Source organism: Acetobacter sp. A11-2 (assembly GCF_040208445.1).
Classification (GTDB): domain Bacteria; phylum Pseudomonadota; class Alphaproteobacteria; order Acetobacterales; family Acetobacteraceae; genus Acetobacter; species Acetobacter oryzoeni.
Genome location: NZ_CP157843.1, coordinates 57672 through 115342, shown reverse-complemented (window position 1 = coordinate 115342; position 57671 = coordinate 57672). Strand labels below are relative to the sequence as shown.

Here is a 57671-nt window from a genome sequence, read left to right as displayed (position 1 = left end):
TTCAATGAACGTCTGGCAGATGTGGCCGAACGTTTCCTGCGCAAAGGCCGCAAAGTTTATCTGGAAGGCTCTCTGCAAACCCGTAAATGGACAGACCAGGGTGGGCAGGAACGCTATACAACGGAAGTGATTATTGACCGTTTCCGTGGTGAGCTGGTGCTGCTGGATAGCCGCAATAGTGGCGAAGGCGAAAGTGAAGGCGGCGGCTTTGGTGGCGGAAGCGGCAGCAGCTACGGTGGCTATAATAGTGGCGGCGGTGGTTATGGCGCCCCATCATCCGCCCCACGCCAGCAACCAGCACAACGCAGCGGTGGCAATAGCTCCGGCGGCTGGGATGCATCTGGAGGCAACGGCGATCTTGATGACGAAATCCCGTTCTAATCATTCAAACTGATTGGGGGCTGGCTATACACTATCGGGTAGCCAGCCTTATCCATTCCAGACATGCCCCTTGCTGTTTCCTCCCCACTCCGTGTCAAGCTGGCTGGATATCTAACAGCAGCAGGCTTGGTGTGTCTGAGCATCTTCCCATTTTTTCTATTCTATAGCCGCGCTCTTTCAGACACATTTGCTTCTGTTATTGGTGGGCTATTTCTGCTGCACTGTTGCCTGCTGCAAAATTGGCAATGGGTTAAACAACCCTGGCTTAAACTGGCCGCATTATTTTGTGGGCTATGCCTGCTTTCCTCCTTACATATTGGCATTACAGGAGCATGGGTGCAGGCACTCTGCCTGCCTCGGCTTTTCCTGTTTTGTGTGGCGCTACAATGCTGGCTTCTTGCCACCGAAGCACGGCGTATCTGGCTAGAGCGAATCTGCTTACTGGCTGCCTTGTGGTTGATAAGCCAATGCTGGCAACAGTATCTAACCGGCACAAATATGATGGGGATGCCGCGCTGGGGTGATGGCAGCCTGACAGGCCCATTCACAAAGCCCCGCGCGGGTTTTACGCTGCTGATGCTGTTTTTCCCCGGCATTATGCCGAGCGTTTTACGCCTGTTACGCCACAATAAGCTGAAATCTTGGGGGCTTGGCTGTGCGCTCCTGTTGCTTGGCGTTACAACCATGGTGCTGATCGGCCAACGTATGAGCTGTGTGCTGCTCTTTTTTGGCTTGTCTCTTACAGCGTTTATCTTCCCCCGTTTTCGCCTGCCCTTTGGCCTCATTCTTGCTTGTGCGGGTGGGTTAATTGCCAGCCTACCGGTGATCTCTCCGCCCGTTTACGCCAAGCTGGTTCTGAAATTTTCAGACCAACTGCATCATTTCGCCCAAAGCGATTATGGCAAGCTTTTCCGTTCTGCCATCAGCATGGTTGCCCAACATCCTTGGATAGGACTGGGTATGGATGGCTTTAGAAATTTCTGCCATGTCCCTATTCAAACCCACGCCTTCTCTTTTCTGGGCATAGAAACACTTACAAATGATACGGATCGGGGATGTAATATTCATCCCCACAACTATTACCTACAAATTGCCACAACAGCCGGTTTACCGGGGCTTGTGGTGTTTATAGGGCTGGCTTTTCAATGGTTGCGCACGGGGTGGCGCGCACTAGATGTAGAACATTATCCGCAGCAAGCCATGCTGTTTGTGACCTGTTGCATTCTGTTGTGGCCCATTACTTCCACCAGTGCTGTTTTTTCTTTCCCCACAGCGGGGTGGATTTTTATGTTTGTTGGGTGGCTTATCGCAGCATCAAGCTCACAAAAACGTGCATAATTGTGTTAAGAAAGTGTTTATACAGCAGGGAACTTTCTTAAAATATTTTTTCATTACTCATTTTAAATGTAGTCTTTTCTTACTCTTACTTTATCCTGTGTCTCTTTTCTGCGTTTTTGCCCCATAAAATTGTTGGCGGGTGAGCGGGATGCCGCTATAAGCCGCGTCATTCTTTCAAGGCAGGCTGCCTGTCATTGCAAAGGCTGACGACAGACATGATTACCTTACCGCCAGATTATCGCCCCTCTGAAGATGAAGAGTTCATGAACCCTCTTCAGACGGAGTACTTCCGGCAGAAATTGCTTAAATGGCGCGCCGACCTTCTTAAAGAAGCAGGAGATACACTTGCCAGCCTTTCTGAAGGCGGCATCCATGAAGCTGACATTACTGACCGTGCCAGCGTAGAAACAGACCGTGCACTGGAACTGCGCACGCGAGACCGTGCCCGCAAGCTGATTGGCAAGATCAACCTTGCGTTGCAGCGGGTTGAAAACGGCACATATGGTTACTGTGAAGAAACGGGTGAGCCCATTGGCCTGAAACGGCTGGAAGCACGCCCGATTGCCACACTTTCCATTGAAGCGCAGGAACAGCACGAGCGCATGGAAAAAACCCACCGGGACGATTAATTTTTTCGTCTTTTTTACCGTATCTGGTCTTGCGGCGTTCCGCGCGAACAGCTAGAACGCCCGCAGACTATGCTGCTGTAGCTCAGTGGTAGAGCACTCCCTTGGTAAGGGAGAGGTCGACAGTTCAATCCTGTCCAGCAGCACCAGTCTTCCTTGTTTTTCAATGACTTGCAGAATCTGGCAATGTCTGTGACTGCTAGCATAACCCTAGCATAGTCACCGAAAACTAAGGATTTTTGGGGTGAATAAGCATAGTCCTAGCTTAGCTTCCGCACCATATAATGTGTTTCAACAGAAGGGTTCTGCTAACTGGTCGATTCGTTTTTCGATTCCAGGGCAAGGACAAATCCGCAAATCACTAGGCACAAGTGATCGTAAGCTAGCAGAGACACTAGCACAGCGCGTCTATTACGAATCGCTCTTGAAAGCTGAAAGCGGCTTAAATGTCCGCGTAAAGACAATCTCAAAAATCATCCATGATTATATCCAGTTCATGGAAAAACGCCTTGAACAAGGAATGATGCCCAAAGGTGTCGTCATTCAGAACAAAGCGATTCTCACTCGTTATGTAGAAGGATTCTTTGGTGGACAGAATCCAAACTTCATTTCAAACAAATCTGTGCAAGATTATCTGTCTTGGCGTTCTGACTACTGGATTTCAGGACCAGGTAAGGACATTCAGTTTCTGACGTATGAGAGGGATGGAAAGACCATCACTACACCAATCACACAGAAGAAACGCATACGTCCCTCTCCTGCCACTCTGAACCGTGAGAGAGCTGCTTTAAGTGGCTTCCTTCAATACTGCTTCGATTCGCAGTACATCAAAGCCATTCCAGAAATTAAGACGAACAAGATGGGATACACAGCACGTCCTTCTTTTTCTGCTCAGGAATTTAAAAAATTCAACACTTACGTTTTCCTTCATATCGGAGAGGAAGACATTCATCCTGCTGTCAAATATGATCGTGCTGTATTTTATGCTTACATCAACATCATAGCTTTGACAGGAATGAGACCCACAGAAATCAAGAATATGAAGTGGGGTGACATCATAGGATTAGAACTGGATAAAAAAGGGAACCCTTTAACTCATGATCTTCATTTGCGTGTTCATGGGAAAGGGAAATCTCGTGAACTGATTCCACATAGGGAAGTTCTGTTCACAATCGTTATGCTTCATGCAGTTTATAGGGAAGCAGGATTCACACCTGAAAAATCCGATTCGCTTCTGCTTCATCAAGACAAAACACCCTTCAAATCCTTTTCTGGTCAGTTCAACAGCGCACTAGCAGCAACAGGACTCACAAGGGATTATCGAGGTGTGAAACGAACGCCTTACAGCCTTAGACACTTCTATATAACTGAACAGCTAAGGAATGGTGTTGATGCGTATGTGTTAGCAAGGAATGCAGGAACTAGTGTGAAAATGATAGAAGAACACTACGACCACAACACCAATGAGAAATACAAAGAGATGTTACGTCCTAAACGGCGTTAACAAACATCGTTATTTTTATATGGGGCTATTTTCAAATATGGCCCCATAACTTTCGGAAGCTTTTCACTATAAAACTCAAAAAGGTCTTTTTTAATCTTACGACATGTTTTGAGAGATTGTGAAATTCTTTCAGATGAATCACTCGTCACATCATTTATGAATGACTTTGATTCCGGTTCCTCACTTTTTATTTGTCTAATATCGGTTACAATCTCATTAAGACGAAAAATATCTGCTCTTGCCTCACTAAGAAGAGAGAAAACATCTTCTCCAAACAGAAATCTGGATTGCTCACCTAAAGAAATCATTGTGTCAGCATTTTCACGTATTTTGCGTCTATTTTCTTCTGACTGAACCCATTTTTCATCATCTTCTTTCATGTCTACAGTTCTATAATTATATACTTTATCAGACCACAAAGCCATATTCAAAAACAATTGGTATGTTTCAAACCTTTTCTCAAACAGCTCTAACTTGTGCTTATCTTCTGCAATTTTCTTCTGATCTTTAGCAACTACATGCTGCTGAAACGCAATGTATAATGTCATCAATCCAATAATAGTCGATGGAACCACTTTTAGAAGATCGTTTGCACTAAAACACACAATGATTCTGTCAATGAATACTGAAATTAGAACAACCACAACAACAGAAATAACTGGATGATTTTTAATATAAACCTTAAACTGGTTTCGCATCTAAAACCCTATACACAGACATACGTGATAACTTTAATTTTTCAGCTATAGCTGTAACTGACATTCCTTCATTTTTTAATTTTCTGATAGTCTCCTGCTGCATTCTAGCTATGGGTTTCCTTCCTTTGTACTTCCCTTCTTTCTTTGCTTTCTGAATTCCTTCTTTCTGCCGTTCCTTCATCAGATCACGTTCAAATTCTGAAATGGCAGCAAGCATATGAAGCATTAGTTTGGAAGTAGGATTTGAAGTGTCAAACTTCTGTCCTCCCATAGAAAGCACAATCAGTTCACATCCCTTCCCCTTCAATTCATTAACTATGCTCAAGAGGTCAGAGGTTGAGCGAGCAAGGCGGTCTGGCTTTGTAATGATAAGCACATCGCCAGAACGCATGTTATCCATCAGGCGCGTTAATTCTGGCCTGTTCGTGCTACTGCCTGAAATCTGCTCTGCGTAAATTCGTTCACAGCCATTTAAGGACAAGTCACGCTTCTGCGCTTCTAATCCTGCTTCCTGTTCTATGGTGCTTGTGCGTGCATATCCAAAAATCACTTGGAACCTCTCATTTGTCACAATGAACTCTAGTTCCTAAGTGATTAGTGTCACTTAATATCAAAAACAACCTTAAAGTGACAGAAATGAAGGGATTTCAATTTGTCACTTTAGAGCTTGCTTCAAAGCTACATTATATCATCTGAAATTTAGTATATGGATAAGGTATTGGCTTAATTCTCTTGGTGCGCGCTTGTGCTACATCACACAAACCTTTTGAGGGGGGTATACTAGCTTATGAGTAATTACGGAGAACTCCGTTCTCATTTGAAAGTATATCCCTCAAAAAGTGTCCATTTTAAGTCCTTTAGGAAGAAGTAACAATGGATACTTTTTTCATTACTTCCATTTAAATTTTTCTGAACAAGTAACCATATTTGCGTATTTCTTAATCCATCCCTCGCACTCATTTTTCATTTCTTGCGTGTTCCTGTAGTTCATTAAAACAAGTGGGAGGATTTCTTCTTTTCTTTCCCAGAAAGTCATTTTCCTGACTAATTCACCAAGAGAGTCATGTGATTTGTTCAGTAAGAACTTTTCTTGCTGTTCGTTGCATTCTTTATCACGCAACTCATCATGTGTCTGTTTAACACCACTTGTATTCAGAACTGCATTGATGGCTGGATTTACTATCCTTTCATAAATTTTCTTTTTATGCGTAGTTAACCCAATCATCTTTTCACACACATATTCAGGAACTTTAATGTCCTTTCCTTTTAGTTCCTTACAAGGATCAAATATGTTCCCTTTAATATCTATATGTTTGATAATCTGTTCTTTCAGGTGAGTGATTAGGTAAGTAGAATTTTGCTGCCGCATTGAACTTTGAATCATCAAACGGCCCTTTTGATTTCTCTTTCCACTTAAACACACTTCCTTTTTTCCCTGCTTCTGTAGAAATGCGTTTATTGATCCATTTTGTAAGCAGTTCGTGTGCTTCACATGTGATCGCGTGTTTCAATGGAAGAACAACACGGAAGTTTCCTTTTCCTGAATACGTCTCATACATGAAAAAAGACCATCCTTGTTTCCTGAACCATGAAGCACAATCCAAGAATGAAAGGTCTTCTCCTGTTTCAGATGAGTCCTTATCAAACATAAGGCATGTATATCCGTGATTATTATTTGCACCAAACTTCTTTCCATCCACTTCATTTCTATCTGAAAGAAGTAAACAACACCACGCAAGCCGCCCTTGTGCGTGTTTATCATTTGAAGTGAACTTTGATTCATTTTCAAAGAAGTCAAGTATGTCTTCAGGTTCTTTGAAATCAATGTATTCTGCCACTTCATAAGTGGATATTCCATTTAGTAAGTTTATTCTAAATCTGTTTTCATCATCCAAATAGAAGTCTTTAAACGCCTTACATTCTGAAATTATTATGTTTTTTGTTTTTCTCTTTAATTCAGTCAGTTCCTTTGTTTGCTTATGTGTTTTTGTTTGTCCACCTGATTGCTTCTGTTCCGGTAGAAACATAAAGTTTTCAAGTGATGATACTCTGTTATCAGGTATTCCGAGCACTTCTTGAACATAAACTGCTGAACGATAATCAGGTACAGTAATTAACCTATGACTATCATCATGTTTGTCTCTAATAGATGTCCTGCATATTGCTTGATATGTACTCGAAAAGAGAAATGATTTATCAATGTCCTCATAGGATAAACCAAATCTATCATGTAAGAAATCTGCTTGGGTATTTCGGTAATTCAGCGATGCAGCAAATGTTATGTTATGAATGTGCTTGTATCCATTCAATCCATGAACATAAGAACTAATCAACTCTGAATTTTGCGGAAGTTTATATTCCTTAAAATCACCATCAATCATGTCTTTGTTCAAAACAAGTAACTGCTTATCATCTGGTGACATGTTTAATCTTGATATATCCAGTATATTCTGAATTATTGTCTTTTGATTCAAGCACTTATATGAACGCATTGTTTTTGAAAAATCACGTTCCATACAATACCTAATGAAAGTGTGTGTTATATTTTCATGTTCTTTGTATTGTAGCTTAGGAAGTTCCTTTTCAACGAAGCTGACACCTAATTCTTTAAAGATATGATAAATGTCTGATTCTTCAAACTTAGCTGATAGAAAATGAACATTTAAAAAATCATCAAATATCTCTGGAAGCATATAAAAGTGAGTAATGAATGAAACATTATTCCTACAATTCCTTTTATTTTTCTTGAATGATTCCCATACGTCTTTCCTTATTTCAACAGTGTAGTGTTTTTCATTCAGTAATTTTTCAAACAATTTCCTTAGTTTATCGTTTATCTCATCCTCACCTTCTGTTGTCATACAAGTGTTCATTTGAACACGATCAATCGGTTTAAGAACAAAGAAATCTTGGTTCTTTGATGGTGCTGTCTGTATGTATTTTAAAAGTATGTCTTTGTTTGTTGATAGTGAAAGTGTGAACTCACCAAAAGATTCTTGAGGCACTTCATCAAAAACAACATGATAGCCATTTGTTATGTTCCCCATATTAACCATATGTTTTGAAAATGATTGATGTGTCACAAGAAGAACGTCAGTTTTTTTAATTTTCCTTTTCAGAATATACGAATACAAACCTTTTGCTACTGAAGTCATTTCTTCTGTAAGATGGTCTTCGTCAATGATATGTGGGGTCATACCCTTTGCTTTAAATTGGATTTCTGATTCAAGTAAATTTTCTTTTTTGGTCTGAACAAAAATAACTTTTCCATTGTAAAAATTTTTGTTGATACTGATTAACTGGATCATTGAATGTGTTTTACCTGATCCGCAATTTGCTGATGAATATAACATCTCTTTTTCTCTTTCATAAATGTTAATGACAAAAGAAAAGCCAGTAAGTTTTTGGCGACTCACTGGCTTTGTATGTGATCTGAAAGAGATGATTATATCATCATATAGTATTTAGTATCACATACATAAGTCCTTTGATTTGCCAAAATCAGACTTTGTTTTCTTAGTTCTATTTATACATGAACAAGTCAAAAAGTGTCCATTTTAAGTCCTTTAGGAAGAAGTAATAATGGATACTTTTTCTTATGAATACTTCCATATTCAGAGCCAACGGCTCCTTCATTCCTGATAAGTCAGTATTCTTCATGAGCCATTTAAATGAGCTTACAGACATTTAAAGTTCATATCAGATGAAACATAGGCGACTGCCTTAAAACAACTTGTACGCTCATCTTCGTGGATTCCTGAGAGAGATAAAACGTATGAGAAACCCTATCGGAAAAAATTATTTCAAAAACATCCTGTGCAAAAAAGAAACTAGAATGGGCGTTTGCAAAAAACGTCAAAAAGTTTTCACCCCTCTAGCACATAACACAAAAAAGCTCTTGAAAATCTAGCATAGTCCTAGCACAGTATGCTTTCGTGTTTTGTAAGTTACTGATTAAAATTATGTTTTCTGGTTTCGTTGCTTCCTTGGTAAGGGAGAGGTCGACGCGGATTTCTCACACTTGAGGCAATTTCGGGTCATTTTGTAGAATTCAGTCATCCCACAGGAGCCCGATCTGGAATATTGACGATATTCTGCTTCTGGCGGCGGGTTCTGAACGCAGTGAGGGTGTCACGGCCTGAGAAGGCAGTGTTGGTGGAAGCTATGTGGTCTGTGCACTGTCTGTTTCTTCAGATGGCCTGCCGGAGCCTTCGCAATCGTGCATGAGCGAGGGCGAATTCATGCTGACAGGGGAACATGTCCGGCATGGACAGGACAATCCGACGGACGCTGAGCGTTACACGTGTCGCGATTTTGAGCAGCCGTGCGCGTATGGTGCCACAGGTCGCCGTCTCCAGGCTGGTCTGGCCAAGGGCCAGTCTTTGCAGAGCGGTCAGCAGGACATAGGCTGCGGCCGAGAACCACAGCCGGAGCTGGTTGGCCCGGATGGTGTGGGACGAGGTCCTGTCTGAGAACAGATCCATCTGGCATTCCTTGATGCGGTTTTCCATATCCCCGCGTGCGCAGTAAATCTGTTCGTAGAGATGGCGGGGGTCGGACATTCCCTGCGGTAGGGTGGTGACAATGAAGCGATGATAGCGGTTGCCGTGGCGCCATTCGGCCTTGGCCACGACCCGCCTGCGGCGCGTCCAGCTGTCCTTTGTGATCCAGTCAAAGGAGGCGAAACCGCGCGCAGCTCTGCCTGTCGTGGCGGCTTCGTCACGAACCTCAGCGGACAAAGAGGCAATCCGGTCATACAGGCGGGTGTTGCCTGCAAGCCCGAACAGGAAGTCAACGTGGTTGTCTTCGCACCATGTCATCAGACTGTCCCGGGCGAAACCGCTGTCCCCACGCACCAGGATACGCACCCGGGGCCAACGGCTCCTGATCTGCTCGACGATCCGGCGGATGTCTGCCAGTGCTTCCTTCCCCGGGTCCCTGTCTGCCGTGCGCAGGGTAGCGCTGAGGAGATGGTCCCCGCAGAAGACATACAGGGGAAGATAGCAGTTATGGCCGTAATATCCATGAAAGGCGCGGCCTTCCTGATGGCCATGGATACGGTCATCGGTGGCATCCACATCCAGAACGATCCGGGCGGGTGCGTGCTCATGCTGGTCAAGGAAGAGCGTGACGAACAGGGTAGCCAGGGCCTCATGATCAGCAATGATCCGACAGTAACGATCTGCCTTGTGCCCACTGCGCTCCAACCGGTTCAGTGTAGATTTGCCAGCCAATGCTGCGCAGTTTGCCCGGCCTCCTGACAGACGACCCGAGGCCAGACCAAAGATCAGGTCATGCCGCAGGGCATCGTGATCATTGAGATCTTCATAGCCCAGTGCCAGGCCCATGATCCGCTGACGGACAAGGTCTTCAACCCGGTATTCCACAAAGCCGGGATGCCGCTTATCGCGAAAACAGGCAGCAAAGCGGCGGCTGAGCCCCAGAATGTCATCAGCCTGCTTCACCAGAATGACGCCCCCATCCGAACTCATGCGACCCCCGTCAAAACGGGCCACAACACGCCGTCCACAGGAGGCTGGAAACTCATACGCGCCTGCGCTACACTCTGTCTGCATCGGGTTTTCTTGATGATTATGGAAATTTCTTTTCTACAAAACAGACTTTTTCATAATCTAACCCGATGTACAACCCTTCTGTGAGATTTCCGCGTCGACAGTTCAATCCTGTCCAGCAGCACCAGTCTCTCCTCTACATTTTTTAAGAATCGCTTTTTTGCTCTGCGTTGCGCAAAGTAGAAATGTGTTTGCCACTTTAAACGTGGCCAGTTTGGCCTACTGCGTTTGAGGTATTTTAAATCTGTCGTGCCAGTTGCCGAAAAATGGCATCGCCATTTTCAAAAAACTTTTCTTTGCTGAACTTTTCCAACACAAATTGTCTGGCATTCTGACCAACTTCAGAAAGCCTCTCTGGCTGTGCAAGTACTGCCGCCAATGTATCGGCCAGCATAATTGGGTCTTCAGGTTGCACTTTCCACCCAGTTACGTTTTCTACAATAGACCGATCCATTTCCCCCACATCACTGCCAATTACAGGTAAGCCTGCCTGCATGGCCTCATGCATAGCAATGCAAAATCCTTCCCGCCGGGAAGGCTGAAGATAAAGATGCTGGGTCTGCAAAAAGTTCTGAGACGAAGACGCAAAGCCTGAAAAACGAATATTCGTCAGCTTTAATGCTCTTGCCATCTGCTCAAGATGGGCACGTTCTTGCCCCTCTCCTGCTATCGTCACTTCAAACGCTGGCAAGGATGTATAAGCCTGCAGGCGTTTAAGAGCTGTGCATAGAATATCGTATCCCTTGGCTATATGCAGCCGCCCGAGTGAACCTGCGCGAATTACTTCTCCCGGCTTCCAAGGCTCTGCTGGCTTAATATCCGGCGAGGCCTGAAAAACCGGCCAAGACATGACTTTATTTGCAGGAAGTTTAAGCCGTTCGCGCGTGATATCTGCCACGCATTCCGAATCACACACCCACAGTTTTGAAAGAGATTTGGCGGCCCGCAAAAGGCGGATATTGCCCGGTTTCAAAAATGCGTTGTGCTGCCAACTGATAACCGGCACCCCCAAACCGCGCCCAACCTGCTGCCCAATCAGAGTAGAGCGGGTTAAGGATGTCCAAATCTGGGTTGGGTGCCATGCTGCCAGTTTACGGCGCAGCCATAAATAAGCCTGAAGGTGATCACTTTCTCCACCTTCTCTAATATGTATCTCCAGCCCTGCCGCTTGGAGTGCCGGCTCTGCCCGCCTATCACGCGGGGTCAGCACAAATATGCCAACCTCACACCCACGCGCCCGAAAGAAACCGGTAATGGAGGGCACCATAGCCCCTGTGCCGCCACCTTCTAGCGAGTTAATCACATAAGCTATTTTTTTAGGGTACAGCACGTCATCAGCCCCTGCGCAGAGAAACGATAAAACCCATCTGTTCAGAACTGATTAGGTAAGCAAAAAACCGTTTCCGGTAAAAAGACAGCACTCTTCAAACTTTGAAAAATGCTGCCGTAGCAAGATTATCTGTGACCGCCACCACCTGGGCCGGCGGGTCCACCATGGCCACCGGGTCCACCACCGGGACGACCACCGCCTCCTGGCCCGCCACCGGGACCTCCTCCACCAGGTGGGCGACCACCTCCGCCACCACCTGGGCGTGGCCCAGGGCCAATACCCCCACCATGGCCACCGGGACGCCCCCCCGGCGGGCCAAAACCTGGCCGCGGCGGCCGTGGGCCGCGGCCACCGCCGCCCCAAACGCCGTAACCATAATAATCATCATATACGGGGCCATAGCCTGAATATCCGTAAGGATAATACAGGCCACCATCTCCATAATAGGGGCCACCGCATGCGCTCAGACTGCACAGCAGCCCCAGAGCAGACAGTTTTAACGCCAGTTTTTTCACGGTAGCCTCCTTATCGGTCTATCAGGCTGAAGCCCCAACTTTCACCAAAACATGATGTTTTTTGCCAGCAGAAAGTTTGATGGCACCATCAACCATATCCTGCTGTGTAATCAGCTTATTTTCATCCTGTATCACGTCATTATTGAGACGCGCCCCGCCACCACGTACCAAACGCCGGGCTTCTCCGTTTGTTTTAACCAGTCCTGCTTCTGCAAACAGACGAAAAACCGGAATACCTGCCGCCATATCGGCTTCTGCCACTTCATGCACAGGCAGGTCTGCCGCAGCTACGCGGCCTTCTTCAAACGTCTGACGGGCCGCTTCTGCTGCAGCCAAAGCGGCATTTCGCCCATGACACAAAGCTGTGGCTTCTGTGGCCAGAACTTTCTTGGCTTCGTTAATTTCCGCACCTTGCAGAGCTTCCAGACGCGCGCATTCTTCAAGCGGCAACTCGGTAAACAGGCGCAGAAAACGGCCTACATCTGCATCTTCCGTGTTGCGCCAGAACTGCCAGTAATCAAACACCGGCAAGCGTTTTTCAGACAGCCATACAGCACCGTTGGCTGTCTTACCCATTTTGGCGCCAGATGACGTTGTAAGCAGCGGCGTTGTCAGCCCCATAACGCTTTTTTGATCCGTACGGCGCACCAGTTCTACGCCGGAAATAATGTTGCCCCATTGGTCTGATCCACCAAGTTGCAACACCACATCCATGCGGCGATTGAGTTCGCGGAAATCGTAGGACTGAAGAATGGAATAGTTGAATTCCAGAAACGTCAGCCCCTGCTCGCGCTCAAGGCGGTTTTTGACGGAATCAAACGCCAGCATACGATTGATGGAAAAATGCACACCCACATCACGCAGCAGGTCAATATAGGCCAGCTTGTCCAGCCAATCTGCGTTGTTCACAAGCGCTGCTTCAGATGCACCAGAACCAAAGGTAAGGAACTGGCGTAAACAGCCTTCAATACCAGCCAGATTGGTCTGGATGATATCTTCCGTCATCAACCGCCGGGCTTCTTCCCGGAAGGATGGATCACCAATACGGGCTGTGCCACCACCCACCAGCGCTATTGGCCGATGACCGTGTTTTTGCAACAGCCGCAACATCATAATCTGGATAAGGCTGCCTACGTGCAGGCTATCTGCCGTAGGATCAAACCCGATATAGGCCGCCACGGATTTTTCTGCCATCAGCGCATCCAGCGCATCGGCATCCGTGCACTGAAAAATAAAGCCGCGTGCAGCGGCTTCCCGCATGAAAGAACTCTTAAACCCGTTCTCGACCATTTATCCTGTCCCTTCTCTCCGGCCCCTGTCTGCAGGGCAGAACCAGCAGACAGACGCTCTAGCATGAGAGAGCAGAGAACAGAAACACTCAGCCCAACAGCATTTGGCTGAAAAAATCCTTAAGCCGTGCCGCCCACTGTCAGGCCGGTCATTTTAAGAGCGGGTTGGCCAACCCCAACTGGCACGCCCTGCCCGGCTTTACCGCAGGTGCCAATGCCGGGGTCCAATTCCAGATTACCCCCAATCATGGAAACCTGCGTCATGGCCTCCGCCCCGCTTCCAATCAGGGTTGCGCCTTTTACGGGGGCCGTTACGCGGCCATTTTCGATCAGATAGGCTTCGGATGCTGCAAATACGAACTTACCCGAGGTAATATCCACCTGCCCACCGCCAAAGTGCACCGCATACAAGCCGCGCTTTACAGAAGAAATCATTTCCTCCGTGGTTGCAGATCCGGGCTGCATAATGGTGTTGGTCATACGCGGCAGTGGCATATGTGCGTAAGACTGGCGGCGGCCATTCCCCGTAGGGGCCATACCCATAAGGCGAGCATTCAGCCTATCCTGCAGATATCCCTGCAAAATACCATCTTCAATCAACACTGTGCGGCCTGTGGGCGTGCCTTCGTCATCTATTGTCAGACTCCCGCGCCGATCGGGTAGAGAGCCATCATCCACCACCGTAACGCCGGGGGACGCCACACGCTTGCCAATACGCCCAGCAAATACGGACGTGCCTTTGCGGTTAAAATCACCTTCCAGCCCGTGGCCAACGGCTTCATGCAGCAAAATGCCGGGCCAACCGGCACCCAGCACAACTTCCATGGCACCCGCTGGCGCAGGCTGGGCTTCCAAAGCAACCAATGCCTGCCGCAAGGCTTCATCCACAGCGCCCTGCCATGTTTCTTCATTCAGCAAGCGGTTAATTTCATACCGGCCACCCAGCCCGTAACTGCCACTTTCACGCTTGCCATCATGTTCCACCACAACAGATACATTCAGCCGCACCAATGGGCGCAAATCTGCCGCCCGTGTGCCATCGGCCCGCATGATCTGCACCGCCTGCCATTCCCCCGAAAGGGAGGCCATAACCTGCACCACGCGGCTATCTTTGCCACGTGCATAAGCATCTATTTTTGAAAGCAGGCCAGAACGGGTAGCAAAATCACTATCACCCAGTGGGTTGGCATCTGTATAAAGCCGCTGGTTGGTAGCCCGTGGCGGTGCCGCCATCTGGCCAGAGCGCCCTGCACGCACGGCACTTACGGCATCTACGGCACGCTGCAAGGAAGAACGGCTGAGTTCATCCGAATGGGCAAAACCTGTTTCTTCCCCCAATACAGCGCGCAAGCCAAACCCGCTGCTTGTATTAAAGGATGCCGAACGGATAACACCATCATCCAGAGCAATGCCTTCGCTTTCTCTGTATTCCAGAAAAAGCTCACCATCCTCCATTCCAGCCAATGCCGTTTTTGTCAGCTTTTCCGCATCATCTTTATGCAGTTGCGCATCGGGACGATGAAAAAACAGCTGGTCCGTAACGGCGAGAGCACCCGGATGCTGAGAGGAAGAAGACATGCACGACAACCCTTCAGGAAGAAATGGCCATACCGTAATGGCTCATACACAAAACATAGGAAGTTAAACCGCCACGTAAACCCGGCATGGTGGGCTTTTCCGCAGCAATCTTGGCTAGGCCCGGCTTATACGCCGGGCAATTCATTCACAGTGACAACGCGCCAGCCCACTTCCAAACGTTCCAAAATGGTCAGCGCCAGATTCTGCACGGAAAAATGAAGTGCCGTTTCGGCATGAATCCGCAAGGCATGGGCCAAAGCCGCACGCACCACGCCGCCATGCGTTACCGCTATAATATCTTGATGTGCATATTTGTCTGCCAGCCTGTCCAGCAAGCGGCCAACACGTGCGCAAACATCAATCATGCTTTCGCCTTCGGGCGGGCATTCCGTTGCCCCAACAGCCCAGAACGGATGCGGAGCAAGATTAAGATATTGCGGCAACTCCTCATAAGGCAGACCCTGCCATGAGCCTAGATTCTGCTCGATCAGATCTGGCTCCACTGTCAGCTTGGCTGGGCCATATCCTGCTTCCTGCACGGCCTGCGCTGTGCGTTGTGTGCGAGATAACGGGCTTACAAGCCAATGCGCAGGCTTGGGCAAACGTTCTGCCAGTGCCCGATACATCGGCCGTTGTGCAATAAGGCTATCTGGGCACAAAGGCACATCCATTGCGCCGTACATGCACATACGGGCGTTTTCTTCCACCAATGCGTGGCGGATCAGCCAGAAGCGCGTAATACCCGGTGCCAATTTGGGGCCATCCAGAAAATGATCCTGAGATGAGGGTAAAACTTTGGGAAGGTCTCTTATTTCATTCATAGAGTGTGTTGTGCGGCCAGCCAACCGACGACGCAAGAGCCGAAATGGCTACCCCTACAATGCAACAGGGAGCAATGCTTCGGCCTCAACATCCACCATGTTTTCTAGCTGAGCAGAAGCAGGCTTTTCCTCCGCCTTCTGTAAAAACGGCCAATAGCGCAGGATCAGCGAAATTTTTTCCAGCGCATTCTGAACATTTTGTATCTCCTGCTCCACATACGTTTGATACGCCATGCCTGCAGGCATATCTGAGCCAGAAATATGGCGTGCGCTTACAGAAATTCTTAAAGCACCGGCCATTTGTCCGCACACCCGTGCATAGGGCACAGCAACAGGTTGTCCGAGTTGATAACTTCTGGCCATAATCTGGTGCGCAGTATCTGGGCAGCCAAATGGCAGATAGCCAGAAATATCCTGCTTTAACCACACATGCAGTTGACGACATTCCGCAAGATTTAGAACGGGGGTCATGCCACTGTTGCCCCCAGCATGTATCAGAAAAGAAAAAATGGTCTGCTGCTGATCCCACGCGTTGGGCAAAGCATCCCGCTTTACCAAGGCATCTGGCAACAGTTCTATTGTCTGATCCTGTTCCAGAATATGGCGTATGCCACTCAGAAACTGTTCCAAACGACTCATTTTTTCTGAAGCAGGCACATTGGCGAAATGTCTGATTTCAGCACAAGCACCAACCCAGCGCAGCAATAGCCCCAAATTAAACCCATTGTTTAAAGAAGCCGTTGCGTTACAGGCTGGCCATTCTGCCTGATTGAAATAGGCCACTAACCCCGATGGCAACACAGCATCATCCAACCGTTGCCGCCATGTTTCTGGCAATAAAAGCGCCCCACAAAACGCCGGGCCTGTATAAAATTTGGACCCCGTAACCATAACAGCCCAGTCTTGCTGCAAATAGGCCTTTATACGCTCCGGCATCAGACGCGCCTGACACGCATCGACCACAACATCAATCTGGCCCGGATATGTATGGCATAGTGCCTGCACCACCTGCATATCGGGAACAAGCTGACCGGTTTTTGAGGTATCCAGCAAATAGAGCAGCACGCGTTGTCCAGCTTGCACGGCGTTATGAATCTGCTGCTGGCAAATATGGAAAATATTTTGCCGAGAATTCAGTTTGCCGTTTTCGGTACGCAACGGGGCTGTCACCAACTGCGTCCCTGCGGGAAAACCTGCTATTTTCTCGCTTTTACGAACACGAAACCCCAATGCAGTTGTGTTGGCAAAATGCCGCCCCTGCGTTGCCAATGGCACACCGCTGCCGGTTTCCTCCACCCCGGCCAACACCACACCTACAGCTGGGTTAACAACTAAAGAAAGAGCCAACGCAGCCAGTACAGAATCTGTGCCTGATGACGCTAAAATACAGTTGTCGGGTTTTTCAACACCATAGTATTGCGCCAAAAAAGCCTTGATACCCTCTGCCAACGCAAGCAACGGCTTTTCTGGAGGCTGCGTCAACATATCCCGCACCAGTTCTAACCGACATCGTTCCACTGCATTAAACGCATGTAGTGAGGGAGATGATGCCGTGGAAGAAGAATACTGCCCACCTGTTGCTGAAGGACGATAGGTGCAGCCATAACGGTTTTGATGAGTTTGCGGATCAAGCCCGAGTCTTTCATCCCCGCCTTCGGCCATCAGCACATCGGAAGATCCGAGATAGGGCCACACGCGCTGCACCCATAGGCAAAAATCATCATCATTTTCTGTTTGGGCAGAAAAAACCTGTGGGCCATTTATGGCTGGAAACACAGAAGATACCTGTTGCCGGCATATCTTCTGCAACCATTCCATGTCTGGCAATGTCTCTGCTGCCAGCACTTCAATCCATGTTTCAGGATTGCTCTTTACAGCCTCGCCTGAAGCCTTCCACTTACGTGCAGCACTGCGTGCACAAGCCACCCAGATACGATTTAAAGATTTTTTCACATTATGTGCAGAGAGGCTGTTCAGCAGAAAAACCATCTCCAGCGCCATGCGTGCATAAAAACAAGCTGTCTCTTTATTATCCAGAAACGCTTCCCCAAAAACAGGCCCCCATACTCCGTTACGCTTCTCACAAACAAACGGATCTGACTGCTCTGCTTTTCCAATAACAAAAGAGGAATCAGCCAGAAATGCCAGCTCCGGAACCATATGCACCCACTGCATCGGATCTGTTTGGCGGGTTCCTGTCATTGAATTAAAAATACCCTCATTTATAGAAGTTCTACCATACTCAGACTGTGTATATTTTTGTCTAACAGATGAGATATCCTTCTCTATCCATCTTTGTATAGAAAAAACATAAGAATGCTGGAGAATTGCTTTCTTATCCCATATGACTGATAAGCTATTATCAGGCAATTATATCATTCTGGTCTTGAAGAACGACATAGCATGCGCATCTTATTAACAGGTGGTTGTGGGTTTATCGGGTCTGCCGTTATTCGCCACATCATACACAATACCTCACATTCTGTCCTGAATGTTGACTGCATGACCTATGCAGCCTCACCTGAAACGGTTGAGGATGCTCCAGAGAGCGAACGCTATACGTTCTCACAGAGCAACATCACAGATACACCTGCGTTGGAACAGTTGTTCAACAGCTTTAAACCAGATGCAGTTATGCATTTGGCAGCGGAAAGTCATGTTGATCGCTCCATTGATGGGCCTGGGGTCTTTATCCAGACAAATGTAGTGGGCACATACTCCATGCTGGAGGCCGCCCGCAAATACTGGATGACACTGGATAAGGAAGCGCAACAAGCCTTCCGTTTCCACCACATTTCTACGGATGAAGTTTTTGGTGCGCTTGGCTCCAATGATCCGCCATTCACCGAAACAACGCCTTATGACCCGCGCAGCCCGTATTCTGCCAGCAAAGCCTCCTCCGACCACTTGGTTCGGGCATGGTATCATACTTTTGGGCTACCCACTTTTGTCACCAACACGACAAATAACTACGGTATCTGGCATTTCCCTGAAAAACTGATCCCGCTGATCACCATCAACGCCATTGAGGGCAAGGAACTGCCCGTATATGGCAAGGGTGACAACGTGCGGGATTGGCTCTTTGTGGAAGATCACGCCGAAGCCTTGGTGAAAGCTGTTGAAAAAGGCAAACCAGGCGAAACCTACGCTATTGGCGCACGCCAACCGCGTACCAATCTGGAAGTTGTGCAGACAATCTGCCGCATTCTGGATGAGCTTTGCCCCGATGCAGCAGGCCCGCGTGAACGGCTGATCCGTTACGTAACAGATCGCCCCGGGCATGATTTCCGTTACGAAATTGACCCTTCCCACGCCGAACAGGCGCTGGACTGGAAAGCCAAGCATAATTTTGAAGCCGGCATCCGCCGCACTGTCCAGTGGTATCTGGACAACCGCACATGGTGGGAAAACATTCGTGCCCGCCGTTATACTGGCCAGAGACTGGGAACTACTGCTCCATGATTCACAAACCTGCTACTCCTACCCCCATGAAGGGCATCCTGCTGGCGGGCGGATCCGGCACGCGCCTTTACCCCATGACACTGGCAGCCAGCAAACAGTTGCTGCCCGTTTATGATAAGCCAATGGTCTATTATCCGCTTTCCACGCTCATGCTGGCAGGCATCAAGGATATCATGATCATCAGCACCCCGCTGGATCTGCCACAGTTTAAGCGCCTGCTGGGTGATGGTTCTCAGTTTGGTGTAAACTTTGAATATCGCGTCCAACCTTCACCCGATGGTATTCCACAGGCTTTCCTGATTGCTGAAGACTGGTTGCAAGGTGCACCTTGCGCATTGGCGCTAGGTGATAACCTTATTTTTGCTGATCACCTCAGCGCTTCCCTTCAGAAAGCAGCAGCACGCCCTCAAGGTGCGACTGTTTTTGCGTATCAGGTACGTGACCCCGAACGGTATGGCGTTGTTTCCTTTGATGAAACAGACCGTGCGCTTGATATTGTAGAAAAGCCCACTAATCCGCCTTCAAACTGGGCCGTAACTGGCCTGTATTTCTATGATAGCCGCGTGCTGGATTTCGCCAAAAAGGTAAAACCTTCTGCACGTGGTGAATTGGAAATTACAGATCTGAACCGTCTTTACCTGGAAGATGGCAACCTACAAGTTGAGCGTCTGGGCCGTGGTTGTGCATGGTTGGATGCCGGTATTCCCGACAGCCTGCTAGAAGCCAGCCAGTTTGTGCACACCATTCAGGCCCGGCAGGGCATGCTTGTAGGTTCTCCGGCAGAAGTGGCCTTCCGTATGGGGTATATTTCTGCAGATCATCTTAAAGAGCATGCCAAGCGCATGGGCAAAACAGAACTGGGCCGGGTGCTGTTTAACCTCGCCTCATCTGAAGGAGCAGGCCGTTAAGGCCTGCTGTGTTCTTTTCCCCGTAGCAACGCAGGAGTTTCCCGCGCATGAAATCCGAACGCCTCGCCATTCCCGATGTTATTCTGATAACGCCGCCCCGCTTTGGTGACAATCGTGGGTTCTTTTCAGAAACCTACAATATCGAACGCATGCGCGAAGCAGGCATTACGGAACCTTTTGTGCAGGATAACCAGAGCCTTTCCCGCCAGAAAGGTGTTATCCGCGGTCTGCATTGCCAGCTTGATCCGTTTGCACAGGGCAAATTGGTGCGCTGCACGCGTGGTGCTATCTGGGATGTTGCCGTAGATGCCCGTACAGGCTCCCCCACTTATGGCAAATGGGTTGCAGCCGAACTGTCCGAAGAAAATTGGTCCCAGCTTTGGATTCCACCGGGCTTCCTGCACGGCTTCTGCACTCTAACTGAAAATGCAGAAGTGCAATACAAATGCACCGCTCTTTACAGCAAAGCATCTGAACGTGCCGTTATCTGGAACAGTACAGAACTTAACATAGATTGGCCTGTTAAGACCGAGGACGCCGTATTGTCTGAAAAAGACTTGCTGGCCCCAGAGTTTTCAGCTGCCAAAGGATGGTTCCAGTATACGGGGAAAGAAGGCTGAACATGAGCATTCTATCTGAAACTGGCGGCCCTGTTCTGGTAACTGGCGGAAAAGGCCAGCTTGCAACATCTCTGGTAAATCTTGGGGGGCCACGTATCCGTTGTGTTGGCCGCCCGGATTTTGACTTTGACCGCCCTGAATCACTGAAGACAACACTAGACACAATTAAACCTGTTGCTGTGGTAAATGCCGCAGCATGGACAGCTGTTGATCTGGCAGAAAGCGAGCCCGAAGCCGCTGCCCGAGCCAACACAACAGGGCCAGAACTACTGGCACACCTGTGTGCAGAACGTGGCATTCCCTTTATCCATGTTTCCACAGATTATGTGTTTGCTGGAGACAAGGGCACGCCGTATGTGGAAACAGACCCAGTTTCCCCCCAAACTGTTTACGGCAGCACCAAAGCTGAAGGGGAACAACGCATTTTGGCAGCAGACCCACGCAGCATTATTCTGCGCACTTCTTGGGTTTATTCAGCGCACGGAAAAAACTTTGTGCGCACAATGCTGAATGCTGGTGCCAAAAACCCAGCCTTGAAAGTTGTGGGTGATCAGCGCGGCAACCCTACCTGTTCCGATGATCTGGCACAGGCCATTCTTTCCATCTTGGCCACTATTGAAAAAACCGGCTGGAAAGATGAATACGCAGGTATTTACCATGCCTGTGGCACTGGTGAGACAACATGGCATGGTCTGGCCGAAGCGGCGCTGCAAAAGGCGTCTGAATATGGCCAAGCCAAACCCACCATTACAGCCATCCGCACAGAAGATTGGCCAACACCCGCCAAACGTCCGGCAGACTCTCGCATGGATAACAGTAAACTTGCGCGCGTTTTTGGCATTCAAATGCCGCAATGGCAGGAAAGCGTGAATAAAGTGGTGCACCACATCTTCTCTGCCCCATCTTCCTGACACTTCTTATGGGGAATAGGCGGCCCCAAAGAGGTTATCTTTATCAATATCCGCCTAGCAGAACGCAGAAGTGAACAGTTAGGTGCAAACACCAAACGTGCAACACGGAATGGCCCCTCCCCAACATCAGGACCCCATTCCTGTTGCCGTTTTACTTTCTGTTTACAATGGTGCTGCTTTTTTAAATGACCTATTAACATCCCTCAAACAGCAAACGCATACAAACTGGGTTCTGCTGTGGCGAGATGATGGGTCTACAGATGCAAGCATAGATTACATGCATCAGTTTGCGCTGGATGTTGGTATTCAACGTTGCAGGCAAATTACTTCCCCCCACACCCATATGGGGGTTGTGCGTTCTTACGCCACACTTCTGCAAGATACCCCAGAAGGCCACTTTGTTGCCTTTTGTGATCAGGATGATGTCTGGTTTCCCGATAAACTGGAACGTGGGCTCAAAGCCCTGGCAGTCACGCAAAAACCTGCACTTTATTGTTCCCGGCAGCGCCTGACAGACACCAAATTGCGCCCAATCAGCATTTCACCGCCGTTACCGCCAAACCCGTGCTTTGAAATGGCATTAACGCAAAATATTGCTACGGGCTGCACCATTATGCTTTCCCCGGCAGCGGTCCATCTCTTACAAGACAGCCTTTCCCCGCCAAACCATATTTTGCATGATTGGTGGGCTTATCTGGCTGTTACTGGTGCAGATGGCATAGTGATTACAGACAATCAGCCAACACTGTTTTATCGCCAGCATGAAAATAATGCTGTAGGGGCACCTGCTTTATTTATGCAACGCGCATTAGCTGCTCTGCGGCGCGGGCCTTGGCAATTTATGTCCATTTTTCGGGATAATCTGGCATATCTTGCCAAACAAACTTATCTTTCAGCCCCCAATAGCCATGTTGTAGATGCGTTACAGAAAGTGCTGTCACAATTAGGTTTAATAGGAAGATGGCGCAGATGGTGTATGCTAAAACACTCGCCTAAACTGCGTAGATATACTTGGCCAGAACAGATTATTTTCAGGCTGTGGTTTCTTCTGGGCTGAATAAATATCCGATATTTTTAAGGAGGCTCTGCGGCCCCCCTCAGCAAACTGCACATAAATAACGCATTATGAGCAAAATTATGTGCGCAATATCTGCATTTTCTCTGCATATTCCTTAACAAAACCATCTTCCGGTGCTTCTGCTATAAAGCTGTTCACGATAGATTACCGCTACAGTTAAAACCGAATCATTCTCATCAATCACCCGCAAACACATTTCCAGCATGCAGGAAATGTGTTTCGGCTTCTGGAGTCAGGATCAACACCCTTGGCGCGCATAAGCCCTACGCAATCCGATCAGTATCCCCCATCCTCACACAAAAGCACGTTGCGTTTGCGCCTAGAGGAAGGTGGTGGGCTCGCGCTATGCGTTCTGGCCTGCGCTTTATTGGCTGCGCTTGTCAGCTATAATCCGAATGATCCATCCTTCAATACAGCAACAGGCCAACCACCCACCAACCTGTTAGGTATAAGCGGAGCCTTTTTTGCCGATACGCTGTTACAGGGCGTAGGGCTGGCGGCGATTCTGCCTGCATTGATTTTGATTGCGTGGGGCTGGCGGTTTATGAGCCACCGGCTACTGGGCCACGAATCTTGGCCTGTATTTGCCATGCGTGTTGTAGCCATTTTGTGCCTGCTGCCCGTTTCTGGCGCGCTGCTGGCCGCTATTCCCCTGCTCTTTACAGCTTTACCTGCCATTAACTGGCCAACCCAAGCTGGCATTGGCGGGGGCATTGGCCATTCCATCGCTCAAACATCTATTGCTGCGGGTATGGCGGCCATTGGCCCGGCCGGTGGCATGGTGCTGTGGCTGCTTGGGTTGCTACTGGCTTTTCTGCTGATGGCTTTAGCCACGGGCCTGCGGCGGGAAGAATGGTTTGCCATCTGGCGCGTAACACTTATGTTGCTTCGCTTGCCGGGAAAACTTGGGGTGCGCTTTGTGCGTTACTATGCCAGCCGCAAACCCCAGACAGATACCTATACCCCTACGGAAACGGCTGATTTTTATAAAAACCGGCCTCAGGCATCCTCACAGTCTCTCTTTTCTCATGATGAGCCAGAAGTAGAGGACATCCCCCGCGCGGCACCAATATCTACACCAGCATCTTCAGGCACAGCTTTAGTGCTGCATCATGAAGAAGACAGCAAAAAACCTATGGCATCTTCTTCCATGGAATTGGCACATCATACGCCTGATCCAGCGCCTACAGCCACGCCGGCTCCAGTTGTCACACAAGCGCCCCCTCCGCCGCCAGCAGCAGAAAAACCAGCCAAATCTGGCCTTCTGGGCCGCCTGTTTTCTGGAAGCGCAAATCAGGAAAGCAGTGCAAGCGCTACGGTGCGTGCTGGTGCCACTGTACGTAAAGGTGGTTGGGAACTGCCGTCTCTCGGCCTTCTCAAACCCGCTCCAGCCAATACACGCACGGGCCCTTCCCCAGAAGCACTGCATGCTACGGCACGCCTTCTGGAACAGGTACTGGCCGATTACGGTGTGCAGGGCAAAATTGTGGGCATGAGTGCAGGCCCTGTTGTGACGCTCTATGAGCTGGAGCCTGCACCGGGCATTCGCTCTGCCCGCATTATTGGCCTTTCAGATGATGTGGCACGCTCTCTTTCTGTGCTGAGTGTGCGTATTGCCACTGTGCCGGGCCGCAACGTGATGGGCATTGAAGTGCCCAACCAAACGCGTGAGACAGTTTATCTTTCCGAGCTCCTCAATCAGCCCACATGGCGGGATGAGCCAGGCCAACTTCCTTTGGCTCTGGGTAAAGATATTTCTGGTGAACCGGTATTTAGTGATCTGGCACGTATGCCGCACCTGCTGGTAGCCGGCACCACGGGTTCGGGTAAATCCGTTGGTGTTAACGCCATGATTCTTTCGCTGCTTTATCGGCTTTCGCCCGATGAATGCCGCCTGATCATGATTGACCCCAAGGTGCTGGAACTTTCCATCTATGATGGCATTCCGCATCTGCTCACACCGGTGGTGACAGAACCGCCAAAAGCCGTAAACGCCCTTAAATGGGTAGTGCGCGAAATGGACCGCCGTTACCGCACCATGGCGCACATGCAGGTGCGTAACATTGCTGGGTATAATGCCCGTGCAGCAGAGGCCCGTGCCGATGGTGAAGTGGTTGTACGCCGCGTGCAGACAGGGTTTGACCCCGAAACCGGTAACCCGGTTTTTGAAGAACAATCTGTTACGCTAGACCCCATGCCCTATATCGTCGTGATTATTGACGAAATGGCTGACCTGATGATGACGGCCGGAAAAGAAATTGATGCCTGCGTGCAGCGTCTGGCCCAAAAAGCCCGTGCTGCTGGTATTCACGTAATTATGGCCACACAGCGCCCATCTGTGGATGTGATTACCGGCACCATTAAAGCCAACTTCCCCACCCGTATCTCCTTCCAGGTTATCAGCAAGTTTGATAGCCGCACCATTTTGGGCGAACAGGGTGCTGAACAGCTTTTGGGCCAGGGTGATATGCTGTTCATGCAAGGTGGCGGCCGCATCACCCGCGTGCACGGCCCGTTTGTGGCTGATAGCGAAGTGGAGCAGGTTGTTAACTTCCTGAAGGAACAGGGAGAACCTGTTTACGATGATGACGTGCTGGCAGAACCTGTGGATGAAACAGCATCCTCCAACAGTGGTTCTGGCCGTTCTGGAGGCGGTGATAACGGCGAATCAGAAATGTATGATGAAGCCGTTTCTATTGTGACCACTGAAGGCAAAGCTTCCACCTCCTTCATTCAGCGCAAGCTTTCCATCGGCTATAACCGTGCAGCAAAGCTGATTGAGCAGATGGAAAAAGAAGGCATTATCAGCCGGGCAGACCATGTTGGCCGCCGCAAGGTACTGGTTGGCGCCAATAGGGAGGACTAAACATTTCCGCCCACCTGCCCCCTATCCTTTATCAGGATCATCATCTGGTTATCCTGAACAAGCCAGCAGGCCTGCCTGTACATGCAGGCCCTGCCGGTGGTCCAAGCGTTGAAGACTGGTTTCCCCTGCTTTCTCGCCGCAAGGATGGGCCTTGGCTGGCTCATCGGCTGGATACCGATACATCAGGCTGCTTAGCCATTGCCTTACGCAAACAGCCTCTTTTGGCTTTGCAGCAAGCCTTTGCCACTAAAACAGCACAAAAAACCTACTGGGCAGTTGTACAAACTGGCCCACAGGCAGAGACTGGCCGCATAGACCTACCACTTGAAAAACAGTCCTCTAAAAAGGGCTGGCGCATGGTGACATCTCTTTCTGGCGCAGCAGCTGCTACACGCTGGAAGATTCTTGGCCGCAGTAAGGATTTATGCTGGCTGGAACTCACCCTCGAAACAGGGCGCACACATCAGGCCCGTGTACATTGCGCCGCCATGAACTGGCCTATTGTGGGTGACCCTCTTTACGGCACTCCGCACCCAGATGGATTACACCTTCTGGCCAGAAGTTTGATCCTGCCATTTTCTCCACCCATTACAGCAATTGCGCCCCCAAGATCTGGCATGAAAGCAGCTTTGCAAGCGTGTGGGTGGGCACCTGACAAGGAAACCAAATTTTAGAAGAAGAGGCGTTTATTTTCTTTTTTGCGGCCATGCTTTTACAATTTCCTCATGTAAAAGCTGCCGTTTTTTACGGATGATTTCCGCATCAAATTTGCGGGCTTGCTGGTACCCTGCAGCAGATATTTGGCTACGTTTTTGCAGATCATTCATAAGATCCCGCAAAATATTTGCCAAAGCAGGCACATCATCCGGGTTAGCATATACCCCGGCAGTTCCAACCACTTCTGGCAAACCACCATGAGGGGAAGCAACCACTGCAGCCCCCATACCCATGGCCTCCAATGCCACCATGCCAAAAGGTTCTGGCCAACGGCTGGGTATCACCACAATGGCGGCCCGCCCCATGGCTTCCAGCACTTTATGGTGAGGCTGATATCCAGCCATTGCCACATGGGCTACCTGCGCTTGCACACGCAACTGCTTTAAAAAAGGCGTTTGCGGAGAATCCGGGCCAAATCTGTCTGCACCAATAATTTCAGCACGCCATGCTGGATGAGAAGGCAAGACCTCAGCACACGCAGCCACAAAGGAATCCACGCCTTTATCCGCTACAACACGACCTGCAAACAGCAACAGATTCTCGCGCGTTGGAGGGGCCTCGGGCAGAGCTGAAAAATCCAGACAATTGGGCAACACATCTACATCTGCTGCTGTTTCTGAACTGTTAAAGCGCTTTCGCACCCATTCAGATACAGCAACCACCGCCACCTTGCGGGCCAGTATTTTTCGTTCTGCTGCTGTGCGTGCCTTTTTCATGCCGCATGGATCATTATGCAGCACCACAGAAACAGGAAGATTTGGGAAACGCTTGCGTAACCCCAATGCAATATCCGGCCGATTATGAACCTCAACAAGTTCCGGCTGAAGCTGCCGAATTTTTTTAGCCACCCCAGCAATATATCGGCCTATCCGCCCCAATGGGTACAAAACGGAAGGCACAGGCTGAAAAGCAACCCCCTGAAAACTGGGAACAGACAGAGATGACCCGATAACGGTTTCACCTTCTAACGCTGTGCGGTGCACCAATAACGCAATGGCCCCAGCCTGTTGGGATGCAAATCTTTCTCGGGGAGGTAAAACTGTTAGAACCCGTAAGGCGTGCGCCATTTTACCCCTCCGGTATCATACGCTCTGTGGTGCATACTGCAGAACGTCACACCGTATCAGGGGATGGATTCATACATATCCAGCTGCCACTCTGCTGGTTCATCCGCTGCCTCTTGATACCATTCCTGCATTAGGGGGTGCTGACGCACGGCATCCATATACGCGCGGGCAACATCAGATAGTCCCGTAACACCGTAGGACAGAAAGCGGCAGACAATCGGGGCAAACATGGCATCTGCATTCCCAAAAGATGCACCAAACAGATATGGACCATCAGCCCCGTAACGGGTCCTGGCATCTGTCCAAATCGCATCAATCCGGGAGATATCCTTCAGCACATCTTCCGTCGGAGGCTCAGCCAAGGGGCGGGCATCTCGGCCCAGATTCATAGGCAGAGCAGAACGCACACCACGAAAGCCGGAATGCATTTCGGCTGATATGGAGCGCGCTATCGCACGTTCGCATCGTTCGGATGGCCAAAGAGCAGGTTGATATTCTGCGCAGTATTCCGCAATTGAAAGCGAATCCCACACCACCGCACCTTCATGCTCCAGATACGGCACGCACCCGTTGGGGGACAGTGTTTTTAGCACTGTGGTTTTGCCCCCACCTGCCAATGGCACAACGTCTATATCAACATTCAGCTGCGCCAGCTTGACCATAAGCCAGCCCCGCAAAGACCACGAAGAATACCGCTGTGTACCAATAACAAGCCGACCATCAGCCATCATTCGTGCCCTTTAACCTAAGAGTTTACGCTGGAACAGTTTCTTCCATACGGCGGATAAACCCACCACCCAGAATACGTGTGCCCTGATAGAATACACAGGCCTGCCCGGGTGCGGGCATGGCTGGTTCTTCCAGATACACCATGGCGCCATCTGGTGTGGGCACCACGCGGGCAGCCCGAGGCTCCTCACGCGCGCGCATTTGCACACGGCACACTAAGCCTTCTGGTGGTGCATCTACCAGCCAGTTCACATCCCGCACAGAAAGCGCTGTAACAAAGGATTTTTCCCGCGGGCCAATAATCACGCGCCTGCGGCCTGGTTCTACACCAACCACCATCTGGCGCTCACCATTCAGGCGTGCGGCATTCCCCAGCCTTTTGCTTTGCCCCACGGTAAACCGCATAACGCCTTCGTGCTGGCCTACAATCTGCCCCTGCTGGTCCACAATTTCACCGGGACCTGCCATTTCGGGGTGCATTTTTTCCACCAGATCCACGTAGGAGCCATCGCTTACAAAGCACAGGTCCTGACTATCGGGCTTGCCTGCAACCACCAGACCAAAGCGCTCGGCTTCTTTTCTAACGGCTGCCTTGTCTGGCATATCACCTAACGGAAAACGCAAAAACTCAAGCTGATCCCGCGTTGTAGCGAATAAAAACCAGCTCTGATCCCGGTCTTCATCACATGGGCGGTGCAGTTCTGCACCATCTGGCCCTTCTACGCGGCGGACATAATGACCTGTTGCCATGGCATCTGCGCCAATTTCACGCGCAAGGCCCAGCAAATCTGTAAACTTTACACCCTGATTACACGCCACACAGGGCACTGGCGTTTCACCTGATGCATAAGCATCCGCAAAACGCTCTATAACGCTATCCTTAAAGCGGCGTTCCGCATCAATAACGTAATGCGGAAAGCCCAGAAGGTCCGCCACTGCGCGGGCATCACGAATATCCTGCCCCGCACAGCACGCACCTTTTTTTGCAGCCCCGCGCGAATCGTAAAGCTGCAAGGTAGCACCCACAACTTCATGCCCTTCCTCCAGAAGGCGGGCAGCTACAACAGAGCTATCCACCCCACCAGACATGGCAACAAGTATACGCATGAGCGCTATATCCTTTTAAAAACGGCTTCAGGCCTTGCTGGGCAGGCGTACAACCAAACCATCCAGCGCTTCTGTCATGACAATCTGACAACCCAAGCGAGATGTCTTTTCCAGCCCGAAAGCCAGATCCAGCATATCTTCCTCATCATCCGTAGGGGCTGCCAGCTTGGGTGCCCAAGTTGGGTCTACAATCACATGGCATGTTGCACAGGCCAAAGAACCTTCACATGCGCCTTCAAGGTCAATGCCGTGCTTATGGGCAATTTCCAGCACGGAAAGGCCAACCGGCGCATCCACTTTGTGTTCTGTTCCGTCCTGTTCAACAAATGTCATCTGGGGCATTGGTTTCCATCCTGCCAAAGGCTGTTTCATTGCGGCATATGGGGGTATGGCGTTCTGTTGGGCTGCAACCTGGTAACTTACGTTACACTGCGCACCCGCAAGACAGCCTGCGCCAAATTGTCTGCCGCGCGTTCTGCTTCGGCGGCTGAGGTAAAACGTCCGGGAGACAGACGCAAGCTTCTTCCCGCTTCTTCTCTACTCAATCCCATTGCTTCCAGCACATAAGATGGGGCCAGTTCTGCCGAAGAACAGGCTGAACCCAAAGAAACAGCCAGATCAGGCATAACCGCCACAACATCCAGCGCAGGAACCCCTGCAGGCAAACGCAGATTAAAAATACCCGGCAAACGTGGGGCCGATGCTGCGTTAACCTCACACCCCGGCAATATTGTATCCAGCTTATTTAGAAAAATGCGCTGTAACATGGATAAATGCTCAAAGCCGGTATCCAGCTCCTGCTTTGCAATCTGGCAGGCTTCGCCAAACGCAGCCACCAGAAAACCGGGGACAGTGCCAGAACGCACACCACGTTCCTGCCCTCCGCCAGAAAACAGCGCTGCCAAACGCACCCGTGGCCGACGCCGCACAAACAATGCCCCAGCACCTTTGGGGCCATACAGCTTGTGGCTGGAAACAGAAGCCAGAGCCAAGCCCCAAGCGTGCACATCTACAGGAATTTTTCCCGCGGCCTGTGCCAGATCAGAATGCAGTAGAGCACCTGCCTCATTCACCAAATGGCCCAGAACAGACATATCTTGCAGCACGCCTGTTTCATTATTCGCGGCCATAATGGAAACAAGGGCTGTGGGCACTTTTAACGCCTCTTGCAACACAGATGGATCAAGCAGGCCGTTAGTATCCACTGGCAGCACAACAGGTTCAAACCCTTCCTGCGCCAGATCCCGCACGCTTTCCAGAACACATTTGTGCTCTGTTGCTACAGTTATAATGCGTTTACGCGGGCTACCCTGTGCGGCCAAGTGGCGCGCAGCCCCTTTAATGGCCAGATTATTGGCTTCTGTAGCGCCCGATGTAAAAATGATTTCCTTGGCATCTGCCGCTATCAGATTGGCAACCTGATGACGTGCATGGGACACCCTGTCTGCCGCGCGCATTCCGGCTTCATGTGTTGTGCTATGGGGGTTACCATTTTCATGGTCCAGAACGTCCAGCAATACGGCTCGTACACGCGGATCACACGGTGTGGTGGCTGCATGATCAAAATAAATGGATGAAGCCATGCCCGAAATTACACCACAGAATCCACAAGCCCAATAGATGCCGAGCTTTGTGCCATACGAGTGTAAGACTCGATAAAGCGGGCAACATCCTGCTCTGTCACATTCCACGGCAAGGAAACACGTAAAGCTTGCCCGGCCAGATCTCCTGCTCCCATGGCTTCCAACACGTGTGAAAACGCCACTTTACCGGAAGAACAGGCTGAACCGGCCGAAACACAAATACCGTCCAGATCTAACCGCATGAGTTGCGCCTGTGCGCGCTTGCCCGGCAATGCCAGAGAGGTGGTATTATTCAACCGTGGCACGTCTGCCCCAAACACTTTTGCACCTGCAGCCACAGCCGCCTGTTCAATACTATTCCGCAACGGGGCCAGATCTCGTGACTGTTCCAATGCGGCCCCCAAGGCTGCCGCCAGTCCTGCAATGGCAGGCAGAGGCGGTGTTCCGCCACGGCGGCCCTGCTCCTGCCCTCCGCCCTCAAATAGCGGCAACACACGCGCAGGTGCCGGACCACGCAGTAACAAAGCCCCTGCCCCTTTTGGCCCACCCATTTTGTGGCCTGAACATGCAAGACTATCGATTCCGCTGTTTTCAACAGAAAGTGGCAAACGTCCGGCAGCCTGCACGGCATCAACATGCAAATGCGCGCCATACTTCCGGCACAGCAAAACCACATCATCAATCGGGTGCAGGACACCTGTTTCATTATTAGCCAGCATCAAACACACAAAGGCGGGTGTTTTGTCCTGCGCCAGCGCCTGTTCCAGCTTATCCAACTGCACCTGACCGTTGGTATCTACATCCAACCATGCCACTTGCGCATCTTCTGGCGCACCTTTGCGTACAGCATCGTGCTCTGTGCGGCCGATCAGGAATCGGCGTCCTTGGCCGAGTCCCCTCATGGCCAGCACGTTAGCTTCTGTGCCGCCTGATGTAAAAATACAGTTTAGCGGCGCTACATCCAGATAACGTGCAACCGTATTACGGGCTTGCTCCAATAACGCGCGGGCTTTACGGCCTGCGCGATGCACGGAAGATGGATTTCCTGTTAAATCAGCAGCTTCCAGCAACGCGTCCCGCGCTTGGGGGCGCAAGGGCTCTGTTGCATTGGCGTCCAGATAGACCACATCCGAACCACTGCTGTTTCTTTCTGTTCTGCTTGTCATGATGCCCCGAATCAGATCGCCTGCCACACAGACATGCCATACCCAAAAGGGCTAAAAACAGCCATTATAACGATTTATGTGGAAATCTTGGCACCACAGCCGCTATAGAAAGCCGCATGGTCAACACCACGAGGTGCAGCATGCCCCATCACGCTGGGAGAAAAGACTTCCCCCACGCATTACGATCTCCACGGAATCTCGGTGCATGATTATGCCTGTGTCTTCTCTCAGGTCAACGGCAGAAAACATCTTCTGCTATTTTCTCTACACATCAGAGACACCATATACCTGAAAGACCTTTCTTTTCCGTTTTCTCCCCACAAACGGAAAAGAAAGGTGTGTTGAACATTTAACTGCGCGGCCTCTGCCCCGCATGGCCTGATTAGAAACGTGGCATCGTTTTTAATCAGACCTGTTTACAGAACCCGGAAACGTCATGCCCACGGACGTTTTCCATGATCAAGCGGAACCCGAATGCCAGAGGTTATGTTTGCCGGCCCTGATGGTCGTCTTGAAGGGCGCTATCACCATTCAAACGAGCCCAACGCCCCGCTTGCCCTCGTGCTGCACCCTCACCCGCTGCACGGCGGCACCATGAACAACCGCATTACCTATGCGCTGTATCGCACGTTCGAAAAGATGGGCTTTTCCGTCATGCGTTACAATTCGCGCGGGGTTGGCCGTTCTCAGGGACGGTTTGATGGCGGTATTGGCGAAATTTCAGATGCTGCCGCAGCGCTAGACTGGATGCAGATGGTTAACCCCAATGCCAGCGGGCTGTGGATTGCCGGTTATTCTTTTGGTGCTTTTGTTGGCATGCAGTTGCTGATGCGCCGCCCGGAAATTACCGGCTGGATTAGCATTGCACCACCTGCCGCGCATTATGATTTCGGCTTTCTGGCACCTTGCCCCTGCGGCGGCCTGATGATTGCCGGCGGCAAGGATGATATGGCCCCAGAGCCTGCCATTCATAAACTGGTGGATAAGCTGAACACCCAAAAAGGTGTGACGGTTGATTACCGGGTTTTCCCCGAAGCAGATCATATCTTTGCCAAACAGGTAGATAAGATCACCAACGCGGTGGAAGACCACGTAACCAAGGCCATGGCACACCACAACATGCCTCTGGCGGCAGACTAAAAAGCCGCTTTACTGCTGCCAGCCACTTCTTATGGGCTGGCAGCAGATACATTTCTCTTAAAAACTATCAGTCTTTCCGGCGTGGATGCGCCAGTTCTCGTACAACGCCATGTAGTGTGCGCAGTTCCTGCTCTGTTACTTCACCACGTGTAAAAAAGTGGCGGAGGTTACGCACCATACCGGGGCGCTTCTGCTCATTCCGCAGAAAACCGCAGCCATCCAGCTCACGCTCCAGATGTTGCAGAAAGTTCTCCAGCTCCCCTTTGGTCGCCACATGGGTCTCATTCGTCATGAGTTCACGCGGAGGGGTCTGATCCTCCGCCATCCACCATTCATACGCCATGATCATGACGGCCTGCGCCAGATTAAGCGACATGAAAGCCGGGTTGAGCGGATAGCGAATAAGCGCATCTGCCCGCGCCATATCCTCATTATCAAGGCCAGCGCGTTCGGGGCCAAACATCAGGCCCACTTTTAACCCGCGACCTGTTGCCGCACGCAATTCCGCCGCACCACCTCGGGCCGTTAACACAGGCTTGATGATATGCCGCGGGCGTGGGCATGTTGCGTACACATGGTGCAAGTCTGCCACAGCATCATCTACACTCTCATGCACCGTTGCGGCTTCCAGAATCCGGTCTGCCCCGGAAGAAGCACGCCATGCGCGTTCTTGCGGCCATCCATCCCGCGGGCTGACAAGCCGCAAATGAAAAAGGCCGCCATTGGCCATGGCGCGCGCTGTGGTGCCAATATTTTCCGCCATTTGCGGGCGCACCAGAATAACAACAGGCGTATTGCCTATTGGCTCCAGAGGGGCGCCCCCATCCCGACCGGTCATGCCCGCCTCCAGCTTGTGCCGTCTTTAGTATCTTCCAGCACAATGCCCTGAGCCTGAAGCTGATCACGCAGTGTGTCTGCCTTTGCAAAATCCCGCGCTTTGCGCGCAGCCAGACGTTCGTTAATCAGGGCTTCAATTGCAGCATCTTCATCAGAGGCATCGCCTTTGAACCACTGTTCGGGGTCACTCTGCAAAAGCCCCAGCATGCCTGCACCCGCTTTAAGGGCACCTGCGGCCTGCCTGTCTCCGGCCAGAGCCTGCGCTGCAAGAGCGTGCAGTTCTGCAATGGCTTTAGGTGTATTCAGATCATCCGCCAGAGCTTGCATCACGCCCTCTGGCACATCTGTTTCTGGCACAGGCCCTGCAGCAAGAGCACGGTAGAACCGATCCAGCGTTTTACGCGCTTCCTGCAAACCGGCCTGCGTATAATTCAGGGTGGAGCGATAGTGCGCCCCCAACAGCAACAGCCGCAGAGCTTCTGCCGGTGCCTGTGCCAGCACATCCCGAATGGTGAGGAAGTTGCCCAAAGACTTGGACATTTTCTCACCCTCAACCAGCAGCATGGCATTATGCACCCAGTAATTGGCAAACTTGCCATGAGGGAAGCAGCACAAGCTCTGGGCACGTTCGTTTTCATGATGCGGGAACAGAAGATCTGATCCCCCACCATGAATATCAAAGCTATCTCCCAGGTAACGATGAGACATAGCAGAACATTCAATATGCCAACCTGGTCGGCCACGACCCCAAGGGCTATCCCACCCCGGCTGGTCTGCGTCCGATGGTTTCCACAGCACAAAATCACCCGGCGCTTTTTTGTAGGGGGCTACCTCTACACGAGCCCCAGCTTCCAGCTCTTCTGGGTTGCGGCCAGAAAGTGCGCCATAGGACGGGAACGAACCGACCGAAAACAGCACATGTCCTTCGGCCTCATACGCGTGGCCGTTTTCGATCAGCCGCGCAATCATGGCCTGCATTTCACCAATATTATGCGTGGCCCGTGGCTCTATATCCGGCGGCAGCACATTCATGGATGCCAGATCTTGATGGAACTCTTCCGTAGTGCGCTGGGTGAGAGAGCCAATATCCTCTCCATTCGCGCGGGCTCGTGCGGTAATTTTGTCATCAACATCCGTGATGTTCCGCACAAATGTCACGCGCGGATAAACATGCCGCAGCAGGCGCACCAGCACATCTGCCGTAAGCATGGCCCGCAAATTGCCAATATGGGCCAAGTCGTACACTGTTGGTCCACAGTAATAGACTTTTACATGTGCCGGATCGATAGGCGTAAACGGCACCGTGGCACGACTTTGGCTATCGTGCAGGGATAGAACTGGGTGAGGAGGAAGATGAGAGTGCGGCATGCAGCCTAGATGCGCCAGCAGCGGTTTGGATGCAATATCCTGCGCCCCCAAAAAACCTTTCATCAACACAAAAACAGGTCTTGACGAGTGGGGGTGGTTTCAGCTTAATTCTGCCCCTGCGAAATACGCATCAGTGCCCTTATAGCTCAGTGGTAGAGCAACCGCCTTGTAAGCGGTAGGTCGTGGGTTCAAATCCTACTGGGGGCACCACTTTTTCCCACTGAAAAATTTGGCGGTAAATAGCAGGTAGGCGGTTTTACGCGGCCACCCATCCATCCTGCTTGAGCGCAACACCAGCCAGATACAAGCTGCCACAAATCAGCACTCTTGCACGCGGTTGTGGATTTTGGGCTACCAATGCATCAAGCGCATCAACCAGCGTTGGCCCTACCTGAGCCTTTCCACCAGAAGCCTCCACAATAGCTTCTACCGGCAATGCCAAATGCTGCTGAGGCTCACAAATAGCCCAAACGCTAGACGCAAACGGCAGCACCGGGTTTAAAAAACCCGTGGCATCCTTGGTCTGCTTCATTCCCACCAGCACGTGCAGGGGTTGATCTTTCCAATGCGCCAGTTCCTGCGCCAGAGCATTGCCAGCCCCGGGGTTATGGCCACCATCCAGCCAGAGCTCCCACCCCTTGGGCAGATGAGAGGCCAACTTGCCGTGGAGTTGCTGCATACGTGCAGGCCAGTTCACGCGGCTAATGCCCTGCCATGCCTGTTCTGGCACATGCAGGCCAGAAACACGCAATGCTTCTACAGCAAGCCCTACATTTTCAACCTGCCACGGCCCCACCAATGCGGGCTGCGGCAATGTGAGTTCCCCGGCCTTATCTTTAAACGTCAGTTCAGCCGTGCTCAACTCCGCACCATTCTGCGGAGAAATCGACCATTCAGCCCCACGCCGATAAAGCGGTGCACCCACCTTATCTGCCTGCGCTTGCAAAACCTTCATAACCGCTTCTGGCTGATTGCCTGTTATGGCAGGCACGCCCGGCTTGAAAATACCGGCTTTTTCTGCGGCAATAGCTTCCAGCGTGTCACCCAGAAACGCCTCGTGATCACGCGAGACGGAGGTGACAATACACGCAGCAGGTTTACGCAGCACATTGGTGGCATCGCACCGGCCACCCAGCCCTACTTCAATAATCGCCAAGTCAGCCGGGTGACGGGAAAAAAGCAGAAAGCCAGCGGCTGTCAGAACTTCAAATACGGTAATGGGCGCGCCATCATTTACCCGCTCGATTTCTTCCAGCGTGGCAACCAGTTCCGATTCGCTCACCAATTTACCGGCAATACGGAACCGCTCCGTCACATCCACCAAATGTGGGGATGTCATCACATGCACACGCCAGCCTGCGGCCTCACCAATAGCACGCAGAGTGGCGCACGTGCTGCCCTTCCCGTTTGTGCCAGCAACATGGATAACTGGGGGCAGCTTTTCTTCCGGGTGCCCCAACTTTGCCAGCAGTGCTTCCAACCGCCCCAAGGAAAGATCAATAAGTGCCGGATACAGGTTATTCAGCCGTTCCAACACCGCGCCTGTCCGGCCCGTGAATTCTGCTGTGGGGCTGGAAGCTGCTGCTTTTGTCATGAAAGGATTACTCTGCGGCGGCGGGAGCTGGTGCCTGCGGGCGCGGCGGCGGTGCTTTTACATCTGCAGGTGCGTGCATCAGCAGCCCGATCACACGGGCCAATGTTGCGGGCACATCCTTACGCTGCACCACCATATCCAGCATGCCGTGATCCAGCAGATATTCGGAGCGCTGGAAGCCTTCTGGCAGCTTTTCGCGCACCGTATCCTGAATAACACGCGGGCCAGCAAAACCGATCAGCGCATTGGGTTCGGCCATCTGCACATCACCCAACATGGCAAAGGAGGCCGTAACGCCACCTGTGGTTGGGTTGGTAAGCACCACAATATAAGGCAGCCCAGCTTCTTTAAGCATTTCAACCGCTACAGTGGTACGAGGCATCTGCATCAGGCTGATAACGCCTTCCTGCATACGTGCGCCGCCAGAAGCAGTGAAGATAACCAGAGGAGCCTTTTGAAGAATGGCCAAACGCGCTGCGGCCACAAAGCGTTCACCAAACGCAGCCCCCATGGTGCCTGCCATGAACTCAAACGCCATGACGCCAACAACAGCCTGATGGCCGCCAATGGTGCCGTGGGCCACAATCAACGATTCGTCTAGATGGCTTTTTGCGCGCGCATCCTTAAGACGATCTGTATATTTTTTCTGATCGCGGAACCCTAGCGGATCAACCGGAGCAGAAGGCAGCTCAATACGGGTGAAATCCCCGTTATCAAACGTCCATTTCAGACGGTCCATAACCGGTGCACGCATGTGGTGCCCACAATGGGGGCACACATTCAATGCCTTGTGCAGCTCTTTGGTCAGAATCATCTGGCTGCATGAGTCACAGGTCGTCCACAGATTATCCGGCACATCCCGACGCAGCAGGCCGCGAATTTTGGGACGAACATATTCGGTGATCCAGCTCATTTTGAACCCTGTGACTGCACAATACAAATTGCAGGGACAAATATATGGCCCAGCACGCGTTGCATTACGCTGGCTGAACCTATCTGCCAAGTTTTATGAGAACCTACAGGCCAGATGCCCCTGCGGAAAACAAGCCTGAAGCTTACAGTTTACCCTTAAACTTCAGGCTATATTGAAGCTCTGATTACAGAGCGCCTTCAACCCATGCCTTCAACTGGCTTTTGGGCAGGGCACCCACTTTTTTATCTACAACCTTACCATCGCGCACCAGCATAAGCGTAGGAATGCTGCGCACCTGATACGCATTGGGTGTTTCTGGGTTATCGTCAATATTCACTTTGGCAACGGTTACCTTACCGGCAAATTCCTTGCCAATTTCTTCCAGCGCTGGGCCAATCATCTTGCAAGGGCCGCACCATTCTGCCCAGAAATCTACCAGCACAAGGCCAGACGCCTTGAGAACATCTTTATCAAAGCTGGAATCGCTGACAGCAAGCGTGTGTTCACTCATTTTCTGGTTCCTTAAACTCTCCGGCACGCGCCTGCATGCCGTGAACTGCCTTTACCAATACAGGGTAACAAGCTGAAACGGCTTTCTACCCAACTCTTTCTAACACTTAAGGTTGCGCTTGCTGCGGTCAAGATACAGCTTCTGGCAAAATGCCGGGGGCGTACTTATCCAGCAACGCATCTGGTAGAACATCCGCGCGCGGCATTTCTGTCCAGACCAAAACACAGACAACTGGCCGATCAGGCCATATACCTTGCAGAAGGGCCCGATAAGCCGCCATCTGCCGGAGGTATAAAACGGGTGTATCCTGCACTCTACGCGGTGCATGGCGGCCGGTTTTAAAATCACACACCAGCACTTTGTTGGGCAGCACACGCAAACGGTCAACCTGCCCCACAATAACCTGCCCGCCTGCCACACCGGCCAAACGCTGCTCTGCCCGTGCAGACGGATCAAACAGATCTACCAGTTCAGGCAGGTGCAAAACTGCAATGACCTGTTGTGCAAGTTCGGCAGCTTCATGTGATGACAAACCACTTGCTGGTCGTGCCAACCATTGATGCGCCATGGAAGGTTGCTGCTCTGCCGGACAGGCAGGCAAAAACTGCAGCAAAGAGTGCACCAGATTACCACGTCGAAAAGCAGCTTCACGCGCCTTGGCTGGCGTTACGGCGGCAATATCCAGCGGCGAACGAACAGGGGGAAGCGGCCCCAACATGGCATCATCTGGTTTACTTGGCGCCAACGGGCGCGCTAGCGGGCTTTCTGCTTCTGGCAAAACTGGTTTCCACAACGGGGCTGATCCCATCCATTGCGGCAATGTGGTTACTTCCTGAGGGCTATCAATAGAATCCGACGCAGACTGTTTGGTAACGGTTTGTTCCTGCGGGGCTTCTTCCAATAGAAGCATGGATCCAGACCATTCACCTTCCTGAAAATCTACTTCTGTTGCACCGGCTTTTTCAAAACCAATGCGGCACCTTTCATACCAACTTTCTGCAGGCACATTGCGTCCTGGCTTCCAGCCACAAACAACCAACCGATCTGCCGCACGCGTAAGCGCTACATAAAGCAGGCGATTATATTCCTCTACCACACGGCCACGCATAACCTCTTTGAGATTACGCGTTAAACCCACGGATAAAGCATTACGTGGCACATACAACGGCACATCTATATTGTGTATTTTATCATGCGCCCAAAACAATCTGTCCTCAAACCGAGGAAGACCAACTGTATCTGGCAAAATCACCAGACGTGCCTGCAATCCTTTAGAACCATGCGCTGTCATGATTCTTACGGAATCTCCACCAGATTCTGCTTCACGCTTTACGGTTTCTTCTGAATGACGCATCCAATGCAGAAAACCCTGCAAAGAAGGAGGATGCTGATCCTGATATCTTATTGCTGCAGAAAGGAGTTCATCAATTGGCTCCGCTGCTTCGGCCCCTAAACGCGCAAGAAAACGTGCACGGGCCCCACCAGGCCCTAATGCAGCAGAAAGAAACTCATACGGTGTTAAATAATCTACCTGCCGGAACAAACCATTAAGAAAATTCCAAGCCTGTTCCCAATCTGATTGTTCTGCATGACGTTCGCGCAGTGCTGACCACAATGGTTCTCCTTTTTCACGCCCCGTCGCCAAAGCCATCAAGCTATTATCTGAGATATTCCCCAAAGGAGATGTGAGCACGCAAGCTAATGTTAAATCATCTTGTGGCAACAGAAGAGCCGCACATAAAGACAACATATCCTGCACAGCCAAATGTTCAGCCAACCCCGTACGCACAAGCGTAACCACAGGAATATTTTGACCTTTTAAAGCACGCACAAGCATACCCACGAATGGGGAGCGACGCGGCACAAGAACCAGAACATCACCCGCTGTTAAAGGTTTTTGTCCTAAAACAGGTTTTTGATTTAACTGTCTGGCAATATATCTTGCCAGAGCATCGGCTAACTTCTGGCGTGGGCTCTGGCGTGTTGCATTACCTTGTGCAGGCTCCCATGGGCTAATAGCATCTTCATTCTCTTCAGCCTCAACCAATGGCCACAATTCTACACGCCCTCCTTTTCCCGGGCGGGCTGTAATATGTTCCATAACTTGGCCTGGCTCTTCCACCACGCCTTTGGCTGCCTCTGGATCTGCAAAAACAGCATCAACAAGTTTAAGAACTGGCTCTGTTGATCTAAACGAAACCGTTAATTCAGGTTCACGCCATAGCAAATGGGCATCTTGCACACGTTTTTTGAATCTTTGTCTCCATTCACGAAAGGAATCTGGATCTGCTCCCTGAAATCCGTAAATAGATTGCTTATAATCCCCCACGGCAAAAATGGTCCGCGGCGGTTCATCTTCATCCCGTCTTCCAAGACCGGAAAAAAATTCTTCTGTAAGATCTCCAGCAATACGCCATTGCTCGGGAGAAGTGTCCTGCACTTCATCCAGCAACAAATGATCTATGCCTCCATCCAGCTTATACATGACCCAAGCCGCACCGGGCTCGCGCAAAAGCCCTAATGCACGCTCAATAAGATCATCATACTCAATTTGGCCATACCTCGCTTTTTGTAATGTGTACAGACTAGAAACAGCAGCAGCCATTTTAAGCAATGCGCTCCCCATCTTAACAAGGTTTCTGGCCCGCAGTTGCTCGTCTACCTTATTAATACGTTCACCTTCTTTTTGAATATAGAGCGCAATATCAGGGTATTTTTCAGAAAGTTTTTTAGAAATCAAACCAACAGCACGCAACTTTCCATCTTTTGTGAGAAAGCCGTTCCGCCACACGAGCCATTGCGCCGCGCGCTCAGATGCAGGCAAGGAAAGCCAATCCAAAAGCGAGAAAGCATTTCTTTTTATTGCTTCAGATCCTTCATTGGAAAGGATCTGAAAACCTTCTTTTAAATTAGCTTCCTCTGGAAAATCAGAACATAATTTCTCAAGAAGTTCAGAGGCACTCCCGTGCAATATATCAGACGATAAACCTAAAATCTGACATAATACAGATTCAGCCTTATGAGGATCTTGTACAATAAGATTTAATAAAGAGTGTGATCTTTCATCCTTTCTTAAAACCCCTGAAATAAAAATAAAATCGCCTAAAGATATCTGACCTGCTAATGGGGAAATCACCCCTTCTTTTTGCTGACCTAAAATAGATTCCACACATGTTTGTAAGGCTAGGGATGCATCTGTTTCTTCCATAACCGTAAAATGCGGGTTCATGGAAGCTTCTAAAGGGAAACGTCGCAACAAAGATTGGCAAAACGCATGGATTGTTCCAATACGCATACCTCCTGGAAGATCAAGAACTTCTGCAAATAACGCCCGCGCACGTCGCCTTGTTTCATCTGTACAGGGCACATACAAACCTGCCAGCTCTTTATCTAACGCTTCATCCGAAAATGTTACCCAACGTCCAAGGCGTGTTTGCAACCGAATGGACATTTCCGCTGCTGCTGCTTTGGTAAAAGTAAGACATAAAATACGAGCTGGTGAACTTCCGGGTTGAATGGAACCATCTTCTGCCAAACGCGGCAACATCAAGCGCAAAAGACGGTCAATCAACAATTTGGTTTTACCGCTTCCCGCAGAAGCTGACACAAAAACAGAAGCTGAAGGATCTGATGCCAAAGCCTGTTGTGCATTGGCCTGAGCAATAGCTTTTTGTAAAGCTTCCTGTGCAGATATACTCATTCCTCATCCTCCTTACGTGCGGCATTCCACTCGGGCACACGTGCCAGACGTGCATAATCTGCAAAACGTGGTTCTCTGCCAGGATGAGGATGAGAAAGATAAGGCTGATCTGGCTGATCATATGCTGCTATTCGCAATAATAGATTTTCCCAAGTCTGTTCAGCCAGATCTGTAAGACTAAGCGCATCACGTGCCTGCACAACCACTTCTTCTCCTGGCACTGCTCCACCGGTCAGGCGCCAGTATATAAGATTTGATATTTCTCTTGAATGTTCAGGAACTTCCTTAAAACCACCACGAAGAATCATGGCAGATTCAAGCGGAAGCTGTGGGCTCCAACCAGCCAAAACATCTTTAGTTGATGGTAATGTGCCAGTTTTGTAATCCTGCACAATAACATGCCCTTCAGCATTTAATTCTATACGATCTGCGCGACCAACAATGTCAAACCTGCCTGCAGGTGCATCCATAATACTCACTTGCCCGCGAATTTCTGTAAGAATGGCACGCGGTGTTCCATACTCGCTACGCCGCTTCTCTTCTGCCTGCACCACCCATTGAGCAATACGCGTTAATCTGGGCGCCCACCATGCACGCAATGCCGGACGCAAAACGTGTTCTTGCAAACTTATATGGAACAAATCACATAATTTCTTTTCTGCATTTTCTGGCCATGTCACGCCATATGTCTTGACCCAACGCTCCAACGCCTTATGCACAATCATACCGTAATCAGATGCATCTGCGGCCTCTTCCAACTCCGGCAAAACTTCAAGTCGCAAAATATGTTTTGCGTAAATGGCATATGGATCTCTTACCCACGTTTCTATTTCTGTCACACTCAAACGGCGTGGCCGCAACGAAACTGGCGGTACAGGTTGCGGTGGTGCTACAGGCGTTGCCGGGCCTAATGGCTGATCCAGCTTATTCAACCAAAATAAAGCAGGATGATTGGGAATATGGCCATTTCGTCCCGCCAAAAAAGCATTCAGCCGCGTAAGCCATCTAGCAGGTACAACAGGCGCTCCTTCCCGCCTCCGTGCGCTGGAAAGAACAACCGTGCCAGCTGCTGCTGCACTTGCAAAAAAATCATGTGCTGCCTGACCTACAGCCTGTTCTGGCGATGGAAGCCCCATTTTTTTTCGCATGGGTCGGCTCATCCACGGGCCAGCATCTACTACGGGCGGCCAGACACCCTCAGAAAGACCGCCCAAAATAACGGTTTCTGCCGTTTGCAAGCGCGCCTCGAACAAGCCCCAGATCAAAACACGAGGATGTAAAGATTTAGGATCTCCACCCCGGCGCATGGCAACACGTTCTGGAGCCAGAACCGCCGTTAACAAACCATCTAAAACAACAGGAGGCTGCGGCGGCAAAACCTCTGCTGCCAGCATTAGTTCTGTCAACTGGCTGGCAAGCATATTGCCTTCTTCACCACGCCACAAACGCTCTGATGCACTTTCTTCATCAGTAGCAACCAAACGCTCTACTGTTGCAATTAATACTGCCAGCAAATCTGGTACGGGCGCGCAATGCTGCTCTAAATCCGCGTGAGCGCGTGCTTCTACGGCATCATACTCCCACCCAAGAACTGGTTCCAAACAAAATGCCAAACGCTCCATAAAAACAGACAATGCAACCGGGCCAAATGGCCGATCCGCCGTAATGCCTCTTTCTAGTTTAGCTTTTGCTCTTTCATTAGGGTTGTTTAAAGCATTTTCCACCACTTGGCATAAAGCTGCAAAACCAGGTGGCGGTGCTGGACCGCGCAAAATAGCCCGCTCTAAAAGACGGGCCGTTGCACGACAGACACCAGATGAAAAACCACATGAAACTAAAGGATGTTTTAAAACACTTAAAAGAGAAACTGGTGAGAACTTACTATCCACCATTTGCGCAACAAGGCGTAATAGAACAGCCGCAGGTGTATCAACCAAAGATGAACCCGCACTATCATCTGCCAGCACACCCCAACGTGCCAGTTCTGTTGCCACACGCGCTGCCAACACGCGGTCTGGCGTTACAAGAGCCACCCGATGCGCCGGTTTTTCAATAGCCTCACGCATGATCATACTGATTGCAACAGCTTCTTCCTGCTGATCAGCAGCATCTAATCTGTAAACATTTTCTAACTTAGCATCACCAGGGCATGACCAATCACCCAATGCTTCGGCCGGAAGAAGAACGCGGGCAAGAATAGATGCTCGTTCAGATCCACCTCCTGCTCCTTCCCAAACTTCCACTTTATTCCGTGTGATTTCCAAATTTTTCAGTAAAGAACTCAAACCTGCCTGAGGATGACTGTCTGGCAATGAAACAAAGGTTTCTTCTGCCATCATCATATCCAAACCAGGCAATACAACCTTGCCCGCAGGACATTCGAGAACCGCTTGCAAAACTTTTACTGTAGGCTGCATAACATGCGTAAACCCAGCCGCCCATATAGGTGTACTATCACCTTGTTGAGCGAGTTTGCGCCATAAATCTGCCTGTGCCTCCAGCAATGCAACTTGTCTGGCCACAGGGTTCATAACCCCGTTTTCCTTCAGCCATTCTGGCCATGCCTGTGTTACAATTTCTAGAAATCTTAAAATAATTTGCCAATGTTCCGCAAAATTCTCTTGCACAGCTTCGGGCAAGCGTGCCGCCAAATTGACACCAGACCACTCCGCTTCATCCATCAGCTCTGCTAAAGCTTTTGCCAGAGGCCATGCCTGATCCAACGTTGGCTGTGTGCCAAATGCTTTATCTGCCTGCAAAACCAACCGAGCTAATACAGCCAACCTGGTCATACCAGCAACTGCAGGGGGCAAATCCAAAGCCAGTTCGCCACCCATACCAGCAGACAACCCTAATTCTGCTTCATCCAACGCACCAATCGGTACTATCCGCGGCAACAATACACTCTGACCATCCATATGGCGTAAAAAGGCTTCTGTTAACGCGCGCGCGGCACGCCTGCCGGGCAATACAATAATGCCCTCACCTATTGCTTCTACGTCATGGTTTGCAGCTTTGATCCAACGGAAAGCCAGTTGATCAAGAAAAGGAAGATGGGCGGGAATTGTTGCGAGTTTCATACGTCTGTTCCAACGCCAGCAAGATCTGCCTCTTTCAATCGATCTTCCCATCCGGCCAATCTGGCTTGGCGCTGTCCATCAGCAAGAACACGTATTTCAAGCTTCAAAGCATCTTCGGGCAACAGATCTTCCAATTTTTGCGGCCATTCAACAAGCACCACGCCTTCTCGTGCTTCATCCCATCCGAGTTCTTCCAGTTCGTCAGGACCACCTAGGCGCCATAAATCAAAATGCGATACGACACAGGAAGGAGATTCGTAGGATTGCACTAAAGTGTAAGTTGGACTCGGGACCTCCAAATGAGGGGCATGACAAAACGCACGCAAAAAGGCACGCGCAAAAAGGCTCTTTCCAGCCCCAAGCGGACCAGAAAGCAAAATGGCATCTCCTGCTTGCGCAGATTCTGCCAGTTTTATGGCCAACCTTATTGTTGCGTCTTCGTCTCGCAGAATCATCTCTCTGGCCATTTTAGCTTTCTCCATCCTTCAACCCAGCGATTTGCCCTCAATCACAAAAGAAGAGGTTTGTGTTGTATCTATTCCGCGTTCACAAAGAAGTGTATTCATCACAAACCAAACAAACTTTCTCTAGATTTCATTGTTAATGAAGAATTTTTCCAAAAAATTAACAATAAAACCTAACGTTTTTTATCAATTTCTTAATCTTCACTTAATTATTATATATCTATAGGTATGCACTTACTGCATAATTGGTTTGCGCAAAAAAGAAGCTCTCAACGAAATAATGTTTGTTTCTTTTTGAAACACGTATAGTTTTAGTAATAACAACAAAATGCAACCACAGGATGCATTTCTGATTCTCTGAACCATAATGAGGTTCCACCATGCGTATTTTACTTTTAGAAAATAATTTTACCTCCAGTCAGGCAATATTTTCGGCATTAACAAAAACCTCTTTTTCAGTGGACATGGTTCAGTGTGATCAGGAAGTTGTAGAACTACTCAGAAATTATGATTATGGCCTTGCCATTCTTCATCTACAACACCCCGATATTTATGGGTATGACATCCTTACCACATTACGATCTTTAAAACTCACAACACCTGTTATTATCATCTCACCAGTCAACACTTCTGAAGTGAAAACCAAAGCTTTTGCTGCAGGCGCTGACGATTATTTAATAGACCCTTTTGATTCGACTGAACTTATAGCCCGCATACAAGCCATTTTACGGCGTGCCCATGGCTATGCTCATCCTATTGCACAAATTGGCGATCTTACAGTTAACCTCAACAGCCATACTGTAATGGTTAACAATCAGCCCATTCATCTTACCGGAAAAGAATTCGCCATTCTTGAACTGCTCGTCTTACGCAAAGGCATTGCCCAAACCAAGGAAACCTTCCTTAACCATCTTTATGGAGGGCGAGATGAACCAGATATAAAGATTATAGATGTTTTTATCTGTAAACTTCGCAAAAAACTTCAAGCAGCAGGGGTAGGAAATCTGATTTCCACTGTATGGGGAAGAGGCTATATTCTGAATGATCCTCAAATTTCCAAAGCCTGCGCATCTTTGCCTGTTATGAGCAAACCCCACAAACAATCACAATCAATATCTAGCCTACATGAATCCCATCAGCATGTTGCTGGAAGCAGTGCCTAAATTATGAAATCAAATCTAGATTCTGTTACATTTTCAAATTCAAGAACGCAGAATTTTTAGAGTGTAAAAGCTCGGCACTACCAAAATCTTGCAACGGAAAAATCTAGAGAAAAGAATTTTTAAAACCCCTTTCTCTAGATTGTATTTTAGGCAGGAACACGCGCCTGCTCAAGCACATCACACATCTGGTCAACAACCTCATCAACCAGCTGTGCATCTTCCGCTTCTGCCATAACGCGTACCAAAGGTTCCGTACCACTTTTACGCAACACCAAACGCCCTCGGCCAGCAAGCTTACGCTCTACATCAGCCTGACGGGTTTTTACTTCGTCCATATCAAGTGGACAGGCCCCCTTGTATCGAACGTTTTTTAACTTTTGGGGAAATGGCTGAAATAGCCGGCAAACTTCACTCGCTGGACGACCATCCTGAACAAGTACGGCCAGTATCTGCAAAGCAGCAATCAGCCCATCACCTGTCGTTGCAAAATCTGTCAGCACCATGTGCCCAGATTGTTCACCACCAATATTGGCCTGCCGTTCCAACATACGCTCGACAACGTAGCGATCACCCACTGCCGTGCGTTCCAGACTCAGCCCCAGATTTTCCAGAAACCGTTCCAGCCCCATATTGGACATAACGGTTGCAACAACAGCATTACCGACCATGCGACCTTCTCGCGCCCAAGACTGGGCGATAAGAGCAAGAATCTGATCACCATCAATCAGACGGCCTGTTTCATCTGCAATCAGAACGCGATCAGCATCACCATCCAGTGCAATACCCAAATCGGCCTGATGTTTTACAACTGCGGCACAGAGAGCTTCAGGGTGAGTTGATCCGCATTTTTCATTAATGTTTACGCCATTAGGTTCACACCCTATGCGGATGACTTCTGCCCCCAACTCCCACAATGCGGTTGGCGCAACCCGATAGGCAGAACCATTGGCACAATCAATCACAATCTTCATGCCATCCAGCCGCAATTTGCGCGGGAATGATGCTTTGGCACTTTCTATATACCGACCAGCAGCATCATTCAGCCGAGATGCACGGCCAATATGTTCTGGCGTTGCCAGATATGCGGTAAGGTCTTTTTCCATCAGGGCTTCAATTTCCGTTTCATCCTGATCAGAAAGTTTAAAGCCATCTGGGCCAAACAGCTTGATGCCATTATCCCCAAAAGGATTGTGAGAAGCGGAAATCATGACGCCCAGATCTGCTCTGAGAGAACGCGTCAGCATGGCAATTGCAGGCGTTGGCAACGGGCCTACCAGCGTGACATCCATACCTGCTGAAAGAAAGCCCGCAACCATGGCGCTTTCGATCATATACCCAGAAAGCCGCGTATCTTTTCCTAACAGAACACTATGCCGATGATCTCCCCGCTTGAAATGCAACCCGGCGGCCTGCCCCAGTTTTTGGGCCACTTCCACCGTCATCGGTGCAACATTAGCGGTGCCACGAATACCGTCTGTTCCGAAAAAACGCTTCATTCTGCTCATTCCATTCTGTCCGCTTCAGACAGAAAAAGCCCATCCTGCACAAAGAACGGAACTGCCTTCTTGCGGTTTTCTTCTATTTTCTAAAACGGTTTCAGGCTGGAAGAAACCTTGTTCAGCCGGAAACTTACTTTTTTAATTCTGAAAGATTGCCCGCCATACGTTTACAGCCTGCATCATGCCTTTAACATCATGAACCCGCAAAATTACTCCCCCCAAAGCCATAGCAGGGAAAGAAGCTGCCTGCGTTCCAGCATCACGCAAATGCGGTGTGGTTTCCCCCGTAAGATTCCCAATCATCCGTTTGCGGGAAACACCAAATACAACCCGGCATCCCAAGTTGGCCAACAGCAGAATATGCCGCAACAGTTCCTTATTCTGCTCGAAGTTTTTTGCAAAACCAAATCCCGGATCTATCATAATCCGATGTCGTGCAATGCCTCCTTTTACGGCAATCTCAATCCGTTGGGCAAGTTCACGCACCACGTCTATGCTCACATCTTCATACACAGCATGCTGCGCCATAGTTTGTGGTGTACCGCGCATATGCATTAACACAACGCCACAATCTTGTGCGGCCAGAAGCGGCAAAGCTGCCTCGTCATACGCCAGAGCTGTCACGTCATTGATAATATGTGCTCCAGCTGCCAGAGCTTGCTGCATGACATAGCTATTTCGCGTATCTACAGAAATAGCCACATTGGGCAGTTCTGCCTTTAGGGCAGCAAGAACCGGGCCAATGCGCTTCCATTCTTCTTCCGGCGTTACTGTAGCTGAACCGGGGCGCGTGCTTTCCCCGCCTATATCCAGAACGGTTGCACCACTGCGCACCATTTCGTGTGCTTTTAAAACAGCCTGATCAATACTCGCCAGTTCACCGCCATCACTAAAACTATCGGGCGTGATATTCAGAATCCCCATGATCTGGGCACCTGTAGGCAAACCCACTGGCGGTACAGAACACGTTATCCTCTCAAGCTCTGGAGCCCAGTCCTGAGGCAGTTTCTGCACAGGCATTAAACCCACGGTTTGATAGCCTTCTATCAAACGCACAAACGTAAATGCCACCGGGCCGCCACATAAAGGTAAAGCGTCACCCTGTTTGATCGCTTCTTGCGCTATGTTGCCATACACAAGGCCCAAGGGTTCAATCAGCCGCGCATACGTCATTTCATCAGCCCTTCTCAAACGAAAAGAGGCGGCATTTCTGCCGCCTCTTTTCACTCTACATCTTGATTTAAAAGTTAGCTTGGCTGGGGCACAGGGGCTGGTCCGCCGTTTTCATTTTCCGGTTTATCCGAACCCTGAACATCCGGCCCGCCAACCTGAGGCACAGAAGAACGCCGGTTAACCGGGCCACTTTCTTCTTCTTCCTTACGTTCGATCGGCTGACCACGCATGATCTGGCGGATTTCTTCACCACTCAGAGTTTCATATTCCAACAGAGCTTCAGCCAGACGGCGCAGTTCATCAATGTGATCATGCAGATAGTTCCGAGCCTGCACATAGGCTTCATCTACGAGACGGCGTACTTCTTCATCAATCTCACGTGCGGTTTCTTCCGAGAAATTGCGAGAAGCCCCGGCAAAAAAACCACCGTTCTGATCATCATCTGCATAGGCAATCATGCCCAGCTTGTCGCTCATACCCCATTCGGTCACCATGCTACGGGCCACACGGGTTGCCATTTTAATGTCACCCATTGCGCCGTTGCAGACGTTGTCCTTACCGTAGATAACCTCTTCCGCAACACGGCCACCCATAGCCACCACAAGATGCGCAAATGCGTTTTTCTTGCTCATGGACAGGCGATCATCTTCTGGCAGGCGCATCACCATGCCCAATGCACGGCCACGCGGAACGATGGTTGCCTTATGAATAGGTTCACTTTCGGGAACCAGAACAGCTGTAATGGCGTGCCCTGCTTCATGGTAAGCTGTGCGCCGCTTTTCATCATCGCTCATAATAAGAGAGCGACGCTCAACACCCATCAGCACCTTGTCTTTTGCGTCTTCAAACTCACGCATAGAAACAGTGCGGCGCCCCAGACGTGCGGCAGACAGCGCGGCTTCGTTGACCAGATTAGCAAGATCAGCCCCGGAGAAACCCGGCGTGCCGCGGGCAATAATGCGTGGGTCTACATCAGATGCCAGCGGCACCTTACGCATATGCACGCGCAGAATTTTTTCACGACCAGACACGTCAGGGTTTGGCACCACAACCTGGCGGTCAAAACGACCGGGGCGCAGCAAAGCCGGATCCAGCACATCTGGGCGGTTGGTGGCAGCAATCAGGATCACGCCTTCATTGCTTTCAAAGCCGTCCATCTCAACCAGCATCTGGTTCAGTGTCTGCTCACGCTCGTCATTGCCGCCGCCCATGCCAGCGCCACGGTGGCGACCAACAGCGTCAATTTCGTCAATGAAGATAATGCACGGTGCGGCTTTTTTGCCCTGCTCGAACATGTCACGCACACGGGATGCACCAACACCTACGAACATTTCAACAAAGTCGGAACCAGAGATGGTGAAGAACGGCACATTGGCTTCACCTGCAATGGCGCGAGCCAGCAAAGTTTTACCGGTGCCCGGAGGACCAACAAGCAGCACACCTTTGGGGATTTTACCGCCCAAGCGCGTGAACTTCTGCGGGTCCTTCAGAAAATCCACGATTTCCTGCAGTTCCCCTTTGGCTTCATCAATCCCAGCCACATCATCAAATGTGACGCGACCATGCTTTTCAGTCAGCATCTTGGCGCGGGATTTACCAAAGCCCATGGCCCGACCACCAGCACCCTGCATCTGCCGCATCATAAACAGCCATGCAGCCACCAGCAGAATAATGGGCAAGGAATTCAGGAAGTAACGCAGCAGCGGGCTGCCTTCCTGCTCCAATGGCTTGGCCACAACTTCTACCCCTTTGCCCACCATGCGGGTAACAAGGGAAGGATCAAGCGGGGCATAGGTTTCAAATGCCGTGCCATCAGTCAGCGTGCCGGAAATATTGTGATTTTGCATCACAACAGACCGAACATGCCCTGTATCCACATCAGCAATGAAGTCCGAATATGCCAGCTGTTGTGCCGCGTGCTGCGTGCTCCCCGGCTGGAACATGTTCACAAGCAACAGCAGCAGCAGGATAATGCTGACCCACAGCGCCAGATTGCGGCCTAAATTGTTCATCTTGCCCGTATATCCATACCTAGTGCGAGAATGCCGGAATAATCTTTATCTGACCGGCTGCCGCAGAAAAAAGCAACCTCTCCCTTTATTAAATGGGAGGCCGCCTGCGTATTCCTAGTCTGCGAGGTGCACATATTTTAAGAATCTTGTGCAACTACACCATACACACTGCTGCTGGTTACCGAAACTGCCGGCCGGAAAATGAATGCTGCGGCATATAAATCAGGTTCATCATCCGCTACCCAATTCAGATGCGGCACAGCTACCCGCTTACCTTTACGCCACAGTGCAGGCAGCACAGCACAAAACTGGGCCTGTAGCCCATTGCGGATTTTGCGCTCCAACCCATACCCTGCCCCGGCAACCATCAATCCTTCTTTTCGAACTGATGCAGGCAGACGCAACATAAACCGGTTATCCCATACCGTGCCGTTTTCTGCCTGCACAGCAGGCGCCATTGCGGCTTCCTCCCGCAAAAGCACCCATTGCTGTTCATGCCAAAGCAGCCGGACTCCAGCCAATGTGGCTTCTGCGCCCATCTTCTTCAAGCGTGCCACTGCAGATTGAGCCGGTGGATATTCAGCTCCGCCAATACTGCGCACAAGAGCCGAAAGCACATCAACCTCAGGCAATTCAGACCCAAGATTTGCCCATCCCTCAGGATACATTACAACGTGTTGGGCAAGCTGTGCAGCGCGTTCATGCTCCTTTTGCATTCTCACCTGACCCAGTTGCATGCCAAGTTGCCAGAAATGCGCGCGTTGATCGTTTTTTTGCAGCATATACCGTAAACGCACCCGCTCCGCACGCTGATCCTGATTTGAAGGATCATCCACCCATTCAATACGGGCTTCACGCAGCGTATTACGTAGTGCTTGCCTAGAAAATCCAAGCAATGGGCGAATAAGCCGTATATCTGGCCGCACGGTTATCCAGCCCATGCCTGCCAGCCCTTCTGGCCCACTTCCGGCATTCTGGCGCATCCAGACCGTTTCCGCCAAATCATCTGCCTGATGGCCCAGCAAAAGATCTGTGCATCCATGCTCCTGACAGGCGGCTATCAGGCTGGCATATCGAGCATTTCTGGCTCTATGGGCAATAGCTGGTCCTTTTTTGAGATCTGTCAGAACCAGCAGGCGTGCCGAAATACCCATATTCTGCAAGCGTGCAACTGTTTGATGGGCTTCCTGCCCAGATTCCGAGCGCAGCCCATGATCCACGACCAAAGCCAACAGATTTTTCCGCCAGAAAGATGCCAGCCACGCAAGGCACAGGCTGTCTCCTCCACCAGAAACAGCCATAGCAACAGGAGGATAGTCAGATTGATCAGGGAAAAACGGCCCTAACTGCGCCATGCATTGTGCAAAACAGGCCGGAAAAACGGGCTGATCGGAAAAAACATCACGCCCAAAAAATACAGGAGCAGACACTCTTCCCGATACCAACACCAATCGTTATTCGCAGCTACCCCGTTTGGCATACACTTCTGCAGCATGGGCAACACGGGCGGAAGGCGTGGGGAATTCTGCTTTCAGCTTGGAAAGTGCTTCACACGATGCCTTTTTGTCCCCCAATGCCAGCAGGGAAGCAGAAACACCCAAAAGTGCATCTGGCGCACGTCCGCTTTTAGGAGCCTGACGGTAAGCATCGTAATAGGCAACGGCTGACTGACGATACTGTTTTTGCCCTGCCAAGGACTGCGCCAGCAAAAACTGTGCATCTACCTTAAAAGCGCCTTTGGCGTTTTTAAGTGCTGATTCGGCATCAGACTGTGCCTCTGCATAATCTTTCTTCTGCAAAGCCGCCTTGCCACTGGCAAGCAACCCATCTGGTGTTGTGGGTTTTGCGTCTTCTTTGGGCGTTGTGTCTGCTGAGGCCGCAGCTGTAGAAGCACCTGCCGCACCAGCATTTGCCTGCGCTGCAAACTGGTTATCTGCTATCTGCTTGGAAAGAGCTGCCGTTTTTTGCTGCAGTTCATTGGTGAGTTGATCAATCTCACCGCGCATATCACGCTGCTGCTGCTCCAATGTGCTCACACGGTCCAGCAACTGGGCAATCAGATCATTTGTGCCTGAATTTGCATTATCCCGCGCCCATGCAACTGGCACGCACACACTGCTTATTGCGGTTGCCATTGCCAACGCCACAAGCCCTGTGCGGACATGCCGCGATGCTTTGAAGCAGACTTTCATCAGGTTCTAACCCTTCCACAACATATAGGCAGCAACATCATACCACTTTTACTGAAAGACAAGTGCTTACAATACAAAACAGGCCGGGCTTTAACACCCGGCCTGTTTCTGCTCTGTCAACTTTCAGAAAAATCTGAAATCTTATTTAACAGAGGTAATGGCGTTACGGTTCTGAGCCCATGCATCTTCATCATCACCCAGAGCGGTCGGACGATCCTTACCGTAGGAGATGGTGGAAATGCGGGAAGAAGCTACGCCCTTAGCAACCAGGTAATCACGTGCGGCATTGGCACGACGCTGACCCAGAGCAATGTTGTATTCTTCGGTGCCGCGGTCATCGCAGTTACCTGCAACTTCAACGTTAACCTGCGGGTATTTTGCCAGCCAGTCAGCCTGCTTCTGCAGGGTTTCCTTGGCATCATCGCGCAGGCCGCTTTTGTTCAGGTCATAGAAAACGCGGTCACCCACGTTTGCAACCAGATCAGCTTCACTGCCGGGAACGGGGCCGCTGATAGTGGGCTGCGTGGAAGCAGCACCATTGGAGGCACCAGTGTTTGCGTTATCGTGGGCGCAGGCTGACAGCAGGGCAACCATACCAAGCGCGGCAACTACTTTTAGTCTCATGTGTCGGATCCTGAGAATTAGTTCCTTGCGAAACTATTCGGAGAAAAGAGTTCTAACCTTGTATCCCCGCGTCTTCTTCTGCTCCTCTCCGAACCCTTCGAAGAGCCGACGAATTTTGGAGACCAACTTGCCCTAAGCCATAGCTTATTCTGCGGGTCAAGTTGCATCTCTGTATCTCATACCTGCCATACACTGAGTGAGACGAAAAAGACACAGTTCTGCTTATTGCCTGTATCCGCCTTTATTGCGGCCAAATTATGGACAACAAAAACCCCGCATCACATTTTTGTGATGCGGGGTTTTCTTTCCGAACAGCCGATTTTAGCCGTTTAGAGGAGACCATGCTGGGTCTGACGCTGCTTCTGGCGTTGGCAGCACGCGGTCATTAAAGCCCGTAATATCCACCATTCCGATAGTAGAGTTAAAGCCTGCACCACCGGCCCCGGCACGGCTCTGGCGGCAATATGCCAATACGCGGCCATTGGGGCAGAAACTTGGGCTTTCTACCGTAAAGCCCTGCGTCATGATTCGCTCACCCGTGCCGTCCGGCGCCATAACGCCAAGCGAGAACATACCGCCAGCAATACGGGTAAAAGCAATCAGATCCCCACGAGGAGACCACACTGGAGACCCATACGTGCCCTGACCGTAAGAAATACGGCGCGCACCACCGCCAGAAGCCGGCATGATGTAAATCTGCGGGCTGCCACCACGATCTGAGTTGAAGACAATCTGTGATCCATCCGGGCTAAAGCACGGGCTGGTATCAATGGCACCAGAAGACGTGATCTGACGGCGAGAACCAGATGCCAGATCCACAATATACAGATCCGACCCACCATTGCGAGTAACTGACAGCACAACAGAACGGCCATCTGGTGAGAAGCGTGGTGCGAAGGAAATACCTTCAAACTCACCCAGAATCTGCTGGCGGCCGCTGGTCAGATCAAACAGATAAACCCGCGGGCGATTGTTGGCGTAAGACATGAAGGCAATCTGATCCTTCACCGGGCTAAAGCGCGGTGTCAGGGTCAGCCACTTGCCTGTTGTCAGCATACGGGCATTTGCACCGTCCTGATCCATTACAGCCAGACGTGTGCGCTGATGGCCACGCGGGCCAGAACGAGAGATAAAGGCAATACGAGTATCAAAATACCCCTTTTCCCCCAGCATCCGCTCGTAAATCACATCGCCCACAATATGGGCAATACGCCGCCAGTTTGCTGCAGATGTTGTGTAGGCCGTGCCCTGAATCTGCTGATGGCTCAGCACATCCCACAGGCGCATTTCCACCCGTACAGAAGATCCGCCACCAGAAACGGAACCTGTTACCTGCGCATGCGCGCCCATGCTTTTGGCAGTTGCAAAATCTGGCGTGCCAGATGTTGTGCTGCCGGGCATAACCTTGAACAGGCCTGTATTGTTCAGGTCATTCGTCAACACTTCGGCAATTTTTTCGCCCAAGCCACCACCAAAATTGGGGATGATGATGGGGATAGGCGCCGTGCGGGCCTGATCAACCGTAATTTCAGCTTCTGGGGCACTGGCAGCCGCAAATGCACCAACAGGCATGGCCATAATACCACCAGCAGCCACACTGGCCCCCAGCAGGCTACGCCGACGCAGCGCGCCAGCCAGCACATCGGCTTCCTGATCGGAAATAAGGGGACGGGTACTCATCACCATGTGTTTTCCTCCCTAAGGCCTGCTTAAGGCCTGAATACAAACTTCAGTTGCCGTGGCTGCCCCAGCAGTTCCTTGGGGATTGGCAGCTTGGCACATGTTGGACTTAGAACAGCAGCCCGTGCTCTTTCAGCCAGCGCACGATACGAAGAATCCGCATTCATGCGGGCCTGTGTTTCTGGCGCAAATTGCACAATGCGGGCTTCACCGGTTCCATCTACCGTAACCACCAAATGCGCCACAAAGCTGGCATAATCCTTGGCGGCAGTATCTTCTGTGTAGCAGCGCCTTACCGCAGCCCCGATAGCTTTTTGCTGGCCAGCGCTCAGGCTGCCCGTAATGTTACTACCCACGGGTGAACCACCACCTTTGGGCGCACCCCCCGCAACCGGATTGGCACGTGCCTTGGGCGCATGCGTCTGCTTCTGATCCGCCCGGAACGTATCCAACGTTTCCAGCAAGGAATGAGACTCTGCTTGGCTTTTCTTCGCCTTGTTTGGCTGCGTGATATGAGATGGAACCGCCGCATCCGGTAGCGTATCCGTGGGCTGCGTAATGGGTGAAGGCGGTGCAACACTGTTCGTCGGCTGCACCGGAGATGGTGGAGACGGCGGTGTTTTCACAACTTCAGGAGATGGCTCTTCCGCCTTGGGGGGCAGAGGCACATCTGGCAGCTTTTCAGATTCCGGCACAGGTGGCGGCGGAACAGGCTGTGGCGGCGGAGGTGGCGGCGGGGCCTCCTCATTCGGCACATCCTTCGGAGGCTCTGGCGTAGGCGGAGCTTCCTTTTCTTCCGGTGCTGGGGGCTTGGGTTCAGCCGCAGCCTTTTCTGCCTTGGCGGCAGGGCCACCTTCTTGTGCGTCCGACTGCTCGAACTGCATTTCAATCGTAGGCTGTGGAGGCTCTTCCGGCGGCTTGGGCGGCGGAAGAGTGATCAGCAGTGCCAGCAGAAGCGCGACATGCGCGCCCCCTGACAGATAAAGCGATCGCCGGAGTATAATCTGATCAGACCGGCGTGGCCTTGCCATGGGCATTGTTCGTACCTCTCCACCCTATCGGATGGCTTAATGCCCACTGCTGGCAGGTTGCTGCGCCAGCAGAGCCACATGCGTAAAGCCGCCTTCCGTAATCTGCCCCATAACCTGCATGACCTGCCCATAATCAATATGGGCATCCCCGCGTACAAAAATACGGTGGGAAGGATCATTGTTGGAAGCAGCCTTCAGTTGGGCCACAAGCTGATCTGCTGTAACGGGGTTATCCCCCAGATACAGCGTACCATCAGACTTGATGGAAACGGTAATGGGCTTGCTGTCTGAATTAACCGGGCGCGCATCTGTTTTGGGCAGATCAACATTTACGCCGCTGGTCATCATTGGAGATGTCACCATAAAGATGATCAGCAGCACCAACATCACGTCCACCATGGGAGTGACGTTAATTTCGGCCATCGGACGCCTGCGGCGGCGTCCGCTTCCTCCCGACGGCATTGCCATATCTCAGGTCCTCTCTTCGGACTGGCGAGAAAGAATGGCAGCAAACTCGGTGCCAAAACCTTCCAGACGATCCTGGAAAAGGTCCATGCTGTTGCTGATGACGTTATACGCCACATAAGCTGGAATAGCCGTTAGCAGGCCAATAGCCGTTGCAAACAGAGCTTCAGAAATACCGGGGGCAACAACGCTAAGGTTTGTATTATGTTCAGCCGCAATGGAACTGAAGGAATGCATGATCCCCCACACCGTGCCAAACAGGCCAACAAACGGTGCAACAGGTGCAACGGTGGCCAGAAAGATTACCCAGCGGCGCAGGCGGTCCATTTCACGCGTGATGGTAATGCCAATGGCGCGG

48 protein-coding genes and 2 tRNA genes (2 of these 50 cut by a window edge) are annotated in these 57671 nt (G+C 50.5%); 15 read left to right on the top strand and 35 right to left on the bottom strand.

All coding sequences use genetic code 11. From position 1 onward, the window contains the following. The 5 genes from ssb to ABNV41_RS00565 all read left to right on the top strand — a co-directional run. Positions 1-381: the 3' portion of a single-stranded DNA-binding protein gene (ssb, locus tag ABNV41_RS00585; RefSeq protein ID WP_087651631.1), read on the top strand. It extends 177 nt beyond the left edge of the window; 381 of the gene's 558 nt are visible here — the last part of the coding sequence; the start codon falls outside the window, past its left edge; it ends in the stop codon at positions 379-381. 63 nt (positions 382-444) lie between these two features. Next, a complete protein-coding gene (locus ABNV41_RS00580; RefSeq protein WP_050818784.1) occupies positions 445-1719 on the top strand; it encodes an O-antigen ligase in 1275 nt (424 codons plus the stop codon). 215 nt (positions 1720-1934) lie between these two features. Continuing rightward, on the top strand, positions 1935-2348 hold the full coding sequence (dksA, locus tag ABNV41_RS00575; RefSeq protein ID WP_003626519.1) for an RNA polymerase-binding protein DksA: 414 nt from the start codon (positions 1935-1937) through the stop codon (positions 2346-2348). A 71-nt stretch (positions 2349-2419) separates the two neighbouring features. Then, positions 2420-2494 (top strand) — tRNA-Thr (locus ABNV41_RS00570). A 95-nt stretch (positions 2495-2589) separates the two neighbouring features. After that, the gene (locus tag ABNV41_RS00565; protein WP_050818786.1) at positions 2590-3849 is read left to right on the top strand and encodes a site-specific integrase; all 1260 of its coding nucleotides are present in this window, start codon (positions 2590-2592) and stop codon (positions 3847-3849) included. Here the strand turns inward: ABNV41_RS00565 and ABNV41_RS00560 are convergent. From ABNV41_RS00560 to ABNV41_RS00510, 11 genes are all read right to left on the bottom strand, one after another. Continuing rightward, positions 3846-4547 carry a hypothetical protein gene (locus ABNV41_RS00560; RefSeq protein ID WP_050818789.1) on the bottom strand — a complete coding sequence of 234 codons (702 nt, stop codon included), beginning with the start codon at positions 4545-4547 and terminating at the stop codon, positions 3846-3848. The genes ABNV41_RS00565 and ABNV41_RS00560 overlap by 4 nt on opposite strands. After that, the gene (locus tag ABNV41_RS00555) at positions 4531-5118 is read right to left on the bottom strand and encodes a recombinase family protein (RefSeq protein ID WP_050818791.1); all 588 of its coding nucleotides are present in this window, start codon (positions 5116-5118) and stop codon (positions 4531-4533) included. Before ABNV41_RS00555 ends, ABNV41_RS00560 begins: the two co-directional genes overlap by 17 nt. A gap of 318 nt (positions 5119-5436) precedes the next feature. Further along, positions 5437-5931, bottom strand: a complete 495-nt coding sequence (locus ABNV41_RS00550) for a hypothetical protein (RefSeq protein ID WP_349934838.1) — start codon at positions 5929-5931, stop codon at positions 5437-5439. Beyond that, the gene (locus ABNV41_RS00545; RefSeq protein WP_349934837.1) at positions 5846-7963 is read right to left on the bottom strand and encodes a hypothetical protein; all 2118 of its coding nucleotides are present in this window, start codon (positions 7961-7963) and stop codon (positions 5846-5848) included. The genes ABNV41_RS00550 and ABNV41_RS00545 overlap by 86 nt, the downstream gene beginning before the upstream one ends. 774 nt (positions 7964-8737) lie before the next feature. Further along, a complete protein-coding gene (locus tag ABNV41_RS00540) occupies positions 8738-10123 on the bottom strand; it encodes an IS1380-like element IS1380A family transposase (protein WP_012812390.1) in 1386 nt (461 codons plus the stop codon). A 235-nt stretch (positions 10124-10358) separates the two neighbouring features. Next, positions 10359-11450: a glycosyltransferase family 4 protein gene (locus tag ABNV41_RS00535; RefSeq protein WP_050818793.1), complete on the bottom strand. Its 1092-nt coding sequence runs from the start codon at positions 11448-11450 to the stop codon at positions 10359-10361. Between the two features lie 94 nt (positions 11451-11544). Beyond that, positions 11545-11892 carry a hypothetical protein gene (locus ABNV41_RS00530; RefSeq protein ID WP_197687368.1) on the bottom strand — a complete coding sequence of 116 codons (348 nt, stop codon included), beginning with the start codon at positions 11890-11892 and terminating at the stop codon, positions 11545-11547. Positions 11893-11986: 94 nt separating this feature from the next. Next, positions 11987-13255: a tyrosine--tRNA ligase gene (gene tyrS, locus ABNV41_RS00525; protein WP_050818798.1), complete on the bottom strand. Its 1269-nt coding sequence runs from the start codon at positions 13253-13255 to the stop codon at positions 11987-11989. A 119-nt stretch (positions 13256-13374) separates the two neighbouring features. Further along, entirely contained in the window at positions 13375-14832 is a 1458-nt protein-coding gene (gene tldD, locus ABNV41_RS00520; protein ID WP_050818800.1) for a metalloprotease TldD, read from the bottom strand. A gap of 125 nt (positions 14833-14957) precedes the next feature. Further along, positions 14958-15653 carry a histidine phosphatase family protein gene (locus ABNV41_RS00515; RefSeq protein ID WP_050818801.1) on the bottom strand — a complete coding sequence of 232 codons (696 nt, stop codon included), beginning with the start codon at positions 15651-15653 and terminating at the stop codon, positions 14958-14960. A gap of 54 nt (positions 15654-15707) precedes the next feature. Continuing rightward, on the bottom strand, positions 15708-17855 hold the full coding sequence (locus tag ABNV41_RS00510) for a GMP reductase (protein WP_087651635.1): 2148 nt from the start codon (positions 17853-17855) through the stop codon (positions 15708-15710). 201 nt (positions 17856-18056) lie between these two features. On the opposite strand from ABNV41_RS00510, the gene rfbB reads away from it, so the two are divergent. From rfbB to ABNV41_RS00475, 7 genes are all read left to right on the top strand, one after another. Further along, positions 18057-19115, top strand: coding sequence for a dTDP-glucose 4,6-dehydratase (gene rfbB / locus ABNV41_RS00505; RefSeq protein ID WP_050818805.1), 1059 nt, complete (start codon positions 18057-18059; stop codon positions 19113-19115). Beyond that, entirely contained in the window at positions 19112-20023 is a 912-nt protein-coding gene (gene rfbA, locus ABNV41_RS00500) for a glucose-1-phosphate thymidylyltransferase RfbA (protein ID WP_050818807.1), read from the top strand. The genes rfbB and rfbA overlap by 4 nt, the downstream gene beginning before the upstream one ends. Before the next feature lie 47 nt (positions 20024-20070). Beyond that, the gene (gene rfbC, locus ABNV41_RS00495) at positions 20071-20643 is read left to right on the top strand and encodes a dTDP-4-dehydrorhamnose 3,5-epimerase (protein WP_050818809.1); all 573 of its coding nucleotides are present in this window, start codon (positions 20071-20073) and stop codon (positions 20641-20643) included. Between the two features lie 2 nt (positions 20644-20645). Next, positions 20646-21554 carry a dTDP-4-dehydrorhamnose reductase gene (gene rfbD / locus ABNV41_RS00490; RefSeq protein WP_050818811.1) on the top strand — a complete coding sequence of 303 codons (909 nt, stop codon included), beginning with the start codon at positions 20646-20648 and terminating at the stop codon, positions 21552-21554. An 82-nt stretch (positions 21555-21636) separates the two neighbouring features. Beyond that, the gene (locus ABNV41_RS00485) at positions 21637-22611 is read left to right on the top strand and encodes a glycosyltransferase (protein WP_196332595.1); all 975 of its coding nucleotides are present in this window, start codon (positions 21637-21639) and stop codon (positions 22609-22611) included. A 235-nt stretch (positions 22612-22846) separates the two neighbouring features. Further along, positions 22847-25498 (top strand): DNA translocase FtsK, encoded by a 2652-nt coding sequence (locus ABNV41_RS00480; protein ID WP_196332596.1) that lies wholly within the window; start codon positions 22847-22849, stop codon positions 25496-25498. 53 nt (positions 25499-25551) lie between these two features. Then, positions 25552-26172 (top strand): RluA family pseudouridine synthase, encoded by a 621-nt coding sequence (locus ABNV41_RS00475; RefSeq protein ID WP_197687396.1) that lies wholly within the window; start codon positions 25552-25554, stop codon positions 26170-26172. 12 nt (positions 26173-26184) lie between these two features. Here the strand turns inward: ABNV41_RS00475 and ABNV41_RS00470 are convergent, their stop codons facing one another. The 6 genes from ABNV41_RS00470 to ABNV41_RS00445 all read right to left on the bottom strand — a co-directional run bounded on the left by ABNV41_RS00470 (position 26185) and on the right by ABNV41_RS00445 (position 31894). Beyond that, positions 26185-27282, bottom strand: a complete 1098-nt coding sequence (locus ABNV41_RS00470; protein ID WP_050818825.1) for a glycosyltransferase family 4 protein — start codon at positions 27280-27282, stop codon at positions 26185-26187. A gap of 56 nt (positions 27283-27338) precedes the next feature. Further along, positions 27339-28010, bottom strand: a complete 672-nt coding sequence (locus ABNV41_RS00465) for a glutathione S-transferase (RefSeq protein WP_050820286.1) — start codon at positions 28008-28010, stop codon at positions 27339-27341. A gap of 25 nt (positions 28011-28035) precedes the next feature. After that, positions 28036-29118, bottom strand: coding sequence for a tRNA 2-thiouridine(34) synthase MnmA (gene mnmA / locus ABNV41_RS00460; RefSeq protein WP_003623382.1), 1083 nt, complete (start codon positions 29116-29118; stop codon positions 28036-28038). 27 nt (positions 29119-29145) lie between these two features. Continuing rightward, entirely contained in the window at positions 29146-29460 is a 315-nt protein-coding gene (locus ABNV41_RS00455) for a ferredoxin family 2Fe-2S iron-sulfur cluster binding protein (RefSeq protein ID WP_050818828.1), read from the bottom strand. A 77-nt stretch (positions 29461-29537) separates the two neighbouring features. Further along, complete coding sequence (locus ABNV41_RS00450; RefSeq protein WP_050818830.1) at positions 29538-30701, bottom strand: cysteine desulfurase family protein; 1164 nt, start codon at positions 30699-30701, stop codon at positions 29538-29540. An 8-nt stretch (positions 30702-30709) separates the two neighbouring features. Further along, complete coding sequence (locus tag ABNV41_RS00445) at positions 30710-31894, bottom strand: cysteine desulfurase family protein (protein ID WP_080986720.1); 1185 nt, start codon at positions 31892-31894, stop codon at positions 30710-30712. Between the two features lie 447 nt (positions 31895-32341). Here ABNV41_RS00445 and ABNV41_RS00440 point away from each other — a divergent pair, with 447 nt between their 5' ends. After that, complete coding sequence (locus ABNV41_RS00440; protein ID WP_003623374.1) at positions 32342-33007, top strand: alpha/beta hydrolase; 666 nt, start codon at positions 32342-32344, stop codon at positions 33005-33007. A 67-nt stretch (positions 33008-33074) separates the two neighbouring features. On the opposite strand, the gene ABNV41_RS00435 is transcribed toward ABNV41_RS00440, so the two are convergent. Both ABNV41_RS00435 and cysS read right to left on the bottom strand, forming a co-directional pair. Continuing rightward, complete coding sequence (locus tag ABNV41_RS00435) at positions 33075-33845, bottom strand: RNA methyltransferase (RefSeq protein WP_050818832.1); 771 nt, start codon at positions 33843-33845, stop codon at positions 33075-33077. Further along, positions 33842-35275 (bottom strand): cysteine--tRNA ligase, encoded by a 1434-nt coding sequence (cysS, locus tag ABNV41_RS00430; protein ID WP_349935117.1) that lies wholly within the window; start codon positions 35273-35275, stop codon positions 33842-33844. The genes ABNV41_RS00435 and cysS overlap by 4 nt, the downstream gene beginning before the upstream one ends. 72 nt (positions 35276-35347) lie before the next feature. On the opposite strand from cysS, the gene ABNV41_RS00425 reads away from it, so the two are divergent. After that, a tRNA-Thr gene (locus tag ABNV41_RS00425) sits at positions 35348-35422 on the top strand. Between the two features lie 46 nt (positions 35423-35468). Here the strand turns inward: ABNV41_RS00425 and ABNV41_RS00420 are convergent. The 6 genes from ABNV41_RS00420 to tsaE all read right to left on the bottom strand — a co-directional run bounded on the left by ABNV41_RS00420 (position 35469) and on the right by tsaE (position 45477). After that, on the bottom strand, positions 35469-36806 hold the full coding sequence (locus ABNV41_RS00420) for a folylpolyglutamate synthase/dihydrofolate synthase family protein (RefSeq protein ID WP_050818834.1): 1338 nt from the start codon (positions 36804-36806) through the stop codon (positions 35469-35471). Positions 36807-36813: 7 nt separating this feature from the next. After that, positions 36814-37719, bottom strand: coding sequence for an acetyl-CoA carboxylase, carboxyltransferase subunit beta (accD, locus tag ABNV41_RS00415; protein WP_003623367.1), 906 nt, complete (start codon positions 37717-37719; stop codon positions 36814-36816). A 184-nt stretch (positions 37720-37903) separates the two neighbouring features. After that, positions 37904-38230: a thioredoxin TrxA gene (gene trxA, locus ABNV41_RS00410; RefSeq protein ID WP_003623364.1), complete on the bottom strand. Its 327-nt coding sequence runs from the start codon at positions 38228-38230 to the stop codon at positions 37904-37906. 127 nt (positions 38231-38357) lie between these two features. Further along, positions 38358-41930 carry a double-strand break repair helicase AddA gene (gene addA / locus ABNV41_RS00405; RefSeq protein WP_050818839.1) on the bottom strand — a complete coding sequence of 1191 codons (3573 nt, stop codon included), beginning with the start codon at positions 41928-41930 and terminating at the stop codon, positions 38358-38360. Continuing rightward, positions 41927-45010 (bottom strand): double-strand break repair protein AddB, encoded by a 3084-nt coding sequence (gene addB / locus ABNV41_RS00400; RefSeq protein WP_050818842.1) that lies wholly within the window; start codon positions 45008-45010, stop codon positions 41927-41929. Before addB ends, addA begins: the two co-directional genes overlap by 4 nt. Further along, a complete protein-coding gene (gene tsaE / locus ABNV41_RS00395; RefSeq protein WP_050818844.1) occupies positions 45007-45477 on the bottom strand; it encodes a tRNA (adenosine(37)-N6)-threonylcarbamoyltransferase complex ATPase subunit type 1 TsaE in 471 nt (156 codons plus the stop codon). Before tsaE ends, addB begins: the two co-directional genes overlap by 4 nt. Positions 45478-45854: 377 nt before the next feature. Here tsaE and ABNV41_RS00390 point away from each other — a divergent pair, with 377 nt between their 5' ends. Then, a complete protein-coding gene (locus ABNV41_RS00390) occupies positions 45855-46637 on the top strand; it encodes a response regulator transcription factor (RefSeq protein ID WP_050818846.1) in 783 nt (260 codons plus the stop codon). 146 nt (positions 46638-46783) lie between these two features. On the opposite strand, the gene glmM is transcribed toward ABNV41_RS00390, so the two are convergent. The 10 genes from glmM to tolQ all read right to left on the bottom strand — a co-directional run. Next, positions 46784-48142 carry a phosphoglucosamine mutase gene (glmM, locus tag ABNV41_RS00385; RefSeq protein WP_050818847.1) on the bottom strand — a complete coding sequence of 453 codons (1359 nt, stop codon included), beginning with the start codon at positions 48140-48142 and terminating at the stop codon, positions 46784-46786. A 132-nt stretch (positions 48143-48274) separates the two neighbouring features. Next, positions 48275-49363: a dihydropteroate synthase gene (folP, locus tag ABNV41_RS00380; protein WP_087651643.1), complete on the bottom strand. Its 1089-nt coding sequence runs from the start codon at positions 49361-49363 to the stop codon at positions 48275-48277. A 20-nt stretch (positions 49364-49383) separates the two neighbouring features. Further along, positions 49384-51321, bottom strand: coding sequence for an ATP-dependent zinc metalloprotease FtsH (ftsH, locus tag ABNV41_RS00375; RefSeq protein ID WP_050818849.1), 1938 nt, complete (start codon positions 51319-51321; stop codon positions 49384-49386). A gap of 137 nt (positions 51322-51458) precedes the next feature. Further along, positions 51459-52766, bottom strand: a complete 1308-nt coding sequence (gene tilS / locus ABNV41_RS00370) for a tRNA lysidine(34) synthetase TilS (protein WP_050820288.1) — start codon at positions 52764-52766, stop codon at positions 51459-51461. A gap of 9 nt (positions 52767-52775) precedes the next feature. Further along, the gene (locus ABNV41_RS00365; protein WP_050818850.1) at positions 52776-53513 is read right to left on the bottom strand and encodes a hypothetical protein; all 738 of its coding nucleotides are present in this window, start codon (positions 53511-53513) and stop codon (positions 52776-52778) included. 141 nt (positions 53514-53654) lie between these two features. Continuing rightward, on the bottom strand, positions 53655-54137 hold the full coding sequence (pal, locus tag ABNV41_RS00360) for a peptidoglycan-associated lipoprotein Pal (protein ID WP_042786436.1): 483 nt from the start codon (positions 54135-54137) through the stop codon (positions 53655-53657). A gap of 321 nt (positions 54138-54458) precedes the next feature. Continuing rightward, positions 54459-55823 carry a Tol-Pal system beta propeller repeat protein TolB gene (gene tolB / locus ABNV41_RS00355; RefSeq protein ID WP_050818852.1) on the bottom strand — a complete coding sequence of 455 codons (1365 nt, stop codon included), beginning with the start codon at positions 55821-55823 and terminating at the stop codon, positions 54459-54461. 23 nt (positions 55824-55846) lie between these two features. Then, positions 55847-56854, bottom strand: a complete 1008-nt coding sequence (locus tag ABNV41_RS00350; RefSeq protein ID WP_003623346.1) for a hypothetical protein — start codon at positions 56852-56854, stop codon at positions 55847-55849. Positions 56855-56884: 30 nt separating this feature from the next. After that, positions 56885-57316 (bottom strand): protein TolR, encoded by a 432-nt coding sequence (gene tolR / locus ABNV41_RS00345; protein WP_006115643.1) that lies wholly within the window; start codon positions 57314-57316, stop codon positions 56885-56887. 3 nt (positions 57317-57319) lie between these two features. Beyond that, a protein-coding gene (tolQ, locus tag ABNV41_RS00340; protein WP_019089100.1) for a protein TolQ crosses the window boundary here: on the bottom strand, positions 57320-57671 show its end. The gene runs 389 nt beyond the window's last position; only the last 352 of its 741 coding nucleotides appear in the window; its start codon lies beyond the right edge, outside the window; its stop codon occupies positions 57320-57322.

Bases quoted from the DNA above. Each gene is read 5' to 3' on its own strand.
- trxA (WP_003623364.1), bottom strand. From the start codon at position 38,230: ATGAGTGAACACACGCTTGCTGTCAGCGATTCCAGCTTTGATAAAGAT.
- ABNV41_RS00515 (WP_050818801.1), bottom strand. From the start codon at position 15,653: ATGAATGAAATAAGAGACCTTCCCAAAGTTTTACCCTCATCTCAGGAT.
- ABNV41_RS00350 (WP_003623346.1), bottom strand. From the start codon at position 56,854: ATGCCCATGGCAAGGCCACGCCGGTCTGATCAGATTATACTCCGGCGA.
- cysS (WP_349935117.1), bottom strand. From the start codon at position 35,275: ATGAAAGGTTTTTTGGGGGCGCAGGATATTGCATCCAAACCGCTGCTG.
- ftsH (WP_050818849.1), bottom strand. From the start codon at position 51,321: ATGAACAATTTAGGCCGCAATCTGGCGCTGTGGGTCAGCATTATCCTG.
- addB (WP_050818842.1), bottom strand. From the start codon at position 45,010: ATGAAACTCGCAACAATTCCCGCCCATCTTCCTTTTCTTGATCAACTG.
- ABNV41_RS00440 (WP_003623374.1), top strand. From the start codon at position 32,342: ATGCCAGAGGTTATGTTTGCCGGCCCTGATGGTCGTCTTGAAGGGCGC.
- tolR (WP_006115643.1), bottom strand. From the start codon at position 57,316: ATGGCAATGCCGTCGGGAGGAAGCGGACGCCGCCGCAGGCGTCCGATG.
- mnmA (WP_003623382.1), bottom strand. From the start codon at position 29,118: ATGCGTATACTTGTTGCCATGTCTGGTGGGGTGGATAGCTCTGTTGTA.
- tolB (WP_050818852.1), bottom strand. From the start codon at position 55,823: ATGGTGATGAGTACCCGTCCCCTTATTTCCGATCAGGAAGCCGATGTG.
- ABNV41_RS00530 (WP_197687368.1), bottom strand. From the start codon at position 11,892: ATGGAGATGGTGGCCTGTATTATCCTTACGGATATTCAGGCTATGGCC.
- rfbA (WP_050818807.1), top strand. From the start codon at position 19,112: ATGATTCACAAACCTGCTACTCCTACCCCCATGAAGGGCATCCTGCTG.
- ABNV41_RS00450 (WP_050818830.1), bottom strand. From the start codon at position 30,701: ATGGCTTCATCCATTTATTTTGATCATGCAGCCACCACACCGTGTGAT.
- ABNV41_RS00435 (WP_050818832.1), bottom strand. From the start codon at position 33,845: ATGACCGGTCGGGATGGGGGCGCCCCTCTGGAGCCAATAGGCAATACG.
- ABNV41_RS00510 (WP_087651635.1), bottom strand. From the start codon at position 17,855: ATGACAGGAACCCGCCAAACAGATCCGATGCAGTGGGTGCATATGGTT.
- ABNV41_RS00420 (WP_050818834.1), bottom strand. From the start codon at position 36,806: ATGACAAAAGCAGCAGCTTCCAGCCCCACAGCAGAATTCACGGGCCGG.
- ABNV41_RS00550 (WP_349934838.1), bottom strand. From the start codon at position 5,931: ATGATTCAAAGTTCAATGCGGCAGCAAAATTCTACTTACCTAATCACT.
- dksA (WP_003626519.1), top strand. From the start codon at position 1,935: ATGATTACCTTACCGCCAGATTATCGCCCCTCTGAAGATGAAGAGTTC.
- tyrS (WP_050818798.1), bottom strand. From the start codon at position 13,255: ATGGTCGAGAACGGGTTTAAGAGTTCTTTCATGCGGGAAGCCGCTGCA.
- ABNV41_RS00540 (WP_012812390.1), bottom strand. From the start codon at position 10,123: ATGCAGACAGAGTGTAGCGCAGGCGCGTATGAGTTTCCAGCCTCCTGT.
- ABNV41_RS00465 (WP_050820286.1), bottom strand. From the start codon at position 28,010: ATGGCTGATGGTCGGCTTGTTATTGGTACACAGCGGTATTCTTCGTGG.
- tsaE (WP_050818844.1), bottom strand. From the start codon at position 45,477: ATGGCCAGAGAGATGATTCTGCGAGACGAAGACGCAACAATAAGGTTG.
- ABNV41_RS00455 (WP_050818828.1), bottom strand. From the start codon at position 29,460: ATGCCCCAGATGACATTTGTTGAACAGGACGGAACAGAACACAAAGTG.
- ABNV41_RS00560 (WP_050818789.1), bottom strand. From the start codon at position 4,547: ATGCGAAACCAGTTTAAGGTTTATATTAAAAATCATCCAGTTATTTCT.
- ABNV41_RS00580 (WP_050818784.1), top strand. From the start codon at position 445: ATGCCCCTTGCTGTTTCCTCCCCACTCCGTGTCAAGCTGGCTGGATAT.
- ABNV41_RS00365 (WP_050818850.1), bottom strand. From the start codon at position 53,513: ATGAAAGTCTGCTTCAAAGCATCGCGGCATGTCCGCACAGGGCTTGTG.
- rfbC (WP_050818809.1), top strand. From the start codon at position 20,071: ATGAAATCCGAACGCCTCGCCATTCCCGATGTTATTCTGATAACGCCG.
- rfbB (WP_050818805.1), top strand. From the start codon at position 18,057: ATGCGCATCTTATTAACAGGTGGTTGTGGGTTTATCGGGTCTGCCGTT.
- pal (WP_042786436.1), bottom strand. From the start codon at position 54,137: ATGAGACTAAAAGTAGTTGCCGCGCTTGGTATGGTTGCCCTGCTGTCA.
- tldD (WP_050818800.1), bottom strand. From the start codon at position 14,832: ATGTCTTCTTCCTCTCAGCATCCGGGTGCTCTCGCCGTTACGGACCAG.
- ABNV41_RS00470 (WP_050818825.1), bottom strand. From the start codon at position 27,282: ATGGCGCACGCCTTACGGGTTCTAACAGTTTTACCTCCCCGAGAAAGA.
- addA (WP_050818839.1), bottom strand. From the start codon at position 41,930: ATGAGTATATCTGCACAGGAAGCTTTACAAAAAGCTATTGCTCAGGCC.
- accD (WP_003623367.1), bottom strand. From the start codon at position 37,719: ATGAGCTGGATCACCGAATATGTTCGTCCCAAAATTCGCGGCCTGCTG.
- rfbD (WP_050818811.1), top strand. From the start codon at position 20,646: ATGAGCATTCTATCTGAAACTGGCGGCCCTGTTCTGGTAACTGGCGGA.
- ABNV41_RS00390 (WP_050818846.1), top strand. From the start codon at position 45,855: ATGCGTATTTTACTTTTAGAAAATAATTTTACCTCCAGTCAGGCAATA.
- glmM (WP_050818847.1), bottom strand. From the start codon at position 48,142: ATGAGCAGAATGAAGCGTTTTTTCGGAACAGACGGTATTCGTGGCACC.